The sequence below is a fragment of the Streptosporangium sp. NPDC002607 genome, assembly GCF_053592655.1.
Genome location: NZ_JBSFWD010000030.1, coordinates 1 through 56,696, shown reverse-complemented (window position 1 = coordinate 56,696; position 56,696 = coordinate 1). Strand labels below are relative to the sequence as shown.

48 protein-coding genes and 2 pseudogenes (1 of these 50 running past the window's edge) are annotated in these 56,696 nt (G+C 70.2%); 19 read left to right on the top strand and 31 right to left on the bottom strand.

The features are described 5' to 3' along the window. On the top strand, positions 1-243 hold the 3' portion of the coding sequence (locus tag ACWD3H_RS29565) for a class I SAM-dependent methyltransferase (protein ID WP_451957315.1). 741 nt of this gene lie to the left of the window's left edge; the window shows 243 of its 984 coding nt (coding positions 742-984); its start codon lies beyond the left edge, outside the window; its stop codon occupies positions 241-243. A gap of 369 nt (positions 244-612) precedes the next feature. Then, positions 613-1,053 (top strand): hypothetical protein, encoded by a 441-nt coding sequence (locus ACWD3H_RS29560; RefSeq protein WP_451957314.1) that lies wholly within the window; start codon positions 613-615, stop codon positions 1,051-1,053. Between the two features lie 276 nt (positions 1,054-1,329). Here the strand turns inward: ACWD3H_RS29560 and ACWD3H_RS29555 are convergent, their stop codons facing one another. The 5 genes from ACWD3H_RS29555 to ACWD3H_RS29535 are packed head-to-tail and all read right to left on the bottom strand — an operon-like array spanning position 1,330 to position 4,966. Continuing rightward, positions 1,330-1,854, bottom strand: a complete 525-nt coding sequence (locus tag ACWD3H_RS29555; RefSeq protein WP_355566910.1) for a S26 family signal peptidase — start codon at positions 1,852-1,854, stop codon at positions 1,330-1,332. Further along, the gene (locus ACWD3H_RS29550; RefSeq protein ID WP_451957313.1) at positions 1,851-3,671 is read right to left on the bottom strand and encodes an ABC transporter ATP-binding protein; all 1,821 of its coding nucleotides are present in this window, start codon (positions 3,669-3,671) and stop codon (positions 1,851-1,853) included. Before ACWD3H_RS29550 ends, ACWD3H_RS29555 begins: the two co-directional genes overlap by 4 nt. A 13-nt stretch (positions 3,672-3,684) precedes the next feature. Then, the gene (locus ACWD3H_RS29545; protein WP_451957312.1) at positions 3,685-4,248 is read right to left on the bottom strand and encodes a TlpA family protein disulfide reductase; all 564 of its coding nucleotides are present in this window, start codon (positions 4,246-4,248) and stop codon (positions 3,685-3,687) included. Continuing rightward, complete coding sequence (locus ACWD3H_RS29540) at positions 4,157-4,780, bottom strand: MauE/DoxX family redox-associated membrane protein (RefSeq protein ID WP_355566919.1); 624 nt, start codon at positions 4,778-4,780, stop codon at positions 4,157-4,159. Before ACWD3H_RS29540 ends, ACWD3H_RS29545 begins: the two co-directional genes overlap by 92 nt. After that, positions 4,781-4,966: a hypothetical protein gene (locus ACWD3H_RS29535; protein WP_350925035.1), complete on the bottom strand. Its 186-nt coding sequence runs from the start codon at positions 4,964-4,966 to the stop codon at positions 4,781-4,783. Between the two features lie 158 nt (positions 4,967-5,124). On the opposite strand from ACWD3H_RS29535, the gene ACWD3H_RS29530 reads away from it, so the two are divergent. Beyond that, positions 5,125-7,629 carry an ATP-binding protein gene (locus ACWD3H_RS29530; RefSeq protein WP_451957362.1) on the top strand — a complete coding sequence of 835 codons (2,505 nt, stop codon included), beginning with the start codon at positions 5,125-5,127 and terminating at the stop codon, positions 7,627-7,629. On the opposite strand, the gene ACWD3H_RS29525 is transcribed toward ACWD3H_RS29530, so the two are convergent. From ACWD3H_RS29525 to ACWD3H_RS29515, 3 genes are all read right to left on the bottom strand, one after another. Then, positions 7,607-7,861: a hypothetical protein gene (locus ACWD3H_RS29525; RefSeq protein WP_451957311.1), complete on the bottom strand. Its 255-nt coding sequence runs from the start codon at positions 7,859-7,861 to the stop codon at positions 7,607-7,609. The two genes, ACWD3H_RS29530 and ACWD3H_RS29525, sit on opposite strands and share 23 nt — an antisense overlap. A gap of 100 nt (positions 7,862-7,961) precedes the next feature. Next, a complete protein-coding gene (locus ACWD3H_RS29520; protein ID WP_451957310.1) occupies positions 7,962-11,201 on the bottom strand; it encodes a M28 family peptidase in 3,240 nt (1,079 codons plus the stop codon). A 138-nt stretch (positions 11,202-11,339) separates the two neighbouring features. Further along, positions 11,340-12,302, bottom strand: a complete 963-nt coding sequence (locus tag ACWD3H_RS29515) for a LysR family transcriptional regulator (protein WP_451957309.1) — start codon at positions 12,300-12,302, stop codon at positions 11,340-11,342. A 151-nt stretch (positions 12,303-12,453) separates the two neighbouring features. Here ACWD3H_RS29515 and ACWD3H_RS29510 point away from each other — a divergent pair, with 151 nt between their 5' ends. Continuing rightward, positions 12,454-12,684: a hypothetical protein gene (locus ACWD3H_RS29510; RefSeq protein WP_451957308.1), complete on the top strand. Its 231-nt coding sequence runs from the start codon at positions 12,454-12,456 to the stop codon at positions 12,682-12,684. Between the two features lie 222 nt (positions 12,685-12,906). On the opposite strand, the gene ACWD3H_RS29505 is transcribed toward ACWD3H_RS29510, so the two are convergent. Beyond that, positions 12,907-13,416, bottom strand: coding sequence for an Lrp/AsnC family transcriptional regulator (locus ACWD3H_RS29505; RefSeq protein ID WP_451957307.1), 510 nt, complete (start codon positions 13,414-13,416; stop codon positions 12,907-12,909). Between the two features lie 213 nt (positions 13,417-13,629). Beyond that, complete coding sequence (locus tag ACWD3H_RS29500) at positions 13,630-13,887, bottom strand: hypothetical protein (RefSeq protein ID WP_451957306.1); 258 nt, start codon at positions 13,885-13,887, stop codon at positions 13,630-13,632. Between the two features lie 12 nt (positions 13,888-13,899). Between ACWD3H_RS29500 and ACWD3H_RS29495 the strand changes: the two genes are divergently transcribed. Together ACWD3H_RS29495 and ACWD3H_RS29490 are read left to right on the top strand one after the other, a co-directional pair. Then, a complete protein-coding gene (locus ACWD3H_RS29495; protein ID WP_451957305.1) occupies positions 13,900-14,133 on the top strand; it encodes a hypothetical protein in 234 nt (77 codons plus the stop codon). After that, positions 14,112-15,089, top strand: a complete 978-nt coding sequence (locus ACWD3H_RS29490; RefSeq protein ID WP_451957304.1) for a phytanoyl-CoA dioxygenase family protein — start codon at positions 14,112-14,114, stop codon at positions 15,087-15,089. Before ACWD3H_RS29495 ends, ACWD3H_RS29490 begins: the two co-directional genes overlap by 22 nt. Positions 15,090-15,197: 108 nt before the next feature. On the opposite strand, the pseudogene ACWD3H_RS29485 reads toward ACWD3H_RS29490, so the two are convergent. The 14 genes and pseudogenes from ACWD3H_RS29485 to ACWD3H_RS29420 all read right to left on the bottom strand — a co-directional run. Continuing rightward, a pseudogene (locus ACWD3H_RS29485) lies at positions 15,198-15,503 on the bottom strand (reverse transcriptase domain-containing protein); the annotation flags it as partial. A gap of 55 nt (positions 15,504-15,558) precedes the next feature. Beyond that, positions 15,559-15,861, bottom strand: a complete 303-nt coding sequence (locus ACWD3H_RS29480; RefSeq protein WP_451957303.1) for a hypothetical protein — start codon at positions 15,859-15,861, stop codon at positions 15,559-15,561. After that, positions 15,783-16,283 (bottom strand): annotated as a pseudogene (locus ACWD3H_RS29475) (hypothetical protein); the annotation flags it as partial. The pseudogene ACWD3H_RS29475 and the gene ACWD3H_RS29480, both read right to left, overlap by 79 nt. Positions 16,284-16,347: 64 nt before the next feature. Further along, on the bottom strand, positions 16,348-17,106 hold the full coding sequence (locus tag ACWD3H_RS29470; RefSeq protein WP_451957302.1) for an MBL fold metallo-hydrolase: 759 nt from the start codon (positions 17,104-17,106) through the stop codon (positions 16,348-16,350). Between the two features lie 357 nt (positions 17,107-17,463). Next, entirely contained in the window at positions 17,464-18,012 is a 549-nt protein-coding gene (locus ACWD3H_RS29465; protein WP_350924988.1) for a hypothetical protein, read from the bottom strand. Continuing rightward, entirely contained in the window at positions 18,009-18,422 is a 414-nt protein-coding gene (locus ACWD3H_RS29460; RefSeq protein ID WP_350924986.1) for a hypothetical protein, read from the bottom strand. Before ACWD3H_RS29460 ends, ACWD3H_RS29465 begins: the two co-directional genes overlap by 4 nt. A gap of 93 nt (positions 18,423-18,515) precedes the next feature. Then, positions 18,516-19,298, bottom strand: a complete 783-nt coding sequence (locus ACWD3H_RS29455) for a hypothetical protein (RefSeq protein WP_451957301.1) — start codon at positions 19,296-19,298, stop codon at positions 18,516-18,518. A 25-nt stretch (positions 19,299-19,323) separates the two neighbouring features. Next, positions 19,324-19,812: a hypothetical protein gene (locus ACWD3H_RS29450; RefSeq protein ID WP_355557543.1), complete on the bottom strand. Its 489-nt coding sequence runs from the start codon at positions 19,810-19,812 to the stop codon at positions 19,324-19,326. A 48-nt stretch (positions 19,813-19,860) separates the two neighbouring features. Then, entirely contained in the window at positions 19,861-21,402 is a 1,542-nt protein-coding gene (locus ACWD3H_RS29445) for a hypothetical protein (protein ID WP_451957300.1), read from the bottom strand. Beyond that, positions 21,399-22,901 carry a pyridoxal phosphate-dependent decarboxylase family protein gene (locus ACWD3H_RS29440; protein WP_451957299.1) on the bottom strand — a complete coding sequence of 501 codons (1,503 nt, stop codon included), beginning with the start codon at positions 22,899-22,901 and terminating at the stop codon, positions 21,399-21,401. The genes ACWD3H_RS29445 and ACWD3H_RS29440 overlap by 4 nt, the downstream gene beginning before the upstream one ends. A gap of 1,150 nt (positions 22,902-24,051) precedes the next feature. Beyond that, complete coding sequence (locus tag ACWD3H_RS29435; RefSeq protein ID WP_451957298.1) at positions 24,052-25,035, bottom strand: glycoside hydrolase family 11 protein; 984 nt, start codon at positions 25,033-25,035, stop codon at positions 24,052-24,054. Positions 25,036-25,511: 476 nt separating this feature from the next. Further along, the gene (locus tag ACWD3H_RS29430) at positions 25,512-25,820 is read right to left on the bottom strand and encodes a winged helix-turn-helix domain-containing protein (RefSeq protein WP_350924973.1); all 309 of its coding nucleotides are present in this window, start codon (positions 25,818-25,820) and stop codon (positions 25,512-25,514) included. Further along, entirely contained in the window at positions 25,817-26,302 is a 486-nt protein-coding gene (locus tag ACWD3H_RS29425) for a hypothetical protein (RefSeq protein WP_451957297.1), read from the bottom strand. The genes ACWD3H_RS29430 and ACWD3H_RS29425 overlap by 4 nt, the downstream gene beginning before the upstream one ends. A gap of 335 nt (positions 26,303-26,637) precedes the next feature. Then, positions 26,638-27,771 (bottom strand): epoxide hydrolase family protein, encoded by a 1,134-nt coding sequence (locus tag ACWD3H_RS29420; RefSeq protein WP_451957296.1) that lies wholly within the window; start codon positions 27,769-27,771, stop codon positions 26,638-26,640. A gap of 137 nt (positions 27,772-27,908) precedes the next feature. Here ACWD3H_RS29420 and ACWD3H_RS29415 point away from each other — a divergent pair, with 137 nt between their 5' ends. Further along, positions 27,909-28,874 (top strand): helix-turn-helix transcriptional regulator, encoded by a 966-nt coding sequence (locus ACWD3H_RS29415; protein ID WP_451957295.1) that lies wholly within the window; start codon positions 27,909-27,911, stop codon positions 28,872-28,874. Positions 28,875-29,199: 325 nt separating this feature from the next. On the opposite strand, the gene argG is transcribed toward ACWD3H_RS29415, so the two are convergent. After that, the gene (gene argG, locus ACWD3H_RS29410) at positions 29,200-30,648 is read right to left on the bottom strand and encodes an argininosuccinate synthase (RefSeq protein WP_451957294.1); all 1,449 of its coding nucleotides are present in this window, start codon (positions 30,646-30,648) and stop codon (positions 29,200-29,202) included. A gap of 337 nt (positions 30,649-30,985) precedes the next feature. Next, a complete protein-coding gene (gene bla / locus ACWD3H_RS29405) occupies positions 30,986-31,921 on the bottom strand; it encodes a class A beta-lactamase (RefSeq protein ID WP_451957293.1) in 936 nt (311 codons plus the stop codon). Between the two features lie 112 nt (positions 31,922-32,033). On the opposite strand from bla, the gene ACWD3H_RS29400 reads away from it, so the two are divergent. Both ACWD3H_RS29400 and ACWD3H_RS29395 read left to right on the top strand, forming a co-directional pair. After that, positions 32,034-32,915, top strand: coding sequence for a LysR family transcriptional regulator (locus tag ACWD3H_RS29400; RefSeq protein WP_451957292.1), 882 nt, complete (start codon positions 32,034-32,036; stop codon positions 32,913-32,915). Between the two features lie 36 nt (positions 32,916-32,951). Next, positions 32,952-33,842, top strand: a complete 891-nt coding sequence (locus tag ACWD3H_RS29395) for a serine hydrolase (protein WP_451957291.1) — start codon at positions 32,952-32,954, stop codon at positions 33,840-33,842. Between the two features lie 183 nt (positions 33,843-34,025). On the opposite strand, the gene ACWD3H_RS29390 is transcribed toward ACWD3H_RS29395, so the two are convergent. Genes ACWD3H_RS29390 through ACWD3H_RS29380 form a run of 3 tightly spaced genes read right to left on the bottom strand, consistent with a single transcriptional unit; the run spans position 34,026 to position 40,302 of the window. Further along, positions 34,026-37,592, bottom strand: coding sequence for a condensation domain-containing protein (locus tag ACWD3H_RS29390; RefSeq protein ID WP_451957290.1), 3,567 nt, complete (start codon positions 37,590-37,592; stop codon positions 34,026-34,028). Next, positions 37,589-40,042: a non-ribosomal peptide synthetase gene (locus ACWD3H_RS29385; RefSeq protein ID WP_451957289.1), complete on the bottom strand. Its 2,454-nt coding sequence runs from the start codon at positions 40,040-40,042 to the stop codon at positions 37,589-37,591. The genes ACWD3H_RS29390 and ACWD3H_RS29385 overlap by 4 nt, the downstream gene beginning before the upstream one ends. A gap of 56 nt (positions 40,043-40,098) precedes the next feature. Beyond that, a complete protein-coding gene (locus ACWD3H_RS29380) occupies positions 40,099-40,302 on the bottom strand; it encodes an MbtH family protein (protein ID WP_350924950.1) in 204 nt (67 codons plus the stop codon). Between the two features lie 118 nt (positions 40,303-40,420). On the opposite strand from ACWD3H_RS29380, the gene purF reads away from it, so the two are divergent. Genes purF through ACWD3H_RS29360 form a run of 4 tightly spaced genes read left to right on the top strand, consistent with a single transcriptional unit; the run spans position 40,421 to position 44,997 of the window. After that, on the top strand, positions 40,421-41,935 hold the full coding sequence (gene purF / locus ACWD3H_RS29375; protein ID WP_451957288.1) for an amidophosphoribosyltransferase: 1,515 nt from the start codon (positions 40,421-40,423) through the stop codon (positions 41,933-41,935). Positions 41,936-41,967: 32 nt separating this feature from the next. Further along, positions 41,968-42,690 carry a class I SAM-dependent methyltransferase gene (locus ACWD3H_RS29370; RefSeq protein WP_451957287.1) on the top strand — a complete coding sequence of 241 codons (723 nt, stop codon included), beginning with the start codon at positions 41,968-41,970 and terminating at the stop codon, positions 42,688-42,690. Further along, on the top strand, positions 42,687-43,928 hold the full coding sequence (locus ACWD3H_RS29365; protein ID WP_451957286.1) for a DegT/DnrJ/EryC1/StrS family aminotransferase: 1,242 nt from the start codon (positions 42,687-42,689) through the stop codon (positions 43,926-43,928). Before ACWD3H_RS29370 ends, ACWD3H_RS29365 begins: the two co-directional genes overlap by 4 nt. Before the next feature lie 40 nt (positions 43,929-43,968). After that, positions 43,969-44,997, top strand: a complete 1,029-nt coding sequence (locus ACWD3H_RS29360) for a hypothetical protein (RefSeq protein ID WP_451957285.1) — start codon at positions 43,969-43,971, stop codon at positions 44,995-44,997. A gap of 7 nt (positions 44,998-45,004) precedes the next feature. On the opposite strand, the gene ACWD3H_RS29355 is transcribed toward ACWD3H_RS29360, so the two are convergent. After that, positions 45,005-46,450 carry a cation:proton antiporter domain-containing protein gene (locus ACWD3H_RS29355; protein ID WP_451957284.1) on the bottom strand — a complete coding sequence of 482 codons (1,446 nt, stop codon included), beginning with the start codon at positions 46,448-46,450 and terminating at the stop codon, positions 45,005-45,007. A 236-nt stretch (positions 46,451-46,686) separates the two neighbouring features. On the opposite strand from ACWD3H_RS29355, the gene ACWD3H_RS29350 reads away from it, so the two are divergent. From ACWD3H_RS29350 to ACWD3H_RS29340, 3 genes are read left to right on the top strand one after another with little or no spacing between them, the layout of a single operon-like run. Beyond that, positions 46,687-47,397 carry an LmbU family transcriptional regulator gene (locus ACWD3H_RS29350; RefSeq protein ID WP_355619806.1) on the top strand — a complete coding sequence of 237 codons (711 nt, stop codon included), beginning with the start codon at positions 46,687-46,689 and terminating at the stop codon, positions 47,395-47,397. Positions 47,398-47,409: 12 nt separating this feature from the next. Continuing rightward, positions 47,410-49,146 carry a non-ribosomal peptide synthetase gene (locus ACWD3H_RS29345; RefSeq protein ID WP_451957283.1) on the top strand — a complete coding sequence of 579 codons (1,737 nt, stop codon included), beginning with the start codon at positions 47,410-47,412 and terminating at the stop codon, positions 49,144-49,146. Further along, complete coding sequence (locus ACWD3H_RS29340) at positions 49,143-49,898, top strand: thioesterase II family protein (protein WP_451957282.1); 756 nt, start codon at positions 49,143-49,145, stop codon at positions 49,896-49,898. The genes ACWD3H_RS29345 and ACWD3H_RS29340 overlap by 4 nt, the downstream gene beginning before the upstream one ends. A gap of 2 nt (positions 49,899-49,900) precedes the next feature. Here the strand turns inward: ACWD3H_RS29340 and ACWD3H_RS29335 are convergent, their stop codons facing one another. After that, positions 49,901-51,253: an MFS transporter gene (locus ACWD3H_RS29335; RefSeq protein WP_451957281.1), complete on the bottom strand. Its 1,353-nt coding sequence runs from the start codon at positions 51,251-51,253 to the stop codon at positions 49,901-49,903. 121 nt (positions 51,254-51,374) lie between these two features. On the opposite strand from ACWD3H_RS29335, the gene ACWD3H_RS29330 reads away from it, so the two are divergent. The 3 genes from ACWD3H_RS29330 to ACWD3H_RS29320 form a co-directional block, all read left to right on the top strand. Continuing rightward, a complete protein-coding gene (locus ACWD3H_RS29330; RefSeq protein ID WP_451957280.1) occupies positions 51,375-52,133 on the top strand; it encodes an FkbM family methyltransferase in 759 nt (252 codons plus the stop codon). After that, positions 52,130-53,362, top strand: coding sequence for a cytochrome P450 (locus tag ACWD3H_RS29325; protein WP_451957279.1), 1,233 nt, complete (start codon positions 52,130-52,132; stop codon positions 53,360-53,362). The genes ACWD3H_RS29330 and ACWD3H_RS29325 overlap by 4 nt, the downstream gene beginning before the upstream one ends. A 12-nt stretch (positions 53,363-53,374) precedes the next feature. Further along, positions 53,375-56,696: non-ribosomal peptide synthetase (locus tag ACWD3H_RS29320; protein WP_451957278.1), on the top strand; the 3,322-nt coding region annotated here is incomplete at its 3' end.

Below are 56,696 nucleotides of genomic sequence, written 5' to 3'. Positions count from 1 at the left end.
GGCGGCAAGATCCTGGACCTGGGCCGCCGCCACCCTACCTCCCCGGTCTTCCTGTCGGACGCCGACCTGTTCGACGACGAGGAGCTGCTGGCCCGCTACACCGCCCTGCCCGCCGCCGAGCGGGCCGCGGTGATGGAACTGCGCCTGGCCCCGACCGGCTTCACCATCGTGGCCGGCGCCCCGGGAGCCGAAGAGCTCTGCGAGCCCAGGATCACGGGCAACATCCTGCTCAGAAACCACTAGTGCAACGTTCCTCGTTGGAGGCGCAGATTCCTGCCGGCGCGGGATGCCGAAGGCCAGGGAAGGCCTCCCGACAACCTCGGGTTCTCCACCGCGCGTTCGCTATCCCCGTTGAGGAGCGGCACTAGGGCCCTCGTCGTCGCGGTCAGTTTTTGGGGGTGCGGTTCTTAACGGCACCCCATACCGCCGCGCTGCTGTCCGCCGGCTCCCCGGATTCCTCGGCGGGATGAGGCGGCGGACCGGGCGGTGCGCCACGGGCAGTGACTCGCAAGAGGGTTCCAAGTCGTCTCGCGTATCACTGGTGACGGATCACCCGCGCCGAGAAGAACCCGCGCCGGGAAGCACAGGGAAGCACAGGAAAGAGGAGAGACGATGCGCAGGATCGCCCGTGGAGCGCTGCTGGCCACCGCGCTCGTGCTGGGACTGCCCGCCGCGGCGAGCGCGACGGCCCAGGGCGACTTCTATCTGGGGACGGTCAGATCCGGCTCCGGGCATTCCGGGTACGCCAAGGCGCAACTGTGGGTCACCGGCTTCAACCAGAGCCACTTCACCGCGTACGGCAGGATCTACGACCGAGACCGCCACCCCGGTCACTGCGCCTGGGTTCGCGCCAGGTTCCACTACCAGAAGGGCGGGCCATCCTGGTCGCCGGTGCGCTGGTCCTGCGCCTCCTCCGGGTACAAGGGCTACCTTTTCGAGACGAAGGGCCAGGTCAAGAGGATCGACCTCAAGGTCTGTGTCTACCAGCCGAAGCGGAACGCGCTCTCGCACTGCCGGGTCGAGACCATCAGGGACGAGGACCTCGCGAACTGACCCGCGGGGCGGTGCCCGGGGCCCGGCCGACCGGCCGGGCCCCGGGCACCGCCTCACGGCCTGGGCCACGAACGCCGGCAGGATCGGGAACCTGCGCTCCTTGCGCCGCTCCAGCCCCTGATCGGTCGAGCGGCGTGCGACCTGACCTGTTGTTAAGGAGCGTGTCACCAGGTACACAGTGAGGCGATATGACAGGAAACGTGCTCTCTTCGAGCGACGTCAGGCCTGGTGATGACGCCGGTCGGCCCGCTGGTGAGGTCAACGCAGCACTAGTGGTCAGGGCCTTACCTGGTTGACGCGCCGGCGGGAATCGGCTCCGGCTGTGGGTCTTCGACCGAGCCGGAACAGGATCACGCCGAGTACCCGATCTGTTCGGACGGTGCCGAAGTGCCGGGAGTCTCTGCTCGCCTCGGCGTTGTCGCCGAGGAGCACGATGTGCCGGGGCGGAACGATACCGGTGGGCTGCCGGGCCCAGGAGGGCAGGCAGGCCGGCTCCGGATCGCCCGGCACCGCGGCGACCCGTTTGACCATCCACCGGGAGCCTTGGGCCCCGGTCGGATCGCCCGGCCGGCAAGGTCCCGGCTCCTCGACCACCACGATGTCACCGTTACGCAGCCGCTCACCCGGCGTCCGGCGGACCAGCACCCGGTCTCCGGGGCGTAGCGCCGGTGCCATGCTCAGCCCGCTGACCGACAGCGCGACGAGGTGCCCGCGGAGCAGGACGGCCGCGGCCACGACGGCGAACGCGAGCACCAGCACCGCGCCGGCACCGGTCAGCACGGCGGCCAGAGCGGCGCTCACCGGACCCCCTCCGACGTCGAAGGACGGTAACCGGCCGCCTGCAGCTCGAAGAGCCGGGCGTACGCACCGCCGCGCATCAGCAGCTCGTCGTGCGTGCCCCGTTCGGCGATCCGCCCGTCGGACAGCACGACGATCAGATCGGCCTCGCGTACGACGCCCAGCCGGTGTGAGACCAGCACGCCGGCCAGTCCGCGCCGGTGCTCCCGGAGCCGGGCGTGCACCTCATGCTCGGCCTCGGCGTCCAGGGCGGAGCTCGGCTCGTCAAGGACGAGCAGATCGGGCCGGTCGAGTACGAGACCCCGGGCTATCGACAGCCGCTGCCACTGCCCGCCGGAGAGGACCACCCCGGTGTCCGGGTCGGCGCGGTCGGCTTCGGAGAAGAAGATCCGGGTCAGCAGCGTCTCGTAGCCGTGCGGGAGGGCGGCCAGGACGTCGTGCACACCGGCGCGATCCGCCGCGCCCTCGATCCGGTCGTCGTCTCGCAGGGCGGTCAGGTCGCCGATGGCGATGTTCTCCCGCGCCGTGAGGTCATAGGGGATCGCGTCCTGGAAGACGGCCCGGATCCGGCGTCTCAGCTCCGCCGGGTCGAAGTCGCGCAGGTCGACGCCGTCCCAGAGCAGCTGCCCACGAGTCGGATCGTAGAGCCGGCACAGCAGTTTTATCAGCGTGCTCTTCCCGGCTCCGTTGAGCCCGACCACGGCGGTCGAGCGCCCCGCCGGGAGTGTCAGGTTCACCCCGCGCAACACCCACGGCTGGTCGTCGGCGTAACGGAACCACACATCGCGCAGCTCGATCCCGGCCCGCAGGGGTGTCACCGGCAGGGGCCTGTCGCGTACCGGCAGATCCGGCCCGGCGTCGACAACGGTCAGGTAGTGACCGAAGAGCAGCAGCGCCTGATGCACGGACACGGCCTCGGTCACCAGAGCGGCAAGGGCGCCCTGTACCGTGCCGACCGCGGCGACGACGAGCACCACATCACCGACGGTCAGGGTGCCCTCGGCCGCGGCGCGTACCGCCCACAGCAGCAGACCGGCCGCCACCGCGGCGCCGAGCACCGCCAGCCCACCCTGAAGTCTCAGCTCCCGCCGGTCGATCCGGCGGTGTGCGCCCTGGATCGTGCGGATCTCCGTGGCCATCCGCTGCCACAGGTACGGTCCGGCGCCGAACAGGCGCAGTTCCTTGGCGGCCTGCGGGCTGGTCAGCAGGCCGGAGTAGAACAGTTCCCGCCGCTCGGCCTGTCCGGTCTCGGCCATCATCGCCGCCCGGCGCCTGCTCAGCGCCAGCTCGGCCAGCAGGGCCGGTACGGCGGCGAGCAGGACCGCCACCGCCACCCAGGGCCCGAGCAGGAGCAGGGAGCCGGCGAAGCCGGTGATCGTGAGCAGTGCCTGGATGCCCCCCAGCCCGCCGTCCACCACCATTCCCGGACTGCTGACCCCGCTGGACCTGGCGATCTGGAGACGGTCCAGGAAGACCGGATCCTCGAAGCGGCGCAGCCCCACGAAGCGGTCCACCGAGGTGTAGAGACGTGAGGTGGCGAGCAGGCTCACCCGCCGGTCGCTCTCGGTCCGCAGGTAGCGGGTGGCGTGCGGCATCAGCGCGGCGGCCACCCCGACGGCCCCAAGCGCGGCGGCCGGCCCCAGCAGGTCGAGCCACCGCAGTGGCCCGGCCACCAGCCGGTCGATCACGACTTTGGTCAGCCAGGCGACCGAGGGCGGCGCGAGCCCGCTCAGCAGCGTCACCACCAGATACGCGGCGATCTGCGCCGGGGCGGCCTGCCGGGCGAGTGACAGCGCTCGCCCGGCTGCGCGGAACGACATCGGTGCGGCGAGATCAGCCGGCGGCCGGGAGGGCCACGGCATCGCGGTCGACGACGGGGGCGAGCTCGTAGCCGGACGCGGCCACCACGCCCTCCTCGACGAGGACGAACGCGGGGAAGCCGGTCACCCCGAACGCCTGCTGCACCGGCCCCCGATCGGCTTCCACCACGACGGTGGCCACCGGCCGCAGCAGCTCGACCAGCGCCGCGGTCTCCTCCCGCGTGCCGACGGTCACGGCCAGCACGGCGTCACGCCCCCCGGGCCGGGTCGCGGCGTACTCGACGAAGGAGGGCAACCTCTCCTTGCACGGCTGGCAGCTCGGGGAGAAGAAACCGACCAGCGGGCGCTCGCCGAGCGCCGCGAGGCTGACCGGCAGGTCCGCCACGCTGGTGGCGTCGAATCCGTCCACCGACGATCCCGCCGGCATCGCGACGTCGACGCCGCCGGAGCCGCCGCCGCGCAGGGCGGCCAGTTCGGCGGTGTGCTCACGGAGCCGGCGTACGACGCCGACGGTAAATATCAGGTTGGTCACGACCAGCAGTCCGACCAGGACCGCGACCGCGGCTAGGTACGCCATCAGGTCTCCTCCAGGAGGTGGGGGTGGGTGCGAAGAGCGCGACGAGGTCGTCCAGCATGGTGACCAGCAGGCCTGCGCAGGCCCCCGCGAGCAGTGCGACGATCGACCACGTCGATGAGTGTTGGCCGGCCGGTCCGGTGAGCCCGGCCAGCGCGACAACAATGAGCAGAAGGTTGCGGATCAGGTGGCGGCCGGACAGCGGGGTGGACGAGGCGCCGAAGCAGCGGCACGGTTCCGCGCCGCCCCGGGTGAGCACCACCGCCACCCCCGAGGTGAGTACGACGAGCAGCGCGGTGGCCGCGGCGAAGCCGGCATCCCGGGTGGGCGGGACCGCCAGCAGCACCACCACGATCACTTCCGCCGCGGTGACCGCGACCGCGACCGGCAGGGCGCGATCGCCACGGACCGGAAGCATCGAGGCCAGGGAGGTCGCGAAGGCGCGCAGGGCCTGCCCGCCACGCAGTTTGCTCGCCGCGGAGACGAGGAAGACCACCGCGAGCAGGCCCTGACATGCCGCTATCAGATGTGTCATTCAGCACGCACGGGCGTAGTACCTGCAGGGGCCGCACGGCTGGAAGTCGCAGCAGGTCTTCTTGTACAGCTCGATCCCCACGCAGTAACAGGAAATGCTGGCGCAGGCCGCGGCGGCGTGCGCGGTCGCCTTGGGAACGAGTCCGTCGACCATGCGGTCGGCGAAGGCGGTGAGCATACGGGTCATGGTGTCCTCCTCCGTGCCGGCCGCCGAATGCGGCCCGACAAATCCATCGAAACCCGGACTTAATCGACCGACCAGGATCTTGCACCGGACGTTGCACCGGACGTCCGGTACGCTGCCAGGAAGATCGAGGAGGGCCGATCTTGGGGAATGCGTTCGGAGTGCTGCTCCGTCGTCACCGAATACAGCGTCAGCTCACACAGGAAGTGCTTGCCGAGCGGTCCGGTATCAGCTCCCGCTCGATCCGCGAGATGGAGCGAGGCCCCGGGCGGAGCCCCCGGCCGCAGACGATCGAACAGCTCGCGACGGCACTGGCGCTGACCGGCGACGAGCGAGCGGAGTTCACCGACGCCGGGCACGCGCTCTTCTGGGCCAACCGTGCCGGACGGTCCAGCCGGCACAAGCCGTCGGACGGAAACATCCGTGCCGTTGACTCACCGCCCTGGCAACTGCCCGCGGATCTCCCCGACTTCGTCGGCCGCGGCGAGGAACTCGCCCTGGTCGGCGAGGTGCTCGATCCGACCATCCGCGGCGCGAGGTTGGTGGTGGCCTCCGGCCCGCCGGGTGTCGGCAAGACGGCGCTGGCGATACACGCCGGCCACCGGCTCGCGCCGCTGTTTCCGGACGGGCAGTTGTACGCGACGCTGCGCGGCGCCACCAGCGACCCCGCCGATCCGGCCGAGGTGCTGGCCCAGCTGCTGCGGATGCTCGGTGTGGACGGATCGGCCCTGCCTGCCGGGGTGGACGCCCGCGCGGGCCTGCTCCGGATCCGGCTGGCGGGACGGCGGGTGCTGATCGTCCTTGACGACGCCGGTGGATACCGTCAGGTGGAGCCGCTGCTGCCCGCCGAGGGCGTCGCGATGATCGTGACAAGCCGGCTGCCGCTGACCGGACTCCCCGGGGTGACGGCCATCGACCTGCGCCCGCTGCCCGATACGGTGGCCGTCGATCTGCTCGCCCGGGTGGCCGGCGTGGCACGTGTGCGAGCCGAGCCCGTGGCCGCCGCCGAACTGGTCAAGGTGTGCGGCGGATTGCCGCTGGCGGTCCGGATCGTCGCGGCCCGGCTGGCCGCGCGGCCACACTGGGCGGTCGGCGCGCTCACGGAACGGCTGACCGATGAGTGCCATCGGCTCGACGAGCTGCGGCACGGCGACCTCGCGGTGCGTCCCGGACTGCAACTCGCCTACCGGGGGCTCAGCCCGGCCACCGCCCGGGTGTTCGCGCTGCTCGGCGGGTTGAACGTCCCCTCGTTCCCGGAGTGGCCGGTGGCCGCGCTACTGGACGCCGAACCGGCCGCGGGGGCCGCCGCGCTGGAGGAGCTGCTCGACGCCCGGCTGCTGGACGACCTCGGCCCCGATCGGGCAGGCCAGCCGCGTTACCGGTTTCACGCGGTCACCCAGCTGTACGCGCGCGAGCGCCGGGAAGCCGAGATCGGCCGGTCCGAATGGGTCGCCGCACTGACCCGGACCGCCGGCGGCTGGCTGGCCCTCGCCCGGCAGGCCCAGAACCACCTGCACAGCGACCGGTTTCACCTCGACGACCGGAGCGGCCCGCCGGTCGTCGCCGACCCGCGCGCGGCCGCCGTCGCCGCCCATCGGCCCATCGAATGGTTCGAAGCCGAACGGGAGAGCATCGCGGTGCTGGTCCAGGCATGCGCTGAGACAGGTCTGACGGCGACGGCACGCGGCCTGGTCGGCTGCAGCACCGACTTCTACGACTTCCGAGGTTATTACGATGACCTGCGGCGGATCCTGGAGACGGCGCTGACCGCCTGCCGGCAGGCCGACGATCGCCTCGGTGAGGCGGCGATGCTCCGAGGGCTCGGTCACTGCCTGGTAGAGCTCGATGACATGGATGAGGGTCTGGCCATGCTGCACGCCGCGCGCGTGCTGGCCGAGAAAGTCGGTGATCCATCTGGGGCTGCGCTGGCCCGCCGGTACATCGGTTTCACCCTGGGGCTGATCGGCCGACTCGACGAGGCCGAGGCGGAGATACGTGTCGCGGTGCGGGAACTGCGGCTCACCGGGCAGCGGTCCGCCGAGGCCGTTGCCCTCGCCAGCCTCGGGTTCGTGCTGCGGCAGCGCGGTGACAGTGCCGAGGCCGTCGACATCCTTCGCGCGGCGTCGCTCATCGCCCGATCGTGTGGTGACCGGTTCGCTCAGGCCTACAGCTTGCGAGGCCTCTCCGGGGCGTTCCTGGCTCAGGGAAAGGTCCAGGAGGCGCAGCGGGCGGCCCGGCGATCCGTCACGCTCTTCGAACAGATCGGTGATCTGATCGGCACCGCCCAGAGCCTGCGGGTGCTCGGCGAGGCACTCGCGCACGAGCCGCACAGACTGGTCGAGGCCGAACGGGTGCTGGGCGGCGCGGCGGCGCTGTTCCGTGAGCGGGGGCACAGCTGGGGACTGGCCCTCACCGAGCTGAGCCTCGGCGAGGTGGAGCTCGGCCGTGATGCCGAGGGGGCCACCGACCGCCTTCACCGTTCTCTGCGCTACTGGACCGACAATCAGGTGCCGGCTCTGCGGGCGCGTACGCTCGTCGCGCTCGCGTCCGCCGCCGAACGGGCGGGTGCCCCTGACGCGCGGAGACTGCTGGCCAGTGCCCATCGGATCTACCGGGAGCTGGGCATACCGGCCGCGAATGCCCTCAACGACACCGTACCGCCCTGAGAAACGACAACAGCGCGGGACACCGGCGTTCCGCCGCGCCGCCGGGATCGCGCCCGCCGGACGTGCGCGCATGCCGAGGGCGGCCGACGATCGCCGGAGCCACGCGGATCAGCTCGTCATCGACGAGCGCCTCCACCATGAACAGCGCGAAGTCCACCCGCCGGGTGATGTCGCCGGTGAGAACGCCGCGAGTAGCCTGCTGTCCCAGTCGGTTTGGCAGCTTCCGGCTCATCACGCGAGCCCGAGTCGACGCCCTGGAATGGGCACGGAAAACGAGTACGGCGGGCGGTCGGTGACCGCCCGCCGTACTCCGTCAGTGGATCGTCATCCGATCAGAGCCGCTGCCACAGGGCGGGAACGTTCGGCGGCTCCCAGCCGGGCAGTGAGGTGTGACCCTGCAGGCATCGGTAGCCGACGCCGTTGTAGGTCACGGTGTCCCCCACCGCGTACAGGGTCCAGGTCTGCCAGGTGCTGCCGCCCTGCCCACCGCTGACGGTGAGACTGAAGGTGGCCGAGCGGTCGGCGCTCGCGCCGTCCGCGTTGAGGTTGATCGTGTAGGTCCCCGCGGGGGTGCTCGCCGAGGTGGCGATCGTGACCGCGGAGGACTGGCCGGAGTTGATGTTCGCCGGGCTGAAGGACGCGGTCGCGCCGGAGGGCAGGCCGGAGGCGCTCAGCGCGACGGCCTGCGCGTTACCGGAGGTCACCTGGGTGCTGAGCGTCGCGCTTGCCGACTGGCCGGGCTGGACCGAGGCCGAGGACGGGCTCACCGAGACCGAGTAGTCGTTGGCCGGAGGAGGGGTGTCCCCCACGGCGAGCTTCCACAGGGCGTTGGCGGCGGCGTCCGCGTTGCGGTCCAGCGCGGTGGTGTTGATGTTGGAGGTGGTGTCGCAGGCGGAGTGGTAGCAGCGGTCGAAGGCCTGGCCCGCGGTGCCGCCCCACTTGGCGGCCTGAGCCGACGTCTTGACCGTCTCGGCACCGGTGAAGACACCGCCCACCTTGACGCCCGCGTTCTTGAACGGGGTGTGGTCACTGCGGCCGTCACCCGCGGTCTCGATCTCGGTCGGGACGTTGAGCGTGGCGTAGTAGTCCTTGAAGATCTTCTCGATGGCCGGGTTGTCGTCGTAGACGAAGTAGCCCGGGTTCGGCGAGGCGGTCATGTCGAAGTTGAGGTAGGTGTCGACCCCGCTCGCGCCGCCGTTCTGGACGTAGTGGGTCGAGCCGCGCAGGCCGAGCTCCTCGGCGCCCCACCAGGCGAAGCGGACGTGCTTGGTCAGCGTGGGGTTGCGGTTGGCCAGTGTCAGCGCGACCTCCAGCAGGGTCGCCGAGCCCGAGCCGTTGTCGTTGATACCGGGACCGGCCGTGACGCTGTCCAGGTGGCTGCCCAGCATGACCGTCGGACCGGTGGGACCAGCCGGCCAGTTGGCGATCAGGTTGGAGTGGGTCTGGCCGTTGTAGGTGAAGTTCTGCACCGTCGTGCTGTAGCCGGCCGCGTCGAGCCTGCCCTTGATGTAGTTCAGCGAGGCGGTGTAGCCGGAGGTGGCCGAGGCCCGGTTGCCGCCGTTGCCGGAGGCGATGGACTGCAGCTGGTTCAGGTGCGCCGTCACGTTGGCCACCGGGATGTCCGGGCTGGTCGGGTCGGGCGGGTTGCCGCCGGTGACGGTCAGGGAGTAGCTCGCCGTCCGGTCCACGTCGGCGCCGTCGGCGGTGACCGTCACCGAGGAGGTGCCGCTGGGCGTGCTCCCCGAGGTGGCCAGCGTCAGCGTCGAGGTCTGGCCCGCCGTGATGGTCGCCGGGCTGAAGGACGCGGTCGCGCCGGAGGGCAGGCCGGAGGCCCGCAGCGTGATGGACTGGGCGCTGCCGCCGGTCACCGTGGTCCCCACGGTGGCGGTGGTGGACTGGCCGGCCTGCACACTGCCCGAGGTCGGGCTGAGGGAGACCGAGAAGTCGTTGCCGGGCGGGTTCACCGTGCAGGTCGCCTCGCCGCTCTGCGCCGGGACGTTGACGGCGGCCCACGCGGCCTTGGTCGCGTTGACCTCGACGCAGCTGTTCGGGAAGAGCTGCTTGGCCGCGGCCACGGTGGTCAGGCGCGCCTTGGCGTGCGTCCACGGAATGGTCTTGCTGTTCAGGCCGCCCATGAAGATCTGACCGGCCTTCTGGATGCCGATGCCGGTCAGGCCGGCCGGTCCGGAGCAGACGGTGCTGGCGGGCTTGCCGGGCGGGTTGGTGCCCTCGGCGAGCAGGTAGAACCAGTGGTTCTGCGGTCCGGCCGCCGCGTGCACCTCGGTGTTGGGGATCGAGGAGCTGTAGCAGTTGGGGTCGCCGAGCGCGCCGGGGTTGTACATGTTGCGGATCGGGCCCTGGCCGACCAGGTTGACCTCCTCGCCGACCAGGTAGTCCGGCGGGTCGGAGGCGTTGGCGGCGAAGTGCTCGGTCAGCGCGCCGAAGATGTCGCCGGTCGACTCGTTCAGGCCGCCGGCCTCGTTGCCGCTGCCCGCCCCGCCGGAGCCGGAGAACTGGAAGATGGCGTGGCCGTACTCGTGGCCGACCACGTCCATCGGGGTGGCCTGCTGGTTGTTGGCCTGGTTGTGCCCGAAGTTGGTGTAGGACCCGTTCCAGTAGGCGTTGACCTCGTTCAGGCCGACGCGGGCCGGGAACGCGCCGCCGGAGCCGTTGAACCCGTTACGGCCCAGCCAGTCGCGCAGCATGTCCCATTCCTTCTGCGCCGCGTACAGGGCGTCGACGCAGGCGGTCTCCAGGCTGGTGCCCTGGCCGTTGCCCCAGGCGTCGTCGGTCCCGGTGTAGGCGGTGCCGCCCTGTCCGCCACAGCGCAGGCTGGGACGGGTGGTGTCGGTCATCGAGTACGAGCTGCCGGAGCCAGAGGTCTGGATGGTCAGCGGGTTGCCGTTGTAGAAGCCGTTGCCGGTGCCGGCGCGGACGTCGTCGTAGGAGTCCACGACCGTTCCGTCGAGGGCGTCCACGAAGACGTGCAGCACGCTCGGAGCCTCCTTGGTGGCGCCGGTGACGACCACCTCCCATGCCAGCCTGGGCTGCTTACCGGCCGCGTGCACGACCAGCCGGGGGGTGCTCACGCTCTCCACGGTGGGCAGCTTGTCGCGGGCGGTGACGGCCGCGGCGGCGGCGTCGATCTTGCCCTTGACGCCTATCTCGATCCTGGCGCGCTGGCCCGAGGCCACGGACCCGACCTCCTGGCCCGTCCTGTCGGTGGTGACGATCACGTCACCGCCGTAGACGGGCAGCCCGCGATGGGTGCGGGAGTAGGTCAGGTACTGCAGGCCGCGGGTTCCCACGATGGTGTTCGTGAGCGTGAACTCGTCCTCCGCCGTCTTGAACAGGGCGTCGGACCTGGCGGCGAGGGCGCCGCCGGCACTGGAGACCGCGCGCCTGCGGGATTCGGGATCCGGCGGCGCGAACGCCGGCGGATCTGCGGACATGGTGCGGGCGGCGATGCCCGCGGGGGCTGTGGCGGCGCCGGCGGCGCTCACCACTGAGGTCGTGGTCATGGCGACGGCGGCCAGTACGGCGACCGCGCCCAGCTTGACCTTGGGATTCACGCGGGGTGACTCCTCTCGGTGTCCCTTGGGGGGTTGGAGGGATGCAAGGAGCCCTGACGTTTTGGGCTGGACCAAAGCTGACACCGTGAGTGCGGGACGAGTACCCTACGAAATTGCATAACTTCGCGATATAGGCGGCTAAACAGGTGTAGAAAGCGGCACGTGGCGCCTCAGCCATGACGCGTAGACGGGGGCGCGCCGCACCTCGGCCCAGTAGGTTCTGGTGACGGCCTGGACCAGTTCGTGCCCGTACCGGGCGACCGGCCCGTGCTCGGTCCACCCGATCATGTGCCGGAAGCGCAGCGGGGTCCCGGCCAGCGGCCGGATGGTGATCCCCGGGTGGCCCTTGCTGGTCGCCTGGAACATGCCGACGCACCGGCCCGAGGAGATGAGGTCGATGGCGAGGCTGAGGTCGGCGGAGTAGCCGACCTTCGGGGTGAAGTCCTGCTCGGCGCAGGCGGACCAGAAGTGCTCGCGATGTCCCGCCTCGACCAGCGCGTGCATGACCCAGTCCTCGCCGGCGAGATCACGCAGCTCGATCTCCTCCTGCCGGGCGAGCAGGTGGGAGGCGGCCACCCCGACGAAGATCGGCTCGACGGCCACGCCCGCGTAGACCACTCCCGGGGGCGGGAGGAGCTCGTGTCCCGGATAGTCGCCGAGGGTGGCGAGCTCCAGGCGCTCGGACTCCAGGAGTCCGGGCAGCAGGTCCATCGCCTCCTCGGTGCGGACGGTGATGTCGGCACCGTCCAGCAATTCATTAAGGCATCCGATAACATTTATCGCTAAATGGCTGGACATGCAGCCCAGGCGAATTCTGATCTTCTCCGGGGGCTGCTCGGCGTAGCGCATGCCGTCCCGCCGCAACTCGTCGAATGCCGGCAGCAGCGACCGCGCCCTGATCAGCACCCACGCGCCGAGATCGGTGGGCCGCGCCCCCTCCCGGCCTCGCTCGAACAACGATCCGCCGAACATCCGCTCGATGCGTCGCAACTGCGTGGCGAGCGCGGGCTGCGACATCTTGAGTGCGACGGCCGCTTTGGAAATGCTGCCCGAATCGGCGATCGCACAGATTGCTCGTAGGTGACGCACCTCTAGGTCCACGCCGGGAGCTTAATAGTAAAGAATCTTTCCGGTAAGACCCAAGTTTCGGGGAGACGGGTCAGGCCGTCGGCGCGACGAAGACGCCGCGACGACCGGCCTCGGCCAAGCAGTTGCCGAAGCTCGGCGAGATCCCTCCTCGTACAGTGAGGACATGGGCATGCTTACCGTGCAGATCGACATGGAGACAGAGGACGCTCTGGCTGAGCTCATCTCCGACGGCGGATCTCTCGCGGACGTGGTCCGCGATGCCATCCATCAGGCCGCATGGCGCCGACAGGAGCAGCAGGCCCAGCGTGACGCCGAGAGGCTGGCAGGCGACCCCGCCGACCGCGCCGAAACCCAGGCGATCATGCACGACATGGATGACCTGCGTGCGTGGTGACGTGTACCGGCTGCCAGCACCGAAGAACGCTGGATGATCTCCCACATCTCATGGGAGTTCGCTTGACGAGGCATCATCGAGGATTCATTTGCATTCACCCGTCCGGTCTTCCCCAGCCTGTAACTCCCGGATGGAACAGGAGCCCTTGGGCCTCGACCTCAGGCTTCGCACCCCGTGGTTGCCCGCGACGCACGCAGACACGGCGTCCTCAGGCCCGAACAACTAGCCGAGAAGCCCGCTGCGGATGTGCTGGAAGACCAGGCTGGTCTCAGTCGAGGCATACTCCCGTGAGGCACTGAGGTGTAGCGTGACGAACTCGCGCAGCGCTTCGGGCGACGCGGCCGTCACCTGGATCAGGAAGTCCACCGATCCCGCCAGGAAGTAGACGTTCAGCACTCCTGGCAGTGCGGCCAGCTTGGCGGTCATCTCACCGATGTGGGAGCGCGCAGTTGGTTGCACGCGCACGGCAACCATGGCCTGGATCGGCAGGCCGAGGGCCTCAGGGGCGATGTCGGCGTAGAAGCCACGGATTGCTCCGATCTCACGCAGGCGTCTCAACCTCAGTGAGCACGTCGACGGAGCGATCCCGACTCGGCCGGCGAGCGTGTTGTTCGGGATGCGCGCGTCCTCGGCCAGCTCATGGAGCAGCCGTCGATCTACGTCATCCAGTGCTGCCGGAGTGCCGCGGAACAGTCGCACAGGATTCGGACTCGACGGTCGAGAAGGACTCATGAATGAACGATGGGCGAGTATCTGCTGGGATATCGCTAGTTCTTGCGATGTTATGGCGCCCTATCGAAAGACTCGCCACCATCATTGCTGTTTCCCAATAAAGGGGTGGGCAATGCGCATCGCTGTCCCGAAGGAAGTCAAGAACGAGTACCGCGTGGCCATCACACCCGCAGGCGTTCACGAACTGCCCCTGAACGGGCACGAAGTGTACGACTAGGCCGACGGCGGCGCCCAGTTCCTGCTGGTATTCGACCACGTAGTGGCCGCCGCCGACGCGTACCTGAGCCTCCCCGCGGCCCAGAAGGGGATCATCCCCGGCGTCGCCGATCTCCGGCTGACCAGCACGTCGGCCCGCGCCTGGCCCGGCAGGTCATCCTTGACGGCCCCGCGGTCCGGGCCGCCGAGCCCGCGGCCAGGCTGCTCGTCGAGGAGGTCCACGAGGCCACGGACCTGGACGCGGCGATCGAACACTGCCTCGGCCGCATGCGCGGCCCTGCCGTCACCGCCAACCGCCGGATGCTCAACGCCGCGGAGGAACCTCCCGACGACCTGCGGCGCTACCTGGCCGAATTCGTCCTGGAGCAGGCGCTGCGCCTCTATAGCGGCGACGTCGCCGCCAAGGCCGGCCGATTCTCCGCGGGCTCCCGATCCTCGCCGTCCCCTCGTAGCGACAGAAAGGCCTGTCCCCGATGGACATGTCACCCCAAGAGTCCCTGATCAGAAACGGCTTCGTGGGTCCCTTCCCGCGCTTCGCCTCCTCCGCGGTCCTCGAGGAACTGCGGGAGTTCTTCGGCAGTGTTCTGCACGAGGCGCCCACGCACCCGCTCTACGGCCGCTATTCGGTGCGTGACTGGCACCTGGCCAATGAAACCGTCCGCGAGATCCTGACGGCTCCGGAGCTGGCCCAGACGGTACAGGAGGTCACCAAGGCGGACTCGCTGATCCTGTGGCGCTCCAAGCTGTTCGAGAAATTCCCCGGCGGCGGTCCGATCGACTGGCACCAGGAGTACGGCTACTTCGACGGCGAAGAGGTCGGCGGGCATCGCCCAGCGCTGTTCCCCATGAATCCCGCGGGCGAATGGGACTGGACGGTGTGGCTGGCGCTGACGGACGTCTCGGATGATGACGGCGTCATGGAGTTCGTCAAGGGCTCCCAGCGCAACTCCTACCCCAAGCGGATGGTACGGCTGGCGGAGTCAGGCGCCTACGTCGATCCGCGCAACCGGATCAAGACCAAGGAGGAACTGCTCGACCGCGCCGCCAACAACAGCGTGATCCTCGACATCGACACGCGGAACGTCTTCTCCGGGGTGGACCCCGACAAGTACTCGCTGGAGGAGCTCTTCAGCATGCTCGATGCGTTCTGCGAGAACCTGTTCGCGGTCGTCACCGAGCCCTTCAAGGTCAAGCCGGGCGACACGCAGACGGTCCCGATGAAGGCCGGCGAATATGTCATCTTCAGCGAGCGCTGCATGCACCGCTCGCGCGGGTCGCTGCCCACGGCGGTCACCCGGCTCGCGCTCAACGGCCGCTACACGCTGGGCGACACGTGGGTCTACCCGCAGCGCGTCACCGGCGACACCTACGACGGCTCCAACCTCGACATCAGCTCGCACAAGTGCGTCCAGGTGGCGGGCACCACGTTCACCCCCCACAACGCCTACCTGTCGTGAGACGCGATTCTGCCGGATCAGCATGAGCGAAGCCGATGACCGTCCCCGCGTCCGCTTCGAGAAGACCGGGGCCAGGACGCGCCTGTCTCCAACTCGCTTCCGCACCCGGTCCATGAGAGCGGAGTGCGAGATCTCGTCGAAGCAGGCTTTGATGTCCCCTTCTACGATCCACTCGTAAGAGCGGGACGCGAAGTGGTGCACCTTGGCCACCGCGTCATGAGCTCTGTGGTTCGGACGGAAACCATAGGGACATGGAAGGAAATCCGTCTCGAATATCGGCTCCGACACCAGTTTCAAAGACGCTTGGAGCACCCGGTCGCGGATGGTCGCGATCCCCAGGTAGCGGACCTTTGGCTTTGGGGATCGCGCGCCGTCGCGCTGGGAGAGGTTGGAAGGTACAGGCCTTGGGATCATCTCATCCTGTCGAACGCCGGAAGGCACCCGTCGGTTCTGGCCCGTAAGTGTCGATCTAACCAGCGAGGAGCTTACTGACCGCCTGGTGGGAGACTCCGAGTAGCAAGCCGATGTCCCGATGGGGAAGCCCCTGCTCGTGCAGACGGCGCGCGGCCTCGCGTGAACGACTGACCGCGTCGTCACGCAATCGGTCCGCCTCCCGGCGAATCTCCCTGGTCCGCGCGACCTCCGCGGCGAGTTCCTCCCCCAGGACGGGAACCACCGTGATCTGCCAAGCGGTCACGGCCGGGTCGTCGATGTCGAAGCGAAGGGCCAGTAGATCGCGTACCGTCTCCTCGGCCTGATCGAGCCGCCGCACTTGAGTATGTGCCGGGCGCCGCAATCCCGGCCCTTCGATCTCCGGCGCCCACCAGCCACCGGACCGCTGGGCCGTGACCCGGAACTCATTCGCTTGGCCTCCTCCTCGTCATCCTGGCTCATGTCCTGTTGAGCCTCGGCGAGTAGTGCGTCCCACTCCTTGAGGCTGCGGACACGATCCTCGGCATCCGTTCTGCGACACGGAGGTGGGAGACAGGGCCGCCCGGCCAAGCCCCGGAGTCCCCCCAGGTCCGTCCCGCGAGGCGAAAGGCGGCCATCACCGCTTCGAAGGCGGCGCAGTCCACGATGTTGCCGCCGGTCAGGTGCGGTGCGCAACCGCCACGGGATGCCGTTGACGACCTCGCGATGGTCGCGCCGGGGGCGCCTCCTGCCGTCCGTGGCGGGCAGCAGGGGCTCGATCCGTTGCCAGGCCTTGCCGGTTCACCTCGTCGCACCACGAACGATCATCCAGCCGCACCTGGGGTGATCATGTGTAGACAGACCCCAGGGAGACCGGTCGTCCCGGAGTGGGGGAAACGAGCAGGTGGTCGAGGCCGGCTTCGGAGAAGGCGGCGTGCACGTTCGACTGGTCCTCGGTGAAGTGGGTCCAGCCCTCGACATGGAGCGGCACGACGTGCCGGGCTTTCAGCAGGCGCGCGGCGATCACCATCTCGGTGGCGTTCAGGGTGAGCCGCTCGTCGATCATGGGCGTGCGGACGGCGCCGCCGAACAGCAGCGCGACGTCGACGACCGGGAACCGCCCGGCGATGAGCTCCACGTACTCCAGCGAGGCGTTGTCCCCGCTGATGTAGACGGTGGGCAGCCCGTCACCGGTGAGCACGAAGCCGGTGACCTGGCCGACGATGGGCTCGCATCCCGGCGGGCCGTGCAGGGCGGGAACGGCGGTGACGCGCACCCGGCCGACGTCGTGGTGCTGCCAGGGGTGCATCGGGGTGACCCCGATGCGCGTGGCGGCCTCGGGCGTGCTCAGGGTCAGCGGCGCGGCGGACATCATCTGGCGGCCCAGCCTGTCCAGGTTGTCGGGATGCTGGTCGTGGCTGAGCAGCACCAGGTCCACCCGGCCGACGTCGGCCGGGGAGAGGGCCGGGCCGATGGTCTTGGTGAGCGTGAGCGGCCCGACAGGGTGATCTCCCGGCGGATCGAAGGTCGGATCGGTGAGGATGCGCAGCCCGCCGAGTTCCAGTAGGGCCGTCGGGCCGCCGATCACGGTGATGGTGGTCGTCATGGGCGGATCCGTTCGCTGCGCGGTCAGGCATCGTCTGGATCATGCTAGCCCCGCATTCCGCACATGACCTCGATTTACCTGGAGCGATTACCCTATGCACCGGATCAAATACCGGTCTGCAACGATGCGGCAGGTGCGGAAACCGGAACACGCGGGACGGCCTTCCTGGCCGGAAGGGCGCCGGGGTCCGGCGTGTCCCGGACACGCCGGACCCGTGCGCCCCCGTGACCGGCGGTGGCCCCGGCTCCACCCGTACCGATGACGGTCGGGCCGCGCGCACCGGTCGGTCATGGTCGCCGCCCGTCGGCGACCATGACCTCCACCTTCACCGCATCGTGCTCGCGGTCCCGGAGACCGTCAGACGGGCATTACCCGCAGGGCGGGATAGCGGGCCGAGTTCAGGTACAGCTTGTCGGTGCCGTGCTCCTTCTCCAACTCCAGGACGAACCGATAGCGGTAGAGCCCCGGCCGGGCGTCGCTCATCACCGCCCCGGCCCAGTAGTAGTAGACCGCGGTGTACTGGTCGCGCATCCGGTCGGGAGCGCCGTAGATCTTGAGCTCGGTCATGATCCGGCGTTCGGCGACGTCGTCCTCGTCGCCCTTCTCGATGTCGAGGAAGACCAGGTTGTTGATCTTCGGCATCGGAGGCCAGGTGCCGTCCGGACGGCGGTGCATGTCGATCGGGCGGATGATCCAGTTGATCACCTGCCCCTGCTTGCAGATGGTCTCCAGGTGGTCGCTGCCCTGCCCGACCCCGCCGACGCTGTTGTCCATCATGTAGAGGCAGCCGTCCAGGGACTTCGTCGCGGCGGCCTTCTCCATGTCGACGAGGGTCACCACGTTCAGCTGGACGGAGTTGAGCTGGCCGCGATCGGCGAAGTCCGCAGCCGCGTATTCCTGGGTCATCGGCCTCCCTTTCCCTCGTTGACGGGACCGGCCAGGGCCGGCCGGGCGGTGGGGGTGAACGGCGTGCCGACGGTGCCGAGCAGGAACGAAAGCCGGTACGGGACCGGTTCGGTGAGGTCCTGCTTGACCTCGGCGGTCCAGAACACGATGTCGGTGCCGGGATACACCTTCCGTGTGGGCTCGGCGATCTGCGGGTCGATCTCGATGTCGGCGAGGGCCACGTAGGTCTCGCACTCCAGCGGGATCACGTTCCACAGCAGGGTGTCGCCCTTGCGTACCCGGCTGTGCAACTCGGGGGTGCCGAAGCCGGTGGACCCTGCGGCCCCGTTGGTGTCATAGAAGTAGAGGTTGTCGTCCAGGTTCTCCGACGCCAGCGCGGCCACGGGGTCGACCACCGCAGTGATCGTCACGGGCCGGACGGGCCGGGCGGGCCGGCGTTCGGACTGTCTGTTCCTCGGGGGCATACGGCTCCTTCAGTCGAGAATGCTCCGGTTCGGACCAGGTCAGCCGGCGGCCGGGACGGGCGGGAGGGGGAGCACGCCCAGTCCGGAGCCGGTGAACCCGTTGCGCTTCGGGTCGTTGATGATCTTGAGGCTGGACTCGCAGGTCAGGTCCACGGACTCCCAGACCAGCTCGTCGTCCTGCTCGACCAGCTCGTGCAGCTGGACGTGCACCGTGTACGGGTAGACCCCGGGCCGGCTCGTGTCCACGGTCGCGGCCCAGTACCAGCCGTCGTAGATCATGTCGGGTGACCCGTACTGGGCCGGGTACATGATCTTCTCGGTGACGGCCTGGCCGGTGATATCGGTGATCACCGGAGCCGGGTAGTTGTACGCGCCGGGGCTGCTCGTGGTCCTGCCGGTGACGTCCAGCAGCTTGGCCTCGGTGAGGCCGCGCCCGCCGCCCGACTTGCGGGCGCGCTTGCCGACCCGCTGCTGCAGCCGCTTGAGATCGGCGCCGCTCACGCCGCCCTCGCCGCTGAGCGCGGCCAGCTCCTCCAGCGTGCGCCGGTCGTCGGCGCGTTCCTGCTCGGCCAGGTAGTTGCGCGGCACCGTCGGGGGGATCGACCCCAGCGCCGCGGGCAACCAGTTCAGCACCTGCTCGGTCGCCTGCGACCCGTCGAGGAAATGGGTGCCGGGCACGATCGTCACCAGCTGCTCGGTGCCCACCCCGACCGAGCCGAGCAACTTCATGTTGTCGAACCAGTACGTGTTGCCGTCGAGCGACCGCGTCCGGAGCGCGTTCTCGACGTCGAAGAGCACGATGATCCCGTGTTGCTGGGCCATGAAACCGCCTTTCGCAGAACGTGGCTCACACGCGCAGCAGCGCGGGCGAGTCGATGTGCAGCACGCTGTTGGGTCCTTCGTGGAGCTTGAGGGAGAGCCGGTACCGGTACGGGACACCGGGCGTCATGTCGTAGGGCACGACGCCCTCCCACACCAGGAGGTCGTAGTTCTCGTGCCCGTTGGAATCGATGGCGTCGGCCCCGGTCCCGGGTGCCGGAACGGTGGCGGGCTCCACCGGGTGCGGCGGCACGGTCTGGTCGGCCGGGGGCAGGACGGTCGCACCGGACAGGAACTCGATGGCCTGAATCTCGACCGGAGTCTGCACGTCCACGTGGATGGGCGTCCACTGGACGACCTGTCCCGGGACCACCACCGTGACGAGGTCGGGAGTTCCCTGGTGCCGGCTCCCCGCCGAGCTGTCGTCGACCAGCGAGAGGTTGCCGTTGTGCAACGTCCGGTCGGACAACGCCCCGACGGCGTCGACCATCACGACGATGCTGATCCTGTCTTTCATCGATCCTCCCTTGTCGGATGTCATTCGGGCGTACGGGCCGCCAGGTGCTCAGCCCCGGTCCCTGACCAGTGGCGTCTTGCCGACGGTGGTCCGCTCGATCTGCGGTGAAGAAGGTGGCACGAACACCAGCCGGAACCCGTATCCGGTCTGCTCGATGGCCGCCGCGTTGGCCTCCCGGTCGTTGAAGAGCGACAGGGAACTCGGCAGCGCCTGGGTGAACAGCTGCCGCGTCCCGCTCGGGCCGAGGGCGTGCTCGACGGCCGCGGCCGTGCCCTCGGCGTCGTCCACCGCCACCAGCAGGGTGAGGGTCCGGTCCTCACGGTGGTTGTGGAACTGGACCTCGTGCGCGACCAGGTCCAGGTCGACGCCGACCGTCGAGCACAGCCGCCCGCGCAGGGCCGCGTAGGCCAGCGTCGCCGAATACTGGCTGTCGTTGAGGTGCAGCACGTCGGCGGTGCGCCCGGCGAACTCGAATCGCTCGGTGCGCAGGCCGGGCCCGTTCAGGGCGGGGCGGCGGATCATCCGATCGCCGAGCTTGAGCCGGAGCAGCGGCGTCTCGTCGGCGTGCAGCCGGGTGACGACCAGCTCGCCCTCCTCACCTTCGGCGACGGCGCGGCCGTGCTCGTCCACGATCTCCACCAGATGCAGCCCCGGCACGGCGGAGAGCGCCGGCGAGGTGTGGTCGAGCTGGAGCCCGACGCACTCGGCCTGGGTCGCGGCGAAGTAGCTGAGGATCGACACGTTGGGGAAGAACGCCCGCAGCTCGTCGCGCTTGCGCTGCGGCAGGGAGCCGCTGCCGTACATGGCGACCCGGAAGCTCTCCCTGGCGTGCGGGGGCAGTCCCGCGCCCAGCTCGGGCAGGAGCGCGATGCCGGCGGTGATGCCCATCAGCGCCTTGTGGCCCGGGTAGGAGAACATGTGCTCCAGTACCGGCGCGCTCACCGGCCCCGCGCCGATGTAGTTGACCCCCGGGACGTGGGACAGGACGCCGCCGACCATGGTCCCGCTGCTCCACATCTGGTAGTCGGCCAGGGTGGTGAACAGCCAGCGCGGCGCGGGGCCGCGCAGGTAACGGCCGAGCTGGTAGGCGCCCATGAACGCCCCGGCGATGCGGTAGGTGTCGCGCAGTTCCCGCAGGGAGTACACGATCTCCAGGGGCATGCCGTCACCGGTGCCACCGCTGGCCACCACCTCGAACCCGCCGTGGCCGAGCGGCACGACCATCCCGGCCCGTGCGCCCATGAACATGTCCCGCTGCACGGTCTTGTCCGAGAGAGGGATCCGCTCCCACTCGGACATGTCGGCGGGGGCTCCGCGGATCCCGAAGTAGTGCAGCCGCTCGCGCCACAGCGGGTTGAGCAGGGCGACGCCGACGAGCTGCTGAAGCCGGCGGAACACCAGCGCGTTCTGAAGGTCGAGCGGGGACTCGCAGTACGGGACTCCGGTGAGCCGCCCGCACTCCTCCAGCTTCCCCGCGAACGACGGCAGCCGGGTGACGTCGTCCACCGAGCGGGGCCGCAGCTCCTCCTCGGGGATCAGCCGTGCCGCCAGCTCCGTCGAGGCGGCGATGTCCAAATCCGTCATGGTCATGAATGACTCCCATTCCGCTGGTCGTGCCGGGCCGCAGTGCTCGCGCGCAGCACCCGTTGCCCGATGTCCCTGATCTCGGCGATGAGCATGGCCAGGTGGTCGGCGTCGATCAGGTGGTTCATCACCACCACGCGCAGCGCCGCCACCCCGTCGATGTCGACCTTGGAGATGAAGAAGCGCCCGCCGCCCCGGATCCGGTTGCGGATCTCCAGCTGCAGCCGGTGCACGGTCGCCGGTTCCAGGCCGTCCGGCCGGTACCGGAAGCACAGGATGTTGGACTCCGGCTCGTGTGCCACGGCGAAGTCCGGCTCGGCGGCGAGCATCCGGTACGCCTGCCGGGCCACCGCGCACAGCCGGTCGATCCTCTGCGCGAACAGCGCCGGGCCGTAGACCGACCAGACCGTCCAGAGCGGCATGATCATCGGGCGTTTCGTGCACTCGAAGTTCTTGTCCGCGCTGTCGTAGGCGCTGTAGACGTCCGGTTCCTCGTCGAAGACGTAACTGGCGCGCTGCCGGAACGCACCGCGCGCCGTCGCGCCGTCGCGGTAGAAGAGCAGCGTGCACGGCGCCGGCATGAACAGCATCTTGTGGGCGTCCCAGGTCAGCGAGTCAGCCTGCTCGATGCCGCGCAGCCTGCCCCGGTGCCGGTCCGACAGCAGCAGGCTCGCCCCATGCGCCCCGTCCACATGGAGCCAGAGACCATACCGGCGTGCCACGGCCGCGAGCTCCTCCAGCGGGTCGAAGGCGCCCATCGACGTGGTCCCGGCCGTGGCCACCAGGCAGAACGGTCGCAGACCGCGCCGGTGCGCCTCGTCCAGTACCGGGCCGGCCAGATCGGGGCGGATCCGCCCGGCCCGGTCGACCGGGAGCCGGACGATCTGCCGTTCCCCGATGCCGAGCACCCCGGCCGCCCGGGTCACGCTGTAGTGGGCCTCCTCGCTGACCGCGATGGCCGGGGGACCCGACATGCCGCCGGCGCCGCGCGTCCAGATCTGCGGGAAGGCACGGTTACGGGCGGCCAGCAGCGCGGTCAGGTTGGCCAGGGAGCCCCCCGAGGTCGTCACCATGGCGAACCGGTCGCGGTCCCAGCCGATGAACCGGTTGAGCTCCTCGGCCATGAGCCGCTCGGCGACGTTGGGGAGCTGCCCGGCCTCATAGAAGGAGGAGGGCTGGTTGACCACCGAGCCGACCAGGTCGATGAGGCTGGCCAGCGGCACCACGCCGGAGAACTGCCGTCCCATGTAGCCGGGTGAGTAGACCGGGATGCCGGTCTCCGTGTACAGGTCGACGATCTGGTTCACCCGGTCGGCGTCGAAGTCGGCGATGCGCCGCCGTTCCGGGGTCATCAGTTCCCGCGCGGCCTTCAGCAGCACCGCCGGATCGAGGAGGTCGAGTCCCCGGACCGACCGGTCGCCCAGATACGTCGTCAGGCGGCTGACGATGTCCACGGCGCCGTCGTGGAAACGTTCGGGGTCGAAGGCCGCGGCGAGGCCCGGCATGGGTGACCGGTAGCCTTCGCCGGTCGTCGGCTCTGGAAGTGAACTCTGGACATCGGAAAGTGAACTCGTCATGGAGCAGACTCCAATGATCCGGCGTCGAGAACGCCCATGTGGTCGCGCCTGGACGAGAATTCGAGCATGGTGCATTGAATTCCCAGGCGATCACATGAAGGTTCTCGCGAATAAACGCGTGATCTGCGGTGATGCGTCGAGCGGGAAAGAGATCCTCGGCATACGGGGGCACGGGGGCGGCATTCGTGCCGCTGCTGAGCCGTTCTGGCAGGTTGGAACGGTCCAACTTCGAGAGGGAATGTCGATCGACGATGGCGGGAGATGACATGAGAGGGCCTCATTGCCCTCTGTTCACGCCCTGTTCGAGCAGTTCGGATCAGTCCGGCGGCGATGTCGCCGATGATCAGGATCTGGAGGAGATCTAGCGTGGACGAATCGCGATTAATTCGGCCTGAATTTCATCCGCCGTACACGTTGGCACGCCTGTCATGTAAGTGAGCTAACCATTGATGCCAGGGGGGCGCAAGACCTCGAATGCAGGTGGAGTGACAGATTCCGGCCACAGTTACTTACGCATGGTGATTGAGATGGGGGATGTTCGGTGGATCTCAGCCGTTTTGGGGCTTATGAGTTTTTCTCACAAACCCTGGAGTGAACCCAGAATTCGAGGCCGCCTCAGCGGGCGATCCTATTAACAGGACATTCTTATTGCATGTGGTTGTATTCTCCAAAATGGAGCAGAAGCCTCGATGGGGCGATATGTCGGTCTTTCCCGATGCTTCAGCACTAAAAGGGAAAACCTCTAACGTTTTCGGACAGCGCCAGGCCCGCTGAGGCTCTGGACGGCATCACTCCCGAACCTGCCTGATCACCCCGGCCGACCGCGCCATCAGGCAACCGGTCCGCCTCCCGGCACATCTCCCCGGTCTGCGCGACCTCCGCGGCGAGTTCCTCCCCCAGGACGGGAACCACCGTGATCCGCCAAGCGGTCACGGCCGGGTCGTCGAGGTCGGAGCGAAGGGCCAGTAGATCGCGTACCGTCTCCTCGGCCTGATCGAGCCGCCGCGCGCCGGCAGCAGTGTGGCGCGGCGGCCATGGGCCGCCGCGCCACAGGCGTGGTGTCTCGGGTGTTCGGAGATCAGCTCGCGCTGCAGGAGACCGTCGGCCAGGTCGAGTTGCCGTTGCGCTGGATCGTCACGCCCCAGTTGTTGCCGTTGCCGTTGGGCCTGGCGGTCAGCACCTGGGCGCTGGGGTAGCTCGCACTGATGTTCCAGGTAGCGATGATCTTCGCTGGGGACGGGACGTTCATCGTCACGGTCCAGTTGCTCGAACCGCTGACCGAGACGTTGAGGTTGTACCGGTCACTCCACTGCTGCCCCGCGGACAGCGACGCGGTACAGCCACCGCCACCACCGCCGCCGCCGCCGCCGGAGGAGCCGTCCACCGTTACATTGGAGTTTCCGCTGCTCTGATATCCCTCTGTTGCGAGGATCATGTAATCATGGCTGCCCAGATTCATTCCGTAACGGGCCCATGCGTCGAAGTGGTTGCCGCTGGTTATGGTTCCGCCCGTTTTCTTTGACTGCCGGACGCTCCAGTACTGATTGAAGGTTCTGGTGCCTTCGATGGAGGGGGCGTTGGTTCGCGTCGTCTGGTAGATGTCGTACGTGCCGCCATCGCTGGTGACCGTGCCCTTGTAGGTTCCGGTGGGCCGGTAAGTGCCCCAGTTGTCGACGATGTAATACTCCACGAGTGGGTTTCTCGTCCACCCGTAGAGCGTCAGATATGCATTGCCGGACGGATTGAAGCTGCCTGAGTAGTTCACGGTCCTGCGTCCGCCGGTGCTCCAGCCCTTACCGGCAACGAAATTCCCGGTGTTGCTCCATGAGGTGCTGTAGTTGCCGCCGGATCCCAGTTCCATGGAGACCGACCCGGGACTGTCGGTCCAGAACGAATAGAAGTAGCCGTTGTTGGTGCCGGTCTGATTGGAGGTGATGGCCGCGTGGGCGGGGCCGGGCAGCATCGCCACGGCCACGGCCAGCGCTACCGCGCAGGCACGGCCGACGAGCAGCCTGATGCGGCCGCGTCTGCGGCTCTTCGGGCGAGCGGGGACGTCGTTCATACGCGTGCTTCCTCCTCATGAAGGCCGGCCGGGAGGCCGGGCAGCGTGATACGACCCGGCGGGGCTGTCGGTGACCGGGGGGACGGCCACCGCGCGTCGGCGTCGTACACGTGGGGGGTTGGCCGGTCGTCGTGCGGTCGACGACCGGAGGAGCAGGTCGCGGCGGGTGACTCGGATCGACAGTGGTTGAGGTCCAACGGCGGCGAAAGTATCGGCGTGATGGCGAAAGTGTCGGCCCGACCCTGTGAGTTGTCAACGACTCCCGAAAGCCTACGAAGGTCTGATCTTGGTTAAGGATTTCTCCAGCAAGCATTGCACCTGTTCATTGGCCATGCCCTGACCATCGAGTTCAGGATTGATCAATGAAAATTTCGGAGATTTTCCGAATCATTCGACACCGGGCGCGATGGGGTAGAGCATGATCACGGCTGGCCCGTCGGCGACATTCGGCCAACGCGGCCCCCGCGAGTTCTTCCTCAGTCGGGAAGGACCGAGAGGCCGGACCGGGCGACGATGGCCTGGAGCGCGGCGACATGGCCGGTGTAGGCCGCGCGTCCTTCGCGGGTGAGGCTGAACCACGTTCTGGGGCGCTTGCCGACGTATCCCTTGCGGATCTTCACGTAGCCGGCCGCCTCCAGGGCGCTCGCGTGTTTGGACAGCACCGAGTCACTGACGCCCAGGTTGTCGCGTACGAAGGCGAACTCGGCCTCCTCGGCGGCGGCCAGCAGGGAGACGATCTGCAGCCGGGTCGGCGCGTGGATCGCCGGGTCGAGTCGCGACGTCATCGCTTCGGCGTCTCCGCCCGCCGAGCGGTCCGCGCGGACATCCACCGGGCCAGGAGGGGCGCGGTGACCGCCACGACCACGGTCATGACCGCGCCCATGACGGTACGCGGATAGGCGACGCCGAGTTCCTTGAGCCACAACGCCAGCGCGAAGCCCGCGAGACCGGTGGTGATCAGCCAGGCGGTGAAGCCGGCCCATGCCCATGGATCCGTCATGGAGGAGTGCGGGCGCAGGTTCGCGTTCCTGACGTCGATCACGAACTTGAGGACGGCGACGGCGAGGCCGGCCGACAGGGCCGTCACGGCGATCCAGAGCCACCAGGCGGGGGTGATCTCGGTGACGAACTGCATTCCGGTGACGAAGATCCAGACCGTCACCGGATACCAGGCGGGGAACATCGGCGGTGCGGCGCGCAGGACCCTGTGCTGCGTCTCGTGAACCTGAGCCAGCGACCGCGCGGCCTCTTCGGGGGTGATCTCCATGGGCTGCTCCCTCCTTCTTTCCTACTTGGAAAGTACTTTCCAGTTTCCATATCGTCAAGTACTTTCCAGGATGCCGCATGGAGTGGCCGAGCAGCGCCCGGTTCCGCATCCCGAACCTGGCGCGGCCTTCGGCCGGCCCGTCGAGCACCGCTTCCAGCGGCATCTCGGACGGCGGCGAGTCGGGGGTGGACCTGCAACCGAGGCTCTGCCAGGAGTCGTCCTCATCGAAGTCCTCCTCGTCTTCGTCTCGGGCATCGGGGTCACGGATAGACCGAGATGAAAGGGGGCAGTGCGGCCGCGTCACCGGGCGTGAGAGACGCGGCCGCGGGCGAAGGTCAGCGGACCTTGCCGAAGAACTCGCGGATGTCGGCGGCGACGTGATCGGGCTGCTCCATGGCGACAAAGTGGTGGCCGCCTGGATTGCCTTCCGGCCAGTGAAGGATGGTGGTGTGCCGTTCGGCGAACCGGCGGATTCCGGGCGGCCCGCTGTACACGCCGGTCGGCGCCGCCGTCTGACCCTCCGGCCAGCCGAAGCCCGTGCTGTCGTAGTAGGGCCAGGAGGAGGTTCCCAACGTCCCGGTGAGCCAGTAGAGGCTCACGTTGGTGAGGATCAGGTCGCGATCGATCACCTGCTCCGGCGGTTTCGCGGCGACGGTGAACTCCTTGAACTTCTGCATCATCCAGGCCAGCGCGGCGACCGGAGAGTCGTGCCACCCGTAGGCGAAGGTCTGGGGCGCCGCGCGCAGCAGCCCATGATGGTCCACGCCGCTCATCCAGTCCTGCTTCTGGAGCTGCGCGTAGGCCGCGCGCTCGTCGTCGGTCATCTCGGGAACGTCGTCTTCGGTGGGGAAGCCGAGCCCGCTGATGACATAGACGCCGATCACGTGATCCGGGGCGACCTTGGCGACTTCCGGGGCGACGTACGCGCCGAAGTCCCCACCCTGGGTGCCGTAGCGGTCGTATCCGAGGCGGTGCATCAGCTCCGCCCAGATCCGCGCCACGCGCGTGGCGTTCCAGCCGGTTTCGCGCGGCGGCGCGGAGAACCCGAATCCGGGCACCGACGGCACGACGACGTGGAACGCCTGAGACGGGTCGCCGCCGTGCGTGCGGGGATCGGTGAGGGGGCCGATGAGGTCGGTGAACTCCACGAACGAGTTCGGCCAGCCGTGGGTGAGGATGATCGGCAGGGCGTCGGGCTCGGCGGAACGCACGTGCAGGAAATGGATGTCCTGACCATCGATCTCGGTCATGAACTGCGGAAACCCGTTCAGCCGCGCCTCGTGCCGGCGCCAGTCGTACTCGCCGCGCCAGTATTCGGCCAGGTCCTTGAGGTAGCCGGCGGGGACGCCCCGGCTCCACTCCTCGCCGGGCAGCTGCCGGAGCCACCGGGTGCGGGCCAGCCGGTCGCGCAGCTCGTCCAGGTCTACCTGGGGGATATCGATGCGGAAGGGGCGGACCTCGGTGCTCATGACTCTCCTCAGTGGGTGCGCGATACCCCGCCACGTCGTCCCCAGGCAGGCCCGGGTGGTACGTCGCGGTGACGTGATCGAGAGTAGGAACCATCTAGGTCAGTTCCTGACCTAGATGGCCAGGCATGATGGACCCCATGAGCGACACCCCCGCACGACTGCTCAAACTGCTGTCTCTGCTGCAGACCCCGCGTGAATGGCCTGGCAGCGAGCTGGCCGAGCGCCTGGGAGTCAGCCCCCGGACGATCCGCCGGGATGTCGATCGCCTGCGCGAGCTGGGTTATCCGGTACAGGCGGCGATGGGGGCGGTGGGCGGCTACCGGCTCGCCGCCGGTAAGGCCATGCCTCCGTTGCTGCTGGACGATGAGGAGGCGGTGGCCATCGCGGTCGGCCTGCGCATGGCGGCCGGGACTCCGGTGGACGGCATCGAGGAGGCGTCCGTGCGGGCCCTGGCCAAGCTGGAGCAGGTGCTGCCGTCCCGGCTGCGCCACCGGGTCGCCGCACTGGCCACAGCCCTGGTCTCGATGCTGACCGGGAACGAGCCGAGCGTTGATCCGCGGAACCTGACGGTGCTCGCCGGGGCCGCCGCCAACCGCGAACGCCTGCGGTTCGCCTATCGGGCGGGCGACAGGAGCAAGAGCAGACGCCTGGTCGAGCCGTACCGTCTGGTGGCGGCCGCACGCCGCTGGTACCTCCTGGCCTACGACAACGATCGCGACGACTGGCGGACCTTCCGCGTCGACCGAATCAGTGATCCGAGGCCGACCGGCGTGCGGGTCCCGCCCCGCGAGCCGCCCGAGCAGGACGCGGCCGCCTTCATCACCGACAAGCTGTACTCGTCGGCACCCACCTACGAGGTGCTGGCGACCCTGCGTCTTCCGGCCGGCCAGGTGGCTCAACGGCTCGGCGCCGCCCCGGGCGACGTCCAGCCGATCGACGAGCACAGCTGCCGCCTGCACGAGCGCGCCGACACCCTGGAGTGGCTGGCTTCCCGGCTGCTCATGCTCGGCTGCGAGTTCCAGGTGCACGAGCCGCCGGAGCTGCTGGCGTACCTGCGTGCGGCGGGCGCCCGCGCCGTCCGCGCCGCAGGGGGTCCCCTTTGACCTGCCCAGACCGGCTTAACGCACGAAACGGTTCCGTTGCAGGTCCACCCCCGAGTCGCGGCCCCGCAAGAGCGAATCCGCCCGCCGGCCGCGAACCCGTACGTCAGGCCGGTGGTCGAGGCCCGCGACGTCGAGGCTCTCGGCCTCGACGTCGCGCACTACGTGCTGGACCTGGACGATCCACGCTGCACCGCCCCCGAGCCCTTCGCCCGCTGGTACGCGAGAAAGCCCGGCACCGTGCCCGGCGACTTCCCGTTCACTGCCGACCAGGTCCGCTCGAACCCCTGGGTCGCGTCGTTTCAGAGGTGCCGTAGCCGGCGGCGGTTCAGTCGGTGCCGAACTCCATCGCGGCGCGGTCGAGCATCTCGTCGTCGCCGGAGACCTCGCCGCGTGAGGCGATGGCCTCGGCGCCGCCCTGCGGCATCGCGCCGATCAGCCCGGTCGAGGCCGCCTGGGCGGCGCCGATGAGCGCGGCATGGGTGGTGCCGACCATGCCGAGGCTGGCGTACTGCTCGAGCCTGGCGCGCGAGTCGGCGATGTCGAGGTTGCGCATGGTGAGCTGGCCGATCCGGTCCACCGGGCCGAACGCCGAGTCCTCGGTACGCTCCATCGACAGCTTGTCCGGGTGGTAGCTGAAGGACGGGCCTGAGGTGTCCAGAATCGAGTAGTCCTCACCGCGCCGCAGCCGCAGCGTCACCTCACCGATGACCGCCGTGCCGACCCAGCGCTGCAGCGACTCTCGCAGCATCAGCGCCTGCGGGTCGAGCCAGCGGCCCTCGTACATCAACCGGCCGAGCCGCCGTCCCTCGGTGTGGTAGCTCGCCAGGGTGTCCTCGTTGTGGATCGCGTTGACCAGCCGTTCGTACGCCGCGTGCAGCAACGCCATCCCAGGCGCCTCGTAGATGCCCCGGCTCTTGGCCTCGATCACCCGGTTCTCGATCTGGTCCGACATGCCCAGGCCGTGCCGTCCGCCGATCGTGTTCGCCTCCATCACCAGGTCGACCGGGGTGGCGAACTCCTTGCCGTTGATCGTCACGGGGCGGCCCTGGTCGAAGCCGATGGTCACGTCCTCGGCGAGGATCTCGACCGTGGGATCCCAGAATCGCACGCCCATGATCGGGTCCACGGTCTCGATGCCGTTGTCAAGGTGTTCCAGGGTCTTGGCCTCGTGGGTGGCGCCCCAGATGTTGGCGTCGGTCGAGTAGGCCTTCTCGGTGCTGTCGCGGTAGGGCAGGTCGTGGGCGAGCAGCCACTCCGACATCTCCTTGCGACCGCCGAGCTCGGACACGAAGTCCGCGTCGAGCCAGGGCTTGTAGATGCGCAGGTGGGGGTTGGCGAGCAGGCCGTACCGGTAGAACCGTTCGATGTCGTTGCCCTTGAACGTCGAGCCGTCGCCCCAGATCTGCACGTCGTCCTCGATCATCGCCCGGACCAGCAGGGTCCCGGTGACGGCGCGACCGAGCGGCGTGGTGTTGAAGTAGGCGCGCCCGCCCGAGCGGATGTGGAACGCACCGCAGGTGAGCGCGGCCAGGCCCTCCTCGACCAGCGCCGCGCGGCAGTCGACCAGGCGCGCGATCTCGGCGCCGTACGTCACCGCGCGGCCGGGCACCGAGGCGATGTCGGGCTCGTCGTACTGGCCGATGTCGGCGGTGTAGGTGCACGGAACGGCACCCTTGTCGCGCATCCACGCGACGGCGACCGAGGTGTCGAGGCCGCCGGAGAAGGCGATGCCGACGCGCTCGCCGGCGGGCAGGGAGGTGAGAACCTTGGACATAAACAAGATTATGCACTGCGCTGCATGGTCATGCAAACTCTCGATCCGCGGCTCGCGATCTTGCGCGGAGGCCGGGGCCACCTGCGCTGTTCACCGAACACCACTCACCCCCGTGGGAGTACGGACTCCCCGCCCGGCGTGAGCCGGTCACCCGGAGAAAGAGAGACGGCCCCGAGCCGGTGCGACCAGCACCGTCTCAGGGCCTTGATCAATTCACCCCGCTGGACCAGCAGAAAGATCCGTGCTCGACCGTGGGAGACACGATCGCCCGGCCGACGCGCTCGATGCCGTCTTCGCGGGCCCCGATGGCCCGTGGGTGGTCACCCCACCAGGCGCCTCAGAGCTTGCCGAGGCCTCGGGCGAGGATCGTCGCGGTGTCCGCGATCACCTGGTTGTCGAGGACCGCGTCCGCGGCCCTGCCGTTGGTGTAGATCGACATGATGATGGGCGCGGCCGACTTGCCGGGCCAGACGATCGCGATGTCGTTCGCGGCCGCGTACTGCGAGGTCGTGCCGGTCTTGTCGCCGACCTTCCAGGTCTTGGGCAGGCCCGCGCGGATGCGGGCGTCGCCGGTCTGGTTCGCGATCAGCCAGGTGTTCAGCCGCGCCCGGTCCTTGGCGTTGAGGGCCTTTCCTACCGTGACCGCGCGCAGGTCACGGCCCATGGCCGCGGGCGTCGTGGTGTCGCGCCTCTCCCTGGGGTTCCAGTCGTTGAGCTCGGTCTCCCACCGGTCCAGCCGGGAGATCGGGTCCTTCAGCGTCCGGAGGTAGCCGGTCAGGCCCGCCGGGCCGCCGAGCTGCTTGAGCAGCATGTTGCCCGCGGTGTTGTCGCTCTGGGTGATGGCCGCCTCGCACAGCTGCGCGACGGTCAGCCCGTCCTTGACGTGATCCTTGGTGACCGGGGAGTTCTCCTTCACCTCGGCGTCCGTCCAGCGGACGACCTTGTCCATCAGGCCGGGCTCTGAGGTGCGGGCCTTGTGCAGCACGGCCGCGGCGGCCATCGCCTTGAAGGTGGAGAGCATCGGGAAACGCTCGCCCGCACGATAGGTGACCGTCTTACCGGTGGCGGTGTCGATGGCGTACGCGCCGACGCGGACCTTGAAGGACGCCTCCAGCGTGCGCAGTTCCTTCCTGGCCTGGGCCTCGCCCGATACCACCTGGGTCGCCGGCGAGGCGGCGGACGCGGTGGACGCGTGGCCTGCCGCGGTGATGCCCGTCAGCGGGACGAGCGTGAGTGATGCCAGCACCGAGAGTGCGGCCTGTCGCAGACGCATGGTGATGCCTTCCGGTTGTGGGTTGGATGCGACAGGCAGTCTCACGCCGCCGGTCGATGCGGTCAAAGACAGAAACAGCGATTTCCATGCTGAAATGGCATACGATCATCTCGTGGACGTCCTCGGAGCCTGGCGAGTGTTCGTCAATGTGAGCGAACGAGGGAGCTTCACGGAGGGGGCGGCGGCCGCCCGGGTGCCGCAGTCGGTCGCGAGCCGCCGGATCGCCGCCCTGGAGAAGCACCTCGGGGAGCAGTTGTTCGACCGGTCGTCGCGCGGGGCGGTACTCACCCAGTTCGGCCGGGACATGCTTCCGTCGGCGAAGCGTCTCGTCCGCCTGGCCGACGACATGGAGTACGAGGCGGAGCAGGCCAAGCTCAGTCCACTCCGGCTCGCCGTTCCCGGCATCGTGCCCGTTCGCGACCTGGCACGCCTTGACGCGGAGGCCCGCCAAAAGGGCGTCTACCTGCACTTTCATACTGCCCCACCGGCCGAACGGGCGGAACTCGTCCGCTCTCGCGAGGTCCGCGCCGCCCTCATCGCCGTACCGCCCGGCGACGCGACCTGGTCGGTACGGCTCGGACTCGCCGGCGCCGCGGACCTCCCCGTGCAGACGGTCTACATCGAGACGCTCCGCGCCGGCCGCGCCGCACGGTCGTCACCGAGGCGCCGGATCTGGATCCAGCCCGAGGACGACGTCCCGCACATCCGCGACCCGATGTTCCGGATCCGGGATGCCGTCGGCCTCCAGCCCGCACAGGTCGGCGTCTCGGCGACGCTCACCTCCGCCGTGGCGGAGGTCCTCGGTTCAGCGGATCTCCTGCTCTGCCCGGTCGGGCAGGCCGAGGAACTGGGGCTACACTGGCGCCCCGTCGGCGAGATCCAACTCGTCCGCGGCTTCGAGGTGTCGGCCGCCGTCGGGAACGACGCGGAGCGCATCCGGACCCGGCTCTGGCACCCGATCGCCCGCTGCCTCGGCGCGTACGACCAGGCATGATCAGGACGGAGGGACACCATCAAGGTCGAGCAGCTGATGCGACAGCTCCGGCGAGAGCTCGACGACGCCGGACTGAACGGATCGTTCCTGGTCCGGGATCTGCACACCGGTGACGAGATCGGTATCGAGCCGGACCTCGAGTTCCCGATCGCCTCGCTCGTCAAGGTCCCGCTCGCCATCGCGACGCTCGAACGCATCCGGAAGGGAGAGCTCAACGGCTCCACCCAGATCCTGGTGCGGCCGACCGGGATCACCGTGCCGGGACCGACCGGGCTGGGCAGGTTCCGGCACCCGACCCGGGTCGCCATCGACGACCTGCTCTACCTCAGCATCGCGGTGAGCGACAGCACGGCGGCGGACGCGCTCTTCGCCCTCACTCCGCCCACCGAGGTCTCGGCGACGCTGCACGGGCTGGGGCTCCACGGCATCGCGATCCGCCACACCGTCCAGGAGCTCATCGAGACTCCGGCGGAACGTCTCGATCCCGGCGAGGTCCACCTCGCCCACTTCCTCGCCATCGAGGCGGGAACGGCCGGGCGGGGGCACCGGGTCCCGCAACTGGACGTGACCCGCGCGAACTCGGGATCCGCGCGGGCCTTCGTCGAACTCCTGCAGGCACTGTGGACCCCGGCTTCGATCGACCCTGGCGTGGCCGAGCGGGTACGGGGCCTGATGGCCGACAACCTCCTGCGCCAGAGGCTGACCCCCGATTTCAGCTCCGACGCCTCCAGATGGTCCTCCAAGACCGGAACGCTGCTCAACCTCCGGCACGAGGTCGGCGTCGTCGAGCACACCGACGGCCAGGCCTTCGCCGTCGCCGTACTCACCGAATCGCGCGTACCGGCCATCAGCCAGCCAGGAGCCGAGGCACTCATGGCACAGGTCGCACGAACCCTCCGCGACCGGCTACGACATGACAGGCTGTAGTCCGACCTTGCCGACGAGAGCCGCCCAGGTGTCACATACTGGGTCAGCTCGGGGGCTGGCTCGCGCGCATAATTAGAGATCTTCGCAAATAAGGGGCGCTTTGCACCGGCAGGGCCTGTGTCAACTTTAATGAATCATTCCTCCGGTGCAGCCCTATGATCGTCACATCCGGGTTGCGGTCGGTCAGCCGAGCAGTGCCGAGAGCCTCGTGTCCGGGGCCAGCACGGTACGGGTGAGCAGCGCGGCCACCCGGGCCAGGCGGTCCTCGGCCTCCTTCCGGTCCCAGAGTTCGACGGCGTACTCCAGGTCGAGCACCACCCGCTCCCCCGCCATCCCGGCGTACATCTCCAGCTCGTAGCGGTTGGCCCTGGTGTGCACGTAGTCGAAGCCGACCTCGCAGCCGGCCAGTTCCGGCACCGCGGGGCCGTCGCCCGCCCAGTCGGAGGTCACCTGGAACAGTGGCATCCTGCGCGGGTCGGGGTGGATCTTCAGTGCCCGTACCACCTCGTTGAACGGGGTGCTCTGGTGCGCGTACGCCTCCAGGACGGTCCGGCGCACCCGCCCGGCCAGCTCGGTGAAAGTGGGGTCGCCACCGCAGTCGAGGCGGAGCGCCACCATGTTGACGAAGCAGCCGACCACGCCCTCCAGGCCGGGCAGCGGGCGGTTGTCGGCGGTGGTGCCGATCACCACGTCGTCCTGGCCGCTCCACTGGGCCAGCATCGCGGCGAAGGCGGCGGTCACCAGCATGTAGGGCGTGCTCCTGCTCCGCCTGGCCAGCGCGAGCAGCCGGCGCGAGTCCGCGGGCGGCAGATGATGGGCGATCATCTCGGTGTCGCGGCTCTCCCGCCGCCCGTCGCGCGTCCTGGGCAGGACCAGTTCGGGGGCCTCGCGCAGCCGTTCCCGCCAGAACCGCTCCGAGGCGGCGGCCTCGGGTCCGCCGAGCCAGGCCTGCTCCCAGGCCACGTAGTCGGAGAAGCGCAGGTGCGGTGTGGCGGGCGCGGTGTCGCGGTCGGAGTACAGCCGGCCGAGCTCGCCCACCAGCAGTCCCATCGAGACGCCGTCGGTGACCAGGTGGTGCTGGATGAGCGCGAGGACGTGGTCGCCGTCGCCTAGACGGTAGAGAGTGGCCCGCACCAGGGGGGCGGCGGACAGGTCGAAGCCGCGCTCGGCGTCCCGGGCGGTACGGCGGGCCGCCTCCGCCGCCCGCCCGGCCTCGGGCAGGCCGGTGAGGTCCTCGACGGGCAGCTCGACGCGCACCCCGGCGTCGAAGCGCAGCACCGGCACGTCGCCCACCAGCGCCACCCGGGCGCGCAGGTTCTCGTGCCGGGCGACGAGCGCGTCGAGAGCGCCGCGCAGCGCGTCCACGTCGAGCGGGCCGCGCACCCGGTAGGTGACGGCGGCGATGAAGTCCCGGGCGTCGCCGCCCGCGAGCTGCTCGTTGATCCAGATCTGCAGCTGCGCGGTGGAAAGCGCGCAGCCGCCTGGCTCCGCGCCGTCCGATACGGCCTGCCCGGCGGGCTCGGCGTGGTCCGTGTCGTCAGGCGTCTGCTCCGGCTCCGGTTCCCCGGCCTGTCCCGCGGTGGGGTCCGTGCGACCGGCACCGCCGGTCGTCTGCCCCATCATGGGCTGCCCCGCGCGGTTGGCGCGGCTCGCGTCGGCGAGCGTGTGTTCCAGCGCGGGATACCTGGCCGCCAGGTAGTCGGCCAGGTCGGCGGGGGTGCAGTGCTCGAAGAGGGCCATCAGCGGGACGCGTACGGCGAGCGCCGAGGCGATCTCGCGTACCAGCCGGGCCGCCAGCATCGAGTGGCCGCCCAGGGCGAAGAAGTCGTCGTCCGGCTCCACCTCGTCGAGGTTCATGACGCGCGCCCAGATGACGCAGAGCGCGGCCTCCAGGGCGGGCGGCCCGGCCCGCTCGCCGATCTCGGCCGCCTCGGGCAGCAGGGCGGTCCTGATGCGGCCGTCCTCGCCGCGCGGGATGTGGTCGACCGCCACGATGGCGGCGGGCACCATGTACTGCGGCAGCCGCTCGACCAGAACGGTCCGCAGATCGCCGGGCGACTGTTCCGCGACGGCGTAGGCGACCAGCTCCCGTCCCGCGCCGCCCTCGACCGCGATGACCGCGGCGTCGCGTACGGCGGGGTGAGCGCGCAGGACCTCCTCGACGTCCTCCAGTTGCACCTGGAAGGAGCCGAAGCTGACCAGCCGGTCCTCGCGTCCGCGTTCGACCACCCGCCCGTCGGGCCTGCGGGCGGCCAGGCGGCCGGTGTGCCCGTGCTCGCCGGAACGGCGGACCAGCTGGCCGACGGCCCCGGCGGGCAGCACATTGCCGTCGGGATCGAGCACGCTCACGTCGCCCTGGGTGAGGGTGGCCCACTCCTCCGGGGAGATCATCGGGATGTCCGAGAGGGGCTGGGCGGGGTCGGCGGCGACCGCCCGCAGCACCCGCTCGTAGTGGCGCATCAGGCGGGCGATCGTGGCCTCGTCGAAGAGGGCGTCGTCGTACTCGACGAAGAAGTCGACCCGGTCACCCCGCCGTACCGCCTCGACCGCGACGTCGAAGCGGGACCGGCCGCGCGTCACCTCGACCTCGGCGGCGGGCACGCCGCCGATGGAGCACTCGGCCGCGCCGGCGTCCCACATGGTGAAGACGACCTGCACCAGGGGGGTGTGCCCGGCGTCGCGCTCGGGCTGCAGGAACTCCACGAGCTTCTCGAACGGCACGTACTGGTGGTCGAAGGCGTCGAAGGCGGCCTCGCTGACCGCGTCGGCCAGCTCGGTGAAGGGGACCTCGCCCGCCGGGCGCAGCCGTACCGGCACGATGTTGGCGAAGAAGCCGAGCGCGCCGTCGAACTCGCGTCCGGGACGGCCGGGTGCGCCGGTGCCCAGCACCATGTCGCCGCGTCCGGTGTAGCGGTAGAGGGTGGCGGCGAAGGCGGCCAGCAGCACTGTGAAGAGGGTGCCGCCGACCCGCTCGGCGACCTCGCCGAGCGGGTCGGTCAGGTCTCCGGCGAGCGGGAAGCGCTCGCGCCTGCCCGCGCTGTCCCGCCGGCGCGGCCGGGGCCGGTCGGCGGGCAGCTCCAGCACCGTGGGCGCGCCGTCGAGCGCCCGCCGCCAGTGGTCGACGTCGGCGGCCAGGCGGCCGCCGGCGAACTGCTCGCGCTGCCAGCGGGCGAAGTCGCCGTACTGGGCGGGCCGCTCGTCCAGCGGCCCACCCGATGACTCCCCCTGCGACCTGGCCAGGGTCTCGCCCGCCGGCTCGATCGAGGTCCCACCGTGCGGCTCGCCCCGGTAGGCCGCGTCCAGCTCGTCGAGCAGCAGGTTCATCGAGAAGCCGTCGCTGATGATGTGGTGCACCCCGAGCACGAGCGCCTGCCGCTCCGAGCCGAGCGTGACGAGCGAGGCGCGCAGCAGCGGCCCCGAGGCCAGATCGTAGGGGGCCTCGGCGACCTCGCGGGCGTACTCCATGAGCGCCTGCTCGCCGCCGACGGACGCCTCGCGCAGTACGGGGCCTCGCGCCCAGATCGCCTGCACCGGTTCGGTTCCCTGGTAGACGAAGGTGGTGCGCAGCACGTCGTGCCGGGCCACCACCCGCTCCAATGCCCGGCCGAGCCTGGCCGCGTCCAGCGTGCCGTCCAGGACGAGTACCTTCAGTTCGTTGTACGAGCCGTTGCCGGGATCGTCCTGCTCGACGAACCAGAGCTGCTCCTGCAGGTAGGAGAGCGGGGCGGTGCGGACGGGCAGTCCGGTCACGACGCTGTCTCCGTCCTCCTGGCGATCACCCACAGGAAGCGCGACTCCCCGAGCGGTGTCCGCTGTGCCACGACCTCCTCGCGCTCGGGTACCAGGCCCGCCGCGCGCAGCAGCTGAAGGTTCTCCTGGGTGGGGAAGCCGGAGAAGAACATGGTCGAGCCGAACCACTCCTCGATCGCGCCGGGGATGTCCTCGGTCATCAGGGTGGCGAGCAGCAGACCGCCCGGCTTCAGCCAGCGGGCGATGTCGCCCAGCAGGCCGGGCAGTTCCTCGCGCGGCAGGTGGGTGAGGGTGTAGATGGACACGACGGCGTCGAAGGAGGCGTCGGGGAACCGTGCCTCCGCCATGTCGGCCTGCACGAGCGTCGCGCCGGGCAGTGTCCTCTCGGCGAGCTTGAGTTGCTCGGCGGAGATGTCGACGGCGGTGAGGGCGTGCGCCTCGGCCAGGCGGCGCGAGGACTCGTGCCCGCCGCCGACGCCCAGCTCCAGCACCGAGCCGCCGGCGGGCAGCATCGCGAGCAGGTGGCCGGTCCACTCCATACGGGGGCCGTCGGAGAACTCCGACTGGAAGGCGGCGTAGCGGTCGGCGATGTCGTCCCAGCCCTCGCGGACGATGTCCTTGAGATCGGAGCGGACCTCTGAGTCGACGGCGTCGGCGACTCCGGCGATGGTGGGCCGGTCGAAGAAGTCGGCGACCGGCACCTCGATGCCGAAGATCGTGCGGACCCGGCCAAGGAGCTGGATGACCTGGATGCTGGTGCCGCCCAGCTCGAAGAAGTGGTCGTGCGGGCCGAGGGAGTCGACGCCGAGCAGCGGTTTCACGATCTCCTCGGCCACCCTGCGCCTGGTCGGCGTCCACTCGGCGCCATCGTCGGTACCGGCGCCGGTGCCGGTGCCGGCGCGTTCCTGTCGGGCCGCGGCCAGGGCGTCGCGGTCGACCTTGCCTGCCGGGGTGAGCGGGATCTCCGGGACGTGGACGAACTCGTTGGGGACCAGCGGGGCCGTCAGCCACCGGGCGGCGGTCTCGCGCAGCTCGGTCACGCCGGGCGGCTCCCCCGTCGTGGAGACGACGTAGGCGATCAGGCGGGCGTCGCCGTCGCCCCGCGCCTCCGCCTCGACCACGGCGTGCGCGACCGCCGGGTGCCTGCGGAGGGTCTGCTCGATCTCCTCCGGCTCGACGCGGACACCGCGTACCTTGACCTGGCGGTCGGCTCGCCCGGCGAAGACCAGCTCGCCGTCGGCGGTCCAGCGCACCAGGTCGCCGGTGCGGTAGAGCCGCTCGCCCGGCGTGGTGGCGAACGGGTCGGGGACGAAGGAGAGCGCGCTCGTGCCGGGGCGGCCCAGGTAGCCGCGGCCGAGGCCGGGACCGCCGACGTACAGCTCGCCGACCGTGCCGATCGGGACCGGGCACATCGACGCGTCCAGGGCGTAGGCCCGGTGGTTGGGCATGGCGCGCCCGATGGGCGGTGAGGTGTCCCAGCTTCCCCGGCACTCCTGGGTGATCACGCCGACCGTGGTCTCGGTGGGCCCGTAGCTGTTGACGAACCTGCGCCCGGCCGCCCAGCGGGTGGTGAACTCACCCGAGTAGCTCTCGCCGCCGACCGCGAGCACCCGCAGGTCGGGGAAGTCGCCGGGCTCCAGCAGTCTCAGCATGCCGGGGGTGCCCATGTAGACGGAGATGCGCCGCTCGCGCAGCAGGTCGCGGAAACGCTCGGCGGAGGTACGGGTCTCGGCGGCGGCCACGTGCAGGGTGGCCCCCGACAGCAGCGCCCCGAAGGCGTCGAAGGTGGAGACGTCGAAGGCGATCGAGGAGAACTGCACGAGGCGGTCCTGCGGGGAGAGCCCGTACAGGTGCTGGGCGCCCCGGACGAACGCGGTGACCGCGCGGTGCTCGATGAGGACGCCCTTGGGCGTCCCGGTGCTGCCGGAGGTGTACATGACGTAGGCGAGGTTGGCCGGGTGCAGCGGCACCCCGGGATCGCCCTCCTCCCTTCCCGGGTGGTCGTCGACGTTCACCACGAACCACGGGCCCGGCGGCACCTCGGCCTCGGTGGTGGAGTCGGCCAGCACCACGGCGGTGCCGGCGTCGCGCAGGATCGCCTCGACCCGCTCGGGCGGGTTGCCCTCGTCGATCGGGACGTAGGCGCCCCCGGCGGCCAGCGTGCCGAACATGGACACCACCATGCCGGCCGAACGGCGCTGGTAGATGGCGCAGCGGTCCTCAGTGCGCAGGCCGAGGCCGAGCAGGTGCCCGGCCAGTCGGTTGGCGGCGCGGCGCACCTCGTCGTAGCCGAGGGTCGTGCCCTCCTCGTCCGTCAGCGCCGTGGCGGCGGGCGACCTGGCGACCTGGGCGGCGAACCGTTCGATGACGGTCGCCGGCTCGTCGGCCAGCTCGGTGCGGTTCCACTCCTCGACGACCAGGCGCGCGTCGTGCTCCTGGATCGTGTCCATCGGCTCCTCCTTCGGGGACCGTTCCTTCCGGGACTGTTCGTCGGTGCGCCCGCGGGTCAGGACCGCTCGCCGTCCATCCACCGGCGCAGGCTCAGCGGGCGCATGTCCGTCCAGACCTCCTCGATGTGGGCCAGGCACTCCTCGCGGGTGCCGCTGTGGCCGACACTCCGCCAGCCCTCGGGAATGTCACGGTCGGTCCACCAGATGGAGTACTGCTCCTCGTGATTGCGCACCACCGTGTACTCGGCGTCCTCCGACATTCTGGATCTCCTTCGCTTCATTCATCATTCGAGGGCCTGCCATCAGAACAATGCCATGGCCAGACAGAAGCGATTTAGCGCATTTTTCGGGAAATGTTAGGGTTTTGAAGGGGAGCGTATGTGCGGAATAGTCGGCGTATCCGTTAACGGAGGAACAGCCGGGCAACCGGCCTTCGACGGGCTCGTCACCCTGCAGCACCGCGGCCAGGAGTCCTGGGGCATCGCGGTGGCCGGCCCCGGCGGCGTGCAGGTCCGGCGGGCGCTCGGTTTCGCCTCGCGCTCGGCCTGTGGTGACCCGCCCCACGATGACCCGGCCTGTGGTGACCCGGCCCGGGACGGCCTCGCGGCCTGGCGAGCCGGGAGAGTGGCGGTCGCCCACACCCGCTACTCCACCACCGGCGCCACGGTGCCGGAGAACTCCCAGCCCTTCGTGCACGAGGCACGGCGCATCGCGCTGGCGCACAACGGGGACCTCGTCAACGCCGCCGAGCTGCGCGCCCGGCTCGGCCGCGAGGGGTACGGGTTCCGCTCGACCAGCGACTCCGAGATCATCCTCGCCCTGCTCGCCGACGCGGGCGAGACACCCGGCACGGCACTCGCCTCGGCTCCCGGCCCGGAGGACCGGCACCCCGCGGACCCCGGCCCGATCGTGGCCGGGGTCTCGCGGACCACGCGGGTGCTGCGGGGCGCGTACTCGGTGGTGTGCGCCGTCGGCGAGTACCTCGTGGCCTTCCGGGACCCGCACGGCCTGCGCCCCCTGGTGGCGGGGTTCACCGAGGGCAGAGCGGTCGTCGCCTCGGAGACCTGCACCCTCGACGCGCTCGGCTGCACCGAGCAGCGGGAGGTGGAACCGGGCGAGGTGCTGGTGCTGCGCGACGGCCGCCCGATCGGGGCGCACCGCGTGGCGGAGCCCGCCCCGCGCAGCTTCTGCGTCTTCGAGCACCTCTATCTGACCAGGCAGGACTCCAGGATCGGCGGCACCAGAACCGGCGCGACGCGGGTGGCGTTCGGCGAGCGGCTGGCGCTGGAGTCCCCGGCGGACGCCGACCTGGTCGTGGCCGTCCCGGCCTCCGGCGTGCCGGCGGCCCGCGGGTACGCGCGGGCCGCGGGACTGCCGCTGGCCGGGGCGCTGGTCCGTGACGAGCGGGTGGGCAGGACGTTCATCGAGCCCGACCTGCGACGGCGTGAGCGCAAGCTGCGGCGCAAGTTCTCCGTCGGCTCGCCGGTGGACGGGGCCAGGGTCGTGGTGGTCGACGACTCGATGGTGCGCGGGTCCACCATGCGGCGCATCGTCGCGCTGCTGCGCGAGTCGGGGGCGAGCGAGGTGCACGTGCGGATCGCCGCGCCGCCGCTGATCTCGCCCTGCCACTACGGGGTGGACATCGTCGACACCGGTGAGCTGGTGGCGACCGGGCGCGAGATCGAGGAGGTGTGCCGGATCATCGGCGCGACGAGCCTGGCGCATCTGTCGGTGGCGGGCATGCGGCACACGCTCGGGAGCGCGGCGGGCGAGGGCCTCTGCGAGGGGTGCATCACCGGCGACTACCCCACCCGGGTGAGCTCGGCGCGCGACAAGTCGAGGCTCGTACTCGCGCGGACCCCGCGGCGCACGGCGGCCGCCCACCTCCGTTGACGGTGCTCAGGGCCGCGCCTAGCCTCCGCCAGATGAGACCTCACACACGATCGAACGGCTACGAAGACGGTGGTTGCGACGCCCGCTACACCCGGACCACCTGCCTGTGGGGGCGCAGGCCGGACGGGATCTCCGACACCCTGGCGGACGCGCTCTCGCTGCCCCCGGCACCCGAGGAGATCGCACCGCCCTCCGCTGCACCTGGCGCGGGCGCGCCCACGGTGCTCGACGTGGGATGTGGCGAGGGGCGCAACGCGGTGCGACTCGCCCAGCGGGGCGCGCGGGTGCTGGCGATGGACGTGTCGGCCGCCGCGCTGGAGAACGGCGCGCGGGCCTGGGGCAGTACCGGCGGTGGGGCCGACAGTGGGGCCGGCGGGATCGAGTGGCGCCGGGGCGACGCGCGCACCACCCGGCTCGCGCCCGGCTCGTTCGACGGGGTGCTGGCGTGCAGCGTCCTGCACTGGCTGCGGGACGAGAGGCAGGTGGCCGACGTCATCGCCAGGCTCCAGGCCGCGACCTCCCCGGGAGGGGTCAACGCCCTGCTGATGTTCAACGGCGGCCACGCCTACCGGCCTCCCGCCGGCGAGATGCGCCTGCCGGTCCTGCTGCCCCACGACTGGTACCTCGCCAGGTATGACGGATGGACCCTGCTGAGCGCCACCGACACCGACTCCACCCACACCCACACCGGCCACGAGGAGCCGCACACCCACGCGGTGACCAGGCTGGTGGCGCGCCGGGAGGTGGACGCGTGAGCTCGCTGGAAGGTGGACTCGCGGGCCCGCCGCACCCGCTCGAATGGCCGGTCTACGACGACGGCGCGGCGGCCAGGGTCGCCGAGCTGGTGACACGGGGGCGCACGTTCGACTACGACTACGGGCCCGAGCTGGCCGAGCTGGAGCGGTCGTTCGCCGAGCGGCACGGCCGCGCCCACGCCCTGGCGCTCACCTCGGGTACCGCGGGACTGCTGGCCGCCTACTTCGCGCTGGGCATCGGCCCCGGTGACGAGGTGATCGTCCCGGACCTGACGTTCTTCAGCACCGCCTCGCCGCTGTTCCTGCTGGGCGCGGTGCCGGTGCTCTGCGACGCGGGCGACGCCACCGGGAACGTGGTCCCCTCGGCCGTGGAGGCACTGGTCACGCCGCGTACCGTCGCGATCGTCGTCACCCATCTGTGGGGCCACAGCTGCGACATGGACGCCCTGCGGGCGGTGGCCTCCCGGCGCGGGCTCGCCCTGGTCGAGGACTGCTCGCACGCCCACGGCTCCACCTTCCGTTCCCGGCCGGTGGGCTCCCTGGGCGATATCGCGATCTTCAGTGTGGGCGGCAGGAAGCTGGTCTCCGGGGGCATGGGCGGCATGCTGCTGACCGACTCCGAGGACGTCTTCGCCCGCGCCTGCCTGCTGACCAACTTCCGGCACCGCACCGACCTGACCATCGACGCCGTCCGCTACCGGCCGTTCCTGCTGACCGGTCTCGGCGGCAACTTCCGCATCTCCACGCCCGGCGCGGTACTGGCCCAGAGCCACCTCGACCGGCTGGACGAGCTGGTGGAGCGCCGGGTGGCCAACGTGTCGGCCCTGTCTTCGGGGCTCGGCGAGCTGCCGGGGGTGCGCCCCTCCCCCATCGCCGAGGGCGTCACGATGGGCGCGTGGTACGACGGGGTCGTCGAGGTGACGTCGGAGTGCCCGTTCAGCAGGGACGGCCTGGTGGCGGCCGGCCAGGAGCGCGGTCTGAAGGTGCGCGCCCCGGCCACCCGGCCGCTGCACGTCTTCCCCCTCTTCCAGGGCACCGCGCCTGACTGGTCACCCCAGGTCGCCGCCGCGGTGCGGGCCGCGGCCACGGTGAACGACCGCCCGTTTCCGCGTTCCGCGGAATTGTTCGCCCGCTGGATGAAATTGCCGGTGAATTTCCTCTGGGAACAGAACTCACCGCTGGTCGGTGCGTATCTGGAGGCGTTCGACGAGGCATTCTCGATGGCCCGTACCGCGTAACGTCGTCCCTGTTTCCAGCGTCGATTCCGGAGTAATCCAAATGAGCCGACAGACGTTTCCCGTTATCCATGCCGTCGCCCCCGCCAGCCTGGAGAGCTGGTTCGGCCATTTCGTCGACCTCGCCCCCGGGGACCGGGCCGTCTTCACCGGGGAGGACGCCGGCGTGGACGTGGCCCCGCTGCTGGAGGCGATCGGCCGGGCCCCGCGGGCGACGGTGATCTTCCATTCCAGCCACGCGACGCTCGGCCGCGACCAGTTGCTCGCGTTCCGGCTCCGCGAGTTCGGCCACCGGACCGAGTGCCAGTCGCGGCTCTGCGCCTCGCTGGGCAGCGACAAGATCCTGATGAAGGAGTTCTTCGACCGCTACCGCCTGGTCTCCCCACCGTGGGCGCGGGCCGGTGAGCCGCTGCCCGAGGCCGGCCCCGACACCCCCGTGGTGATCAAGGACCGGCACGGGACGCAGAGTGTCGGCACCCGGCTGGCCCGCGCGGGCGAGTGCCGTCTGGCCCCCAACGAGCTGGGCGAGCTGTACGTCGACGGGGTCGAGTACTCGGTGCTGATCTACCGCGACGAGCACGGCACGGCGACCTTCCCGCCGGTGTGGAAGGGTCCGACCACCCAGGACCTGGTGCCGCCGTGGCAGCGGCTGCGGCTCTGCCCGGACCCGGCGCTCGGCGGCACCTGGGACCGCAAGCTGCGAGCCGTGGGCAAGCGGCTGGCCGATCTGGCCGAGGCGCACGGCTACCTGGAGGCGGAGTTCCTGCTGACCCCGGCCGGCGAGGTGCACCTGCTGGAGATCAACCCCCGGGTGTCGGGCACCATGCGGCTGGCCGCGATGGCCACCCGGTTGCCGATCTTCTCCCTGCACGCCAGGCCCGAGCTCCGCGACCATCTCTGCGCCGCCCGCTTCAGCGGCGAGGTCCCCTACAGCGGCGCCCCGATCACCGACGCCGACGGCGAGGTGTTCGCCACCTCCCGGCTCACCGTCGCCGGGGAGAGTCCCGGCGAGGTCCGCGCCAAGCTGCGCGAGCTGGGCGCGGAGCCCCGGGTGCTGCCCCGCGCCTCCTAAAGGCCGCTCAGGCGGACCGGCGTACCCGGGCCTCCGCCGTCCCCCGTACCTCCCGATCGCGCCGTGCGTCCCGGCGGTCCAGCAACTCCAGCAGGGGCGCGGTCGCGGCGGTGGAGACCAGCGCGACGATCACCAGCATGGTGAAAAGCGCCTGGGTGATGATGCCGAGACCGAGGCCGATGCTCAGGATCACCAACTCGGTCACGCCCCGGCAGTTCATCAGCACCCCGAGCCGCGAGGCCTCCCGCCACGGCACGCCCAGCGGCCTGGCGACGGCCGGCACGCCGCCGATCTTGCCCGCCACCGCGACGGCGAGGATCAGCAGGCACCAGCCCCACATCGCGAGGTCCTGGCCGAGCAGCCCGATCTGGGTGTTGAGCCCGACGAAGGCGAAGAAGGGCGGCAGCAGGAAGGACGTGGTGAAGTCCTGGGTGCGCTCGCGGACCCGCCTCAGCCGCACGTCACCGTCGCGGGGGAACAGGACGCCGAACAGGAACGCGCCGAAGATCAGGTGAATGCCGATCAGCTCGGTCAGCAGCCCCGAGACGAGCAGGCCCACGATGACGACGGGCAGCGTCGCCTCCTGGGAGAGCCCCCGGCGCAGCAGCCGGGCCAGCAGCGGCCGTACCACCCCGACCATGACGGCGGCGAAGGCCGCGGTGAGACCGAGCGTGCGCAGCGCCTCGGCGGGTGAGGAGCCCCTGGCCATGGTGATCGCCACGGCCAGCAGCAACCACGCGGTCACGTCGGCGATGGCGGCGCAGGTGATGGTCAGCGCCCCGGTCGGGGTGTGGAAGAGCCCGCGTTCCAGCAGGATCCTGGCCAGCACGGGGAACGCGGTGACGCTCAGCGCGGCGCCGACGAACAGCGCGAAGACCGGGAACTCGACGGGCGCGGCCGCCAGCGGCGCGTAGATCAGCAGGGCCAGCGCGACCCCGAGCGCGAACGGGATGGCCACGCTCGCCTGGCCGCAGAGCAGCGCGATCCGGCCCCGCCCGCGCAGCAGGTCGCCGCGGAGCTCCAGCCCGACCAGGAACATGAAGAAGGCCAGTCCGAACTGGGCCAGCAGGTTCAGGTAGGGCATGACGGCGCCGGGGAACAGCGCGCGGTAAGCCTCGGGCCAGACGGCGCCGAGCAGGGAGGGGCCGAGCACGATGCCGGCGGCCATCTCCCCGATCACCCGGGGCTGGCCGAGCCGCCTCAGGACGGCTCCGCCGAGATGGGCCAGCGCGACGACCACGGTGATGGAGAACAGCAGCAGGGGGGTGGTCGGCACCTGCTGCTGCCGGCCCACCCCCACCGAGGGCATCGGGACGGGGCCGGTGGCCGTCCCCGCGTCGAACCTCAGCATCAGCAGCGCCAGCGCGGCGGGCAGCACGACGGCGAGACCGTACGCGATCGCGTAACGACGTACCGTGCGTGTATTCGCGGACCGAAACCCTGAATAGGTCATGGACTAATTCCGTTTCCGATAGGTCGCATTTTGCCTGGGCGCGCATATCACAGAACAAAAATAGTCGCCAAGGACAATGGAGTTTTCGCTGGTCATCGGCCCGATTTCAGCTTTCCGTCGCACCCCGGAAAGGGCATCAGGAAATTACTCATGATCGAAAGTGCGCTACCGAAAACCGTGGGTAAGGTACCGACCTGACTCACTCCACATGCACAGAAATCCGGAGGAAAAGTCGCATGCAGGTGCTCTCCCCCAACCGAGAGGCGAACCGCCAGGCGCCGCCCCCACGTGATGACAGACCATCCGTCCCCGGCCCGCGCGCCACCCCTTCCCAGGGTTCCAAACTCGCCCTGGACGCGTCCGCCAAGCCGAGGCGGACCGGGCTCCAGCTCCCGGTGAGCCTTCCCTTCGACACCTGGCGCCGGATCGGCCACCAGATCTCCCTGATCGCCGACTCCTCCGCCTGGTGGCTCGGCGACTGGCTGGTCTACGGCGAGAACGAGTACACCGACCGCTACAAGAGAGCGGTCGAGGAGAGCTCCCTCGACATCCAGACCCTGCGCAACTACGCCTGGGTCGCCCGGCGCTTCCCGGTATCCCGCCGGCGAGACAGGCTCAGCCTCCAGCACCACGCGGAGGTGGCCGCGCTCCCCGAGCACGAGCAGACGCTCTGGCTGGACCGCGCGGAACGCTTCAACTGGTCCCGCAACCGCCTGCGCAGCCAGATCAAGGCGCACCGTACCGCCGCCCTCTCCGGCCGGGCCCCGGAGACCGCCAGGCAGAAGGCCGTGATCCAGATAGACGTACCCGCCGACCAGGAGCAGTCGTGGCGTGACGCGGCCCGCCGGATGAACCGCAGCGTGGAGGAGTGGGCCAGGCTCATCCTCAACCAGGTCGCCACCGGCGAGATCCCCGTCCGCGGCATCCACGACGCCAAGGCCGGGTGAACGGAGGGACAGGTGGACGTCGTCCACACCCTGTTCGAGAAGAGGGCGCTCGAGACGCCGGACAGCACGGCCCTGGTCTCCGGGGCCGTGTCGCTTACCTACCGGGAACTCGACGCCCGTGCCAACGGCCTGGCCCGGTCGCTCCTGCACCGCGGCGTCGGCCCGGAGACACCGGTCCCGCTACGGCTGGACCGCTCCCCCGAGCTGCTCGTCGCGCTGCTGGCCGTCTGCAAGGCGGGCGGCACGGCGGTGCTGCTCGACCCCGGCTGGCCCGAGGACCGTCTCGCCCCGGTGCTCGACGGCTGTCCCGTGGTGATCGACGGCCCCCTGGACGCCGAACCCTCCGCCGAAGGGCCCGGCGTCCCCGCGCATCCCGACCAGCTCGCGTACGCGGTGCACACCTCCGGATCGACCGGGCGGCCCAAGCTCGTCGGGGTGACCCACCGGGCGATCGCCCACCGGGTCGCCACCCACACCGAGGCCTACCGCATCACCCCCGCCGACCGCTCCAGCTGGCTGGCTCCCCCGGCCTCGTCGGTCTCGGTGGTGGAGCTGTGGCCCTATCTCTGCTCGGGTGCGAGCGTGCACGTCGCCGACGCGGCGACCGCGGGCTCGCCGTCCGAGCTGCGTGACTGGATGGTCGCTTCGAAAATCACCCGCGCGTACGTGAACATGCCGCTCGCCGAACCGCTGTACGGCCTGCCGTGGCCGGCGGAGACGTCGCTGCGGCTCATGACGGTCGGCAGCGACGCGGTGCGCGTGTGGCCCGCACCCGACCTGCCCTTCGAGGTCGCGGTGGAGTACGGCTCCGCCGAGGCCAACGGCGTGACCAGCTGCCTGGTACCGCTGGAGGACCGCTGTACCTCGGTCACCGCCGACGAGGCCGCCAGGCGGACCCGTCCCCCCATCGGACGTGCCTGGCCCGAGGTCGGCGCCGGCGTGCTGACCTCGGACCTGAGGCCGGTCGCGGCGGGCGAGGTCGGCGAGCTGTTCGTGTCGGGACCCGAGCTGGCCCGCGGCTACCTGGGCGAGGCGGCCCGCACCGCCGAGCGCTTCCTGCCCGACCCCGCCGGTGGGGGAGGCCGCGTCTACCGGACCGGTGACCTGGTCAGGGAGCGGCCTGACGGGCGGCTGGAGCATCACGGCCGCGTCGATGCGCAGGTCAAGATCCGCGGCCACCGGGTGGAGCCCGCGGAGGTGGAGGCCGTGCTGCTCCGGCACCCCGGGGTGCGCGAGTGCGTGGTCACGGGCGTGCCGGGTCCCGGCGGCGACCTGAGGCTGTGCGCCTACGTCGTCCATGCCGTCACTCCGGAGGGTGCCACGGAGAGCGCCGCGGACGGTGCCCGGTTCGAGATCGGGGAACTGCGCGCCTTCGCCTCGGCCCGGCTGCCCGAGCCGATGGTTCCGACCGCCTGGACGGCGCTGGAGCGGCTGCCGCTGAACGCGGCCGGCAAGGTGAACCGCCGCGCCCTGCCCGCGCCCTCCTGGGGGGAGTCCCCGCGCGGGCGGGAGAGGAGCACGGACCCGGTGACGGCGGGGGTGCTGGAGCTGTGGGAGCGGGCGCTCGGCGCGCGCGGCGCGCTGGGCGACCACTTCATCCGCTCCGGCGGCGACTCCCTGTCGGCCACCCGTCTCGTCGAGGAGATCGGGAGCCGCTACGGCGTGCGGATCCGGCTGCGCGAGTTCCTCAGGGCACCGACACCCGAGACCCTCATCCAGACCATCAGGGCGGAAGGAAGCACACGATGACCGAGAGAAGGCGGAGGAGGAGCCGCCCCACGTGGCTGCTGCGCGCCCCCGACCCCGAGGCGAGGGCACGGCTGTGGTGCCTGCCCTACCCGGGTGCCGGGGCGTCGATGTACCACGGGTGGCCGGCCGAGGTGGACGGGATCGAGCTGTGCCCGGTGCAGTTGCCCGGCAGGGAGAACCGGCTGCGCGAGCCGTCGTTCGAGAGCTACGCGGAGGTCGCCGCCGAGATGCTGAAGGGCCTGGAGCCCTACCTGGACCGGCCCTTCGGCTTCATCAGCCACTGCGGCACCGTCTTCATCGGCTACGAGGCGACGCTGCTGCTCATGGAGCGCGGCGGCCCGCTGCCCAGCCACCTGTTCGCCTCCTCGATGGTCCCTCCGCACCGGGCGTCGTGGCCGAGCATCCTGCGGCTCGACGAGGAGCAGGTGGGCGCGCTGGTGTCGGATCTCATGCGGGCGCGCGGCGCGGAGCCGCTGCCCGAACTGGTGGAGATGGCCGCGAGCGTCATGCGCGCCGACGTGGCCGCCTACGGCCGCTTCGAGCGGACCGACCCGGTGGAACTGCCGTGCCCGATCACCACGATCGGCTGGTCGGGGGACACGCAGATCCCCCCTGAGCAGATGGGCGGCTGGGAGTTCTACGGCCGGACCCGCCACACCGTGCTGGACGGCGGGCACTGGAGCTACCTCCAGGCGCCCGCCGCCCTGCTCGACGAGATCGCGCGGAGCATGTCCGCGCGAATCCCGGGTTGACCTCAGGTGTCCTTGCCGTCCTCGCGCCCGCCGGGCTTCCCGGCGGGCTCCTCGATGTCCTGCAGGATCTCGGCGTCCTCCAGCCTGCGCAGGTTCGGCACCGGCGACAGGAAGAGCAGGATGATCCAGGGCAGCAGGAACGCGGCACCGGCGTAGATGGCGGGCTTGACCCCGATCAGCTCGCCCAGCACCCCGGCCAGCATCGCGGCCAGCGGCAGGATGCCGAGGTAGACCGCGCGGCTCGCGCCGATGACCCGGCCGCGCAGGTGGTTGGGGATCACGTACTGGAAGAGCGTGAGCTGGCCGATGTTCCCGGCCACCACGCCGAACACCGTGACGAACCAGATCGCCGAGAACAGGGTGATCTGCAGCCACTGCGGACCGGCCACGAACGGCGTGAGGCACAGCACCCGGAACGCGATCAGGGCGGTCATGATGCCGCGCCCGTAGCCGAGCTTCTCGAACAGCTTGCCCGCGAAGACGGCGCCGATGACGCCGCCGATGCTGCCCACCGCGTAGATGAAGCCGATCCAGGTGCCCGACAGCTGGAGCTCCCTGGCCGCGTACAGGATGAACAGGGTCAGGATCATCATCGACCCGAAGTTCGCCCCGGCGGAGTTGAGAATCAGCGGGCGGGCGTAGGCGTTGCGGTAGGTGACCTTCAGGCCGTGCTTGATGTCGTGGAGCATCGCCGCGACGGCGCCGCGCCCGCCGCTGTCCTGGCGCTCGACGGGCGGCTCGACGTGACGGATGCGCGACAGGGCGAAGGCGGAGACCAGGAAGGAGATCGCGTCTCCCAGCATCACGTACGCCGGCCGGAACAGGTCGATGAGCACGCCTCCGGCGCTGGAGCCCGCGATGGCGCCCACCGACTCGGTCGCCGCCATCCGGCTGTTGCCGGCCACCAGCTGCTCCTCGCTCAGCAGCGTCGGCATGTAGGCGGCGTAGGCGATCTCGAAGACCACCGAGAGGCCACCGACCACCACGGCGACCACATAGAGCACCCACATGTCCATGAACCCGGCGAAGGCCGCGATCGGGATCAGGGCCACGACCGCGGCCCGCCCGATGTCGGAGCCGACCATGAGGGGTCTGCGCCGGTAGCGGTCGATGAGCACACCGGCGATCAGCGTCAGCAGCAGCGCGGCGATCGTGCGCATGGTGTTGAGCAGACCGACCTCGAAGGAGCTGGCCTGCAGCATGAGGATCGCGGTCAGCGGAAGGGCCAGGGTGGTCAGCTCGGAGCCGAGGACCGAGATCGACTGACCGGCCCAGAGCCGGTTGAAGTCGGGATTGCGCCAGAGCGAGGGCGGCTTTTCCGCCGGCGCCCCGACTTCTGTTCTCTGCGTGTCCATAAGATCGTTCCGTCCCTGTCGGGTTTCACCTCTGGTTGACTGGAATAAGCTTTTTGTTAAGGGTGATGATATGCGAAATCAGCGGAGAGACACCCTGGAAAACAATCAGCGGGTACGCCAGATGACACTGCCGGACGGACATGTGGTATTCCAGCTCAATCCCGCCGAGACCAGCCTGCAGTATCGCAGCATCGTGGGCGACAGAAGTTACTTCAGACACGGCGTACGCCTTGAGCCGGGAATGACGGTGTTCGACGTGGGCGCTAACATAGGAATCGCGGCGCTGGCGTTTCACTGGGAATGTCCGGGCACTCGAATTCTTGCCTTCGAGCCTGCCCGGCCGCTTTACGACGCACTGTGCGCGAATCTGGCCGCCCACGGCCTGAACGCCAAGGCGTTCGACTGCGCGCTCTCCCATACCCCGGGAACGGCGACTCTCACCGTCTATCCGGAGACCACCGCGATGTCCGGGATGTACACCGACGTCGACCACGATGCGGAGGTGACCAGGACTTTCCTGGCCAACAGCGGGTTCGCTCCCGAGGACGTGACGGACATGGCCGAGGGCAGGCACGTCACGGAGAAGCAGGAGTGCCGGGTGCGGACGATCTCAGAGGTGATGGCCGCCGAGGGCGTGCACCGTATAGGGCTGCTGAAAATCAACGTCGAGAAAGCCGAGTGCGATGTGCTGGATGGAATCGCCCCCGATGACTGGGACGCGGTCGACCAAATCGTCATGCAGGTCCATGACATCGACGGCAGGCTGGCGTCCGTACGCGGCGATCTCACCGGCCGTGGATTCCAGGTCGACATCGGCCAGGATCTCCTGCTGAGGAACACGGACATCTTCGATGTGTACGCACGGAGGAATTCCACATGACAGTGGACACGACGGTTGATCTGAACGAGCTGGATCTCGCCGATCCGGACATCTACACGGCACCCGACTCGGGCCTCGGCGTCCTGCGTTACCTGCAGGAGCACCGGCCGATGTTCTGGAACTCCAGATCGGCGGGGCCGAGTTTCTGGGCGTTCACCAAATACGCCGACGGTGTGGCCGTCTATCTCGACAAGACGAATTTCACCTCCGAGCGGGGAATGCAGGTCGGGCAGACCGAGTCCGCCGCCCGCGCCGCCGCGGGCAAGATGCTCATCGTCACCGACGGCCGCCACAGCCAGTTGCGCGACGTGATGAACCCCGCGCTCACTCCCCGGGTGGTACGCCGCCTCGAAGGCGCGATGCGCGAGACGGTGGGCGGGATGCTGGAGGAGAACGCGCCCAGGGACTCCTTCGACTTCGTCGACACGGTGGCGGGCAGGCTACCGCTCTCGGTCATCTGCGAGCTGCTGGGCGTGCCCCGCGCCGACTGGGACCTGATGATCCAGTGGACGCGCACCGCGTTCGGCTCCGCCACCTCCGACGACGTCATCTCCGACGCGGAGAAGGCCGAGGCGAACGCCAACATCTTCGCGTACTACGCCGACCTGCTGGCCGAACGGCGCGGCGACCTCGGCGACGACGTGATCAGCGTGCTGATCCGCGGCCGGATCGACGGAACGCCCCTCACCGACGAGGAGATCCTGCTCAACATCAACGGCCTCATCACCGGAGGCAACGAGACGACCAGGCACGCCTCGGCGGGAGCCGTCATCGCCCTGGTGGAGAACCCCGGCGAGTGGCGGCGGCTGCGCGAGGACCCCTCGCTCATCCCGACCGCCGTGGAGGAGGTGCTGCGCTGGACCGCCCCCAGCCTCAACGTCATGCGCACCGCGCTGCGCGACACGATGATCGGAGAGCAGACCATCCGGGCCGGTGAGCGGGTCAGCGTGTGGCACCCGGCCGTCAACCGCGACGAGGACGCCTTCCCCGACGCGCACCGCTTCGACGTCGGCCGCACCCCCAACCGGCACCTCACGTTCGGCCTCGGCAGGCACCTGTGCATCGGTGCGGCGCTGGCCAGGTTCGAACTACGCGTGCTGCTGGAGGAGCTGACCCGCCGGGTGGCCCATATGGAACTCACCGGGCCGGTCAAGCGGCTGCGCTCGAACCTCATGTGGGGCGTCGACCGCGTCCCCGTCCATCTCGAACTCGACCACGCAGGGCACTGATTGGAGCACCTCATGCCGGACATGTCGCCGATCCAGGAGAGCGAGTGGAGGTCCTACCGGGCAAAACCCGCCGGTGACCACACCGACCAGGTCACCCTCGCCGCGCGGCTACGCGGGTCTCTGGACGAGAAGGCCCTGACCGCCGCGCTGGAGGACGTGCTGGAGGCGCGCGAGGACCTACGGCCGGCACTGCCGGGTGGTCCCGAGCCCGGCACCACGCCCGTCGCCGTTCCCCGGCCGGTGGAACTGGGCAGGCACGAACCGGGCCGCCGCGAGGAATCGCTGGCGCGCCTGGTCTCCGAGCAGGCCAACCGCGGCCTCGACCTCGAAGCAGGGCCGCCGCTCCGGATCGCCCTGGCCCGGCTGGCCGACGACGACCACGCGCTCGTCATGACGGCGCACCGGCTGGTGGCCGACGAGCACGTCCTGGCCGGTCTCGCCGGGGAGATCTCCCGGGCCTACGAGAGCGCGGCCGGCTCCCCCGCCGCCGCTCGCGACGGCGTCCCTCGCAACGGGCACCCGTCCAACGGCATCTCCGCAGGCGGCCACGGCCCCCTTGACGGGTCCCCCGGCGGACGCGCCGCCGGCCACACCTCCCCCGCGGCCGGTTCGAACGGTCACGCCGCGTCCTTCCCGGAGGCCGGCGACGCCGCCGATCTCGCCTACTGGCGTGACCGGCTCGACGGCACGCCCCCCGTCCTCGACCTGCCCGCCGACCGCGGCCGTCCCGCCGTACCCGGCCTCACGGGCGCCCGGGTGACCTTCGGCGTCCCGCCGGAGACGGCCGCGCGGGTCGAGGCCCTCGCGCGCGAGTCCGGCACCGGTAACGGAGCCGTCACCCAGGCCGCGCGGGCGATGGCGCTGTCGCGCTGGTCGGGGCAGGCCGAGGCGGCCACCCCCCGCACCGACACCCGGGCCGTCACCCTGGCCGCCTGGGCCGTCGCGCTGTGCCGCTGGTCGGGACAGGACGAGGTCGTGGTCGGCGTACCCGTGCCCGGCGACGGCCGCGCCCCGGTGTTCCCGATCCGGATCGGCTGCGAGGGCGACCCGTCGTTCGCCACCGTCGTCGCGCGGGTGCGTGACGCGCTCGACGGGGCGGCCGCGCACGGCTCCTACCCGGCGCACCGGCTCGCCGAGGAACTGCGGCTGGACGCCTCCAGCGGTGTGCGGCCGCTCTACCAGGCGGAGTTCGACCAGACGGCCCCGGCCTGGAGCGCGCTGCGACTGCCTGGCGTGCGGACCTCGGAGCTGGTGGCGGACCGCTTCCCGCTGGCCTCGGATCTGGCGCTGGTCCTGGTGCCCGGCTCGCTGGAGGGCGAGGTGCGCTACGCGCTCGACCTGTTCGACGCGTCCGGCGCCAGGACCAGGGCCGAGCAGTACGTCACGCTCCTGACCGACGCCGTGGGCGACCCCACCCGGCCCATCTCGCGCCTGTCCCTGCTGGACGCCGAGCAACTGCGGCTGGTGGTCGCCGAGTGGAACCGTACCGAGACCCCCTTCGACGAGGGGGCGAGCATCGGCGCGCTGTTCGAGGCGCGCGCCACCGCCGCCCCCGAGGCGCTCGCGGTGCTCTGCGGCGAGCGGCGGCTGACCTACCGTGAGCTGGACGAGCGCGCCAACCGGGTGGCCCACCGGCTGATCCGTGACGGGGTGCGGCCAGGCCAGGTCGTCGGCTCGATGACCGGCCGCTCGGCCGAGGCGCTCGTCGCCTTCCTCGGCACCGTCAAGTCCGGCGGTGTCTACCTGCCGCTGGACCCGGCGCTGCCGCCCGACCGGCTCGGCCACATCCTGGACGACAGCGGAACCGGGCTGGTCCTGACCGTGGCCGAGCACGCCGGCCGGGTGCGCGGCGGCCGGGTGCGCACGGTCGAGCTGGACACCGGGTGGAGCGCGATCGAGGCGGAGGAGCCGGCCACCGGCCCCGGCGTGACGCCCGCGCCCGACGCCGCCGCCTACCTCATCTACACCTCTGGATCGACCGGCCGTCCCAAGGGGGTGGAGGTGCCGCACCGCGGCGTGAGCAACCTCGCCTCGGCCCTGTCGCGGGAGTTCTCCCTGACGCCCGACGACCGGGTGGCGCTCTTCGCCTCGCTCAGCTTCGACGCCTCGATCTGGGAGATCACGATGGCGCTGCCGAACGGGTCGGCGCTGTGCGTGCTGGACCCCTCGGCCATGACCCCGCAGGAGACGGCGAAGGTCATCAGCGACCAGGGCGTGACCGCGGCCACCTTCCCGCCGACGTTCCTCAGCACGCTCAGGGGCGACGAACTGGGCACGGTCAGGTTGATGGTGGTCGCGGGCGAGCAGTGCCCGGCCGGGCTGGTGCGGACCTGGGGGCCGGGCCGCAGGTTCGTCAACGCCTACGGGCCGACGGAGACGACCGTGTGCGCCACGATGGGCGCGTGCGACCCCGCCGCGGCGTACGCCCCGCCGATCGGCCGGCCGCTGGCCAACTTCAGGACCTACGTGATGGACCGCCGGCTCAACCCGCTCCCGGCCGGTGTGCCCGGGGAGCTGTACGTCGGCGGCGCCGGTCTGGCCCACGGCTACCGGGGCAGGCCCGGCATGACCGCGCGGTCGTTCATGCCCGATCCGTACGGCCCTCCGGGGGCGCGGCTCTACCGCACCGGTGACCTGGTCCGCTACCTGCCCGACGGCCGGCTGCAGTACGTGGGCCGGGTCGATGCGCAGGTGAAGATCCGCGGTTTCCGGGTGGAACCGGCCGAGATCGAGGCGGCGATCACCCGCTACCCGGGCGTCCGCGAGGCGGCGGTCGTCGCGCGCGACGACCGGCTGGTCGCCTACGTCGTGCTCGACGACGCCTCCAGGATCATCGCCGACCGCAGCGGCCTGACCGGCGAGCTGCACCGGTTCCTGCAGGGCTCGCTGCCCGCGTACATGCTGCCCGCCTCCTACCTGACGCTGGACGCGATGCCGCTGACCTCCTCTGGCAAGGTGGACCGCCAGGCACTGCCGGAGCCCGGCTCGGGTGGCTTGGACGGCGACGGGGGCGGCGAGGACGACTTCGACGCGCCGCGGACGCCGACGGAGCAGACGATCGCGGTGATCTGGGCCGAGGTGCTGAAGCTCAGGCGAGTCGCCCGGGAGGACGACTTCCTGGAGATCGGCGGTCACTCCCTGGTGGCCGCGCAGGTGATCACCCGGGTACGGGAGACGTTCACCGTGAACGTGCCGATCAGGGTGCTGTTCGAGAACCCGGTGCTCGCCGACTTCGCCGAGGCGGTGGACGGCGCGTCGGCGACAGAGCCGACCAGGTTGGAATCGCTGCCGGGCGCGTTCTCACGCGCCCACAGGATGAAGTTCTGGAGCAGGG

What these genes read in the sequence shown, in the direction of transcription:
- ACWD3H_RS29385 (WP_451957289.1), bottom strand. Translation starts at nt 40,042, where the DNA reads ATGGACACGATCCAGGAGCACGACGCGCGCCTGGTCGTCGAGGAGTGG.
- ACWD3H_RS29560 (WP_451957314.1), top strand. Translation starts at nt 613, where the DNA reads ATGCGCAGGATCGCCCGTGGAGCGCTGCTGGCCACCGCGCTCGTGCTG.
- ACWD3H_RS29330 (WP_451957280.1), top strand. Translation starts at nt 51,375, where the DNA reads ATGACACTGCCGGACGGACATGTGGTATTCCAGCTCAATCCCGCCGAG.
- ACWD3H_RS29440 (WP_451957299.1), bottom strand. Translation starts at nt 22,901, where the DNA reads ATGCCGGGCCTCGCCGCGGCCTTCGACCCCGAACGTTTCCACGACGGC.
- ACWD3H_RS29425 (WP_451957297.1), bottom strand. Translation starts at nt 26,302, where the DNA reads ATGGAGATCACCCCCGAAGAGGCCGCGCGGTCGCTGGCTCAGGTTCAC.
- ACWD3H_RS29450 (WP_355557543.1), bottom strand. Translation starts at nt 19,812, where the DNA reads ATGAAAGACAGGATCAGCATCGTCGTGATGGTCGACGCCGTCGGGGCG.
- ACWD3H_RS29420 (WP_451957296.1), bottom strand. Translation starts at nt 27,771, where the DNA reads ATGAGCACCGAGGTCCGCCCCTTCCGCATCGATATCCCCCAGGTAGAC.
- ACWD3H_RS29490 (WP_451957304.1), top strand. Translation starts at nt 14,112, where the DNA reads ATGTCACCCCAAGAGTCCCTGATCAGAAACGGCTTCGTGGGTCCCTTC.
- ACWD3H_RS29435 (WP_451957298.1), bottom strand. Translation starts at nt 25,035, where the DNA reads ATGAACGACGTCCCCGCTCGCCCGAAGAGCCGCAGACGCGGCCGCATC.
- ACWD3H_RS29495 (WP_451957305.1), top strand. Translation starts at nt 13,900, where the DNA reads ATGCGCGGCCCTGCCGTCACCGCCAACCGCCGGATGCTCAACGCCGCG.
- ACWD3H_RS29510 (WP_451957308.1), top strand. Translation starts at nt 12,454, where the DNA reads ATGGGCATGCTTACCGTGCAGATCGACATGGAGACAGAGGACGCTCTG.
- argG (WP_451957294.1), bottom strand. Translation starts at nt 30,648, where the DNA reads ATGTCCAAGGTTCTCACCTCCCTGCCCGCCGGCGAGCGCGTCGGCATC.
- ACWD3H_RS29360 (WP_451957285.1), top strand. Translation starts at nt 43,969, where the DNA reads ATGAGCCGACAGACGTTTCCCGTTATCCATGCCGTCGCCCCCGCCAGC.
- ACWD3H_RS29465 (WP_350924988.1), bottom strand. Translation starts at nt 18,012, where the DNA reads ATGACCCAGGAATACGCGGCTGCGGACTTCGCCGATCGCGGCCAGCTC.
- ACWD3H_RS29335 (WP_451957281.1), bottom strand. Translation starts at nt 51,253, where the DNA reads ATGGACACGCAGAGAACAGAAGTCGGGGCGCCGGCGGAAAAGCCGCCC.
- ACWD3H_RS29380 (WP_350924950.1), bottom strand. Translation starts at nt 40,302, where the DNA reads ATGTCGGAGGACGCCGAGTACACGGTGGTGCGCAATCACGAGGAGCAG.
- ACWD3H_RS29430 (WP_350924973.1), bottom strand. Translation starts at nt 25,820, where the DNA reads ATGACGTCGCGACTCGACCCGGCGATCCACGCGCCGACCCGGCTGCAG.
- ACWD3H_RS29325 (WP_451957279.1), top strand. Translation starts at nt 52,130, where the DNA reads ATGACAGTGGACACGACGGTTGATCTGAACGAGCTGGATCTCGCCGAT.
- ACWD3H_RS29545 (WP_451957312.1), bottom strand. Translation starts at nt 4,248, where the DNA reads ATGGCGTACCTAGCCGCGGTCGCGGTCCTGGTCGGACTGCTGGTCGTG.
- ACWD3H_RS29415 (WP_451957295.1), top strand. Translation starts at nt 27,909, where the DNA reads ATGAGCGACACCCCCGCACGACTGCTCAAACTGCTGTCTCTGCTGCAG.
- ACWD3H_RS29535 (WP_350925035.1), bottom strand. Translation starts at nt 4,966, where the DNA reads ATGACCCGTATGCTCACCGCCTTCGCCGACCGCATGGTCGACGGACTC.
- ACWD3H_RS29355 (WP_451957284.1), bottom strand. Translation starts at nt 46,450, where the DNA reads ATGACCTATTCAGGGTTTCGGTCCGCGAATACACGCACGGTACGTCGT.
- ACWD3H_RS29445 (WP_451957300.1), bottom strand. Translation starts at nt 21,402, where the DNA reads ATGACCATGACGGATTTGGACATCGCCGCCTCGACGGAGCTGGCGGCA.
- ACWD3H_RS29395 (WP_451957291.1), top strand. Translation starts at nt 32,952, where the DNA reads ATGCGACAGCTCCGGCGAGAGCTCGACGACGCCGGACTGAACGGATCG.
- purF (WP_451957288.1), top strand. Translation starts at nt 40,421, where the DNA reads ATGTGCGGAATAGTCGGCGTATCCGTTAACGGAGGAACAGCCGGGCAA.
- ACWD3H_RS29350 (WP_355619806.1), top strand. Translation starts at nt 46,687, where the DNA reads ATGCAGGTGCTCTCCCCCAACCGAGAGGCGAACCGCCAGGCGCCGCCC.
- ACWD3H_RS29470 (WP_451957302.1), bottom strand. Translation starts at nt 17,106, where the DNA reads ATGACGACCACCATCACCGTGATCGGCGGCCCGACGGCCCTACTGGAA.
- ACWD3H_RS29540 (WP_355566919.1), bottom strand. Translation starts at nt 4,780, where the DNA reads ATGACACATCTGATAGCGGCATGTCAGGGCCTGCTCGCGGTGGTCTTC.
- ACWD3H_RS29455 (WP_451957301.1), bottom strand. Translation starts at nt 19,298, where the DNA reads ATGGCCCAGCAACACGGGATCATCGTGCTCTTCGACGTCGAGAACGCG.
- ACWD3H_RS29550 (WP_451957313.1), bottom strand. Translation starts at nt 3,671, where the DNA reads ATGTCGTTCCGCGCAGCCGGGCGAGCGCTGTCACTCGCCCGGCAGGCC.
- ACWD3H_RS29525 (WP_451957311.1), bottom strand. Translation starts at nt 7,861, where the DNA reads ATGAGCCGGAAGCTGCCAAACCGACTGGGACAGCAGGCTACTCGCGGC.
- bla (WP_451957293.1), bottom strand. Translation starts at nt 31,921, where the DNA reads ATGCGTCTGCGACAGGCCGCACTCTCGGTGCTGGCATCACTCACGCTC.
- ACWD3H_RS29505 (WP_451957307.1), bottom strand. Translation starts at nt 13,416, where the DNA reads ATGAGTCCTTCTCGACCGTCGAGTCCGAATCCTGTGCGACTGTTCCGC.
- ACWD3H_RS29340 (WP_451957282.1), top strand. Translation starts at nt 49,143, where the DNA reads ATGACCGAGAGAAGGCGGAGGAGGAGCCGCCCCACGTGGCTGCTGCGC.
- ACWD3H_RS29370 (WP_451957287.1), top strand. Translation starts at nt 41,968, where the DNA reads ATGAGACCTCACACACGATCGAACGGCTACGAAGACGGTGGTTGCGAC.